Origin of the sequence: Pseudomonas sp. S09G 359, from assembly GCF_002843605.1 — a bacterium.
In the GTDB taxonomy this organism is placed as follows: domain Bacteria; phylum Pseudomonadota; class Gammaproteobacteria; order Pseudomonadales; family Pseudomonadaceae; genus Aquipseudomonas.
This window is the reverse complement of the sequence record NZ_CP025263.1, coordinates 3,910,060-3,967,160: the sequence shown is the minus strand read 5'-3', so window position 1 is coordinate 3,967,160 and position 57,101 is coordinate 3,910,060. Positions and strand designations below refer to the sequence as shown.

The window sequence follows — 57,101 nt, the reverse complement described above, 5'->3', positions numbered from 1 at the left end:
CACTGGCCCGAACGCAGTGCCGTCGGTATGCTGGGCCAATCCGCGCATGGCGCAGTGCTTTTTTAAGGAGACATATGGATTTTTTGGCCGAATACGCGAGCTTTCTGGCGAAGACCGTCACCCTGGTGGTCGCTATTCTGGTGGTATTGATCAGCTTCGCGGCACTGCGCAGCAAAGGCCGTCGCAAAAACGCCGGGCAGTTGCAGGTCAGCAAGCTCAATGATTTCTACAAAGGCCTGCGTGAGCGCCTGGAGTCGAGCCTGCTCGACAAGGACCAGCTCAAGGCCCTGCGCAAGTCCGAAAGCAAAACCGAAAAGAAGAAAGGCAAAACCAAGCCCGAGGCCAAGCCGCGGGTGTTCGTGCTGGATTTCGACGGCGACATCAAGGCCTCGGCCACCGAGAGCCTGCGCCATGAGATCACCGCGCTGCTGAGCCTGGCCACCGCCAAGGATGAAGTGGTGCTGCGTCTGGAGAGCGGCGGCGGCATGGTGCACAGCTATGGCCTGGCCTCGTCGCAGCTGGCGCGTATCCGCCAGGCGGGCGTGCCGTTGACCGTGTGCATCGACAAGGTGGCGGCCAGCGGCGGCTACATGATGGCGTGCATCGGCGAGAAGATCATCAGCGCCCCCTTTGCCATCCTCGGCTCCATCGGGGTGGTGGCGCAGTTGCCCAACGTCAACCGCCTGCTGAAAAAACACGACATCGACTTTGAAGTGCTGACTGCCGGTGAGTACAAACGCACCCTCACGGTATTTGGCGAAAACACCGAGAAGGGTCGCGAAAAATTCCAGGAAGACCTGGACATCACCCATCAGCTGTTCAAGAACTTCGTCTCGCGCTATCGCCCACAACTGGCGATCGATGATGTAGCGACCGGAGAAGTGTGGCTGGGCGTTGCTGCGCTGGATAAGCAACTGGTCGACGAGCTGCAAACCAGTGACGAATACCTGGCCACCAAGGCCAAGACCGCTGACGTCTTCCACCTGCACTACGCCGAGCGTAAGAGCTTGCAGGAGCGCGTGGGCCTGGCAGCCAGTGGTTCGGTGGACCGGGTGTTGCTGACCTGGTGGAATCGGTTGACCCAACAGCGGTTCTGGTAATTCCAGAATGTAGCTAATCCCCTTGTGGGAGGGGCACCGCCCCTCCCACAGTGTTGATCAGGCTTTGGTCGTTCAGCGATACAGATCTTGTAATAGTTTTGCGTTGTAGGAAATTTATGTTTCGCCTGTAGGATTCAAGTCCTTTTGTTATTTCAGGACTTGCATGAACACCCTCTCGGAGCCTCCCAGTCGTCTTCCCCCAAGACATCCGCTGTTGCCGTTCCCCCTGAAGCACCCCGTATTCCGACTGCTAACCTTGTCCCGGTCCACTGACCGCGCATTGCCGTGTCCGGCATTCTGAAATCTATACAGAGACTCTATAAATGGAATGGTTAGCGGATCCAACGGCCTGGCTCGGCTTGTTGACCTTGATTGTGCTGGAACTGGTGCTGGGCATCGACAACCTGGTGTTTATTGCGATCCTGGCGGACAAGCTGCCGCCGGAGCAGCGCGACCGTGCGCGGTTGATCGGTTTGTCCCTGGCACTGCTGATGCGCCTGGGCTTGCTGGCGAGTATCTCCTGGTTGGTGACCCTCACCCAGCCGCTGTTCGAGGTGTTCGACAAGAGCTTCTCCGGGCGTGACCTGATCATGCTGTTTGGTGGTGTGTTCCTGTTGTTCAAGGCCACCATGGAGCTGCATGAGCGCCTGGAAGGCCATGTCGCGCAGCGTTCAGGCAATGTGGCGTATGCGATGTTCTGGCCGATCGTGGCGCAGATCGTGGTGCTCGACGCAGTGTTCTCCCTCGACGCAGTGATTACTGCGGTGGGCATGGTCGATGAGTTGGCGGTGATGATGATCGCGGTGATCGTGTCGATCGGCCTGATGATCGTTGCGAGCAAGCCCTTGACCCGCTTCGTCAATGCCCACCCCACGGTGATCATGCTGTGCCTGGGCTTCCTGATGATGATTGGTTTTGCCCTGACCGCCGAAGGCCTGGGCTTCCATATTCCCAAGGGCTACCTGTATGCGGCGATTGGTTTCTCGATTCTGATCGAAGTGTTCAACCAGATTGCCCGGGCCCGTCGCAAGAAGTCTGCCCAGGGTGTGCTGCCGGTGCGTGAGCGTACGGCCCATGCGGTGATGCGTTTGCTCGGCGGTCGCAGCCTGGCGGTAGAGGAAGTGGGTGAAGAGGTGGCCGACCTGCTGGGTGAGCCGGATGCCACGCAGGGCCCGCTGTTCGACCGGCGCGAGCGCGTGATGATCAGTGGTGTGCTGCAACTGGCCGAACGACCGATTCGCACCTTGATGACGCCGCGTGCCAAGGTTGACTGTATCGATCTGGCGGACGACCCCGACAGTATCCGCCTGAAGCTGATGCATTCGTCTTACTCGCGCCTGCCGCTGATCCGCAACGGTGCTGTTGATGAGCCATTGGGCTTTGTGCACAAAAAGGAACTGCTCAAGGAATACCTGGCCGGTAACGAGCCGAACCTGGAGCACCTGGCGCGCCGGGCGATCAACCTGCTGGAGAGTTTTTCGATCCTCAATGCCTTGGAGCAGATGCGCCAGGAGTCCACGCATATCGCCTTCGTGATCAATGAATTCGGGGATTTCATGGGGGTATTGAGCATGACCGACATTCTCGAGTCCATCGCCGGTGAGTTGCCGGACGCCAGCGAAATAGAGGGGCCGGATATCGTTGAAGAGGGCGATGGCTACCGCGCCAATGGTGCCTTGAACCTCAACCTGGTGCGCCAGCGCACCGGCTTCAAGGCTGCCGCGACCGAGGATTATCAAACCCTGGCGGGCTTGGTCATGAGCCTGCTTGACCGTCTGCCGGTGGTGGGTGATAGCCTCGAACATGAGGGCTGGCGCCTGACGGTGGCGGCGGTGGAGGAGCGGCGGGTGACGCAGGTGCACCTGGTGCCCATGCACTCCGTGTAATCATTGCTGGGTGTACTGCTCGAAGGCTTTCTCGAGCGCCTGTTCGGCGAGCCCCGGGAGGATTTCGAGCAGCACCTGATTGCTGTAGATCAACAGCGTCGGAATGCGTTCGACGCTGGGGTGGCCCGGCGTGCGCTCACAGTCGAGGATCAGGATTTTGGCCCGGTCCTTATAGCGGTCGCTGATACGGATAAAGCGCGGCATGGCGTCACTGCAGGCGGCGCATCCGGTTGATATGAACACCACAAACACCGGCAGCGGGGTGTCCAGTTCGCGTTCAAATTCAGCCTTGTCGTTAACCACGGCGTTGACATATTGCATGGGCGGCTCCTCCCTGTTGCTCATTCGCTTACGCTAGGTCGTTGGGCCGCCCCCGTCTACTGTCAAACTTCACAGTTGCGCCTCGCGCTCCACGCGTTCGCGCGCCTTGCGCGCCTGGCTCGCACACTTCTTGTATTCCTCATTGTCCCTGGAGGCCTTGGCCCGACGATAGCCGTGGTGATTCTGGCTGGTGTAGTCGGTGCTGAAGGCCTCCTTGAGCTTGCGCAATTCTTCTTTGCATTCACGGCGGTCGTTGCTGGCCGAGGCGTTGCTTGCTGCCAGCAGGCCCAGTAAAACCAGGGTGAGGCGATATTTCATAGGACTGTCCTTGTCGACAGGAATGTGCCAAGGCTAGCCCACACTCAACCTCCTGCCAAACCTTCCCCACGCTTTTGTGGCGAACGGGCTTGCCCGCGTTGGACTGCGCAGGAGCCGATGTTTGGGGCCGCTACGCGACCCAACGCGGGCAAGCCCGCTCGCCACAGGAGGCTGGGTGTGTGTGCGCACTGGCGTGGTGCGGGGTAACGCCGGGGTGGTGCGTGCAAACCGGCCTGTCACCCCAGCGTGGGGCCTTGGGTAGCAACGTGATTGTAGGTGCTGGCGCAACGCCTTATTGCCTCAAGATATTTATCCATCTGATTTAAAACGAATTTATCTCCGGCATATGTTTCTGTTAGCGCGTGTGGCACACTTTCTGCTGTCTATTCCGTTGTTACATACTAAGTTCCGGTATAGCGGAATACACAACTCCTGGAGTGCTTGTCATGCATCACCGACCTTCCGTGTTCAAAGCGTGTGTTTTTCTCTTCGCCGCATCGGCTTCCCTCGCCAGCCTCGTGCAGGCGGCGGACAGCAAGCTCGATGATGTGCTCAAGCGTGGGCACCTGATCGTGGGTACAGGCAGTACCAATGCGCCGTGGCACTTCCAGGGAGCGGATGGCAAGTTGCAGGGGTTTGATATCGACATCGGCCGCATCGTGGCCAAGGGTCTGTTCAACGACCCGAGCAAGGTCGAGTTTGTGGTGCAGTCGTCCGACGCACGGATTCCCAACCTGCTGACCGACAAGGTCGACATGAGTTGCCAGTTCATCACCGTCACCGCCAGCCGTGCGCAGCAGGTTGCCTTCACCCTGCCGTACTACCGCGAAGGCGTGGGCCTGCTGCTGCCGAACAACAGCAAGTACAAAGAGATCGAAGACCTGCAAGCCGCCGGCGATGGCGTGACCGTGGCCGTGCTGCAAAACGTGTATGCCGAAGAGCTGGTGCACCAGGCCCTGCCCAAGGCCAAGGTCGACCAGTACGACAGCGTCGACCTGATGTATCAGGCCGTGAACTCTGGCCGCGCCGATGCCGCCGCCACCGACCAGTCCTCGGTCAAATACCTGATGGTGCAGAACCCAGGCCGCTACCGCAGCCCGAGCTACGCCTGGAGCCCGCAAACCTACGCGTGCGCCGTCAAGCGTGGCGACCAGGACTGGCTGAACTTCGTCAACACCGCGCTGCATGAAGCCATGACCGGTGTGGAGTTCCCGACCTACAAGGCCTCGTTCAAGCAATGGTTCGGCGTGGATCTGCCGGAACCTGCGATCGGCTTTCCTGTTGAGTTCAAGTAATTCGTAAAAGCCGGGGCGCCGCTGACGGCGCCCGTTTTAGGTACTGTTGACCATGAACTATCAGTTGAACTTTGCCGCCGTGTGGCGCGATTTCGACACCTTGCTGGCGGGGCTCGGTCTGGGCCTTACGCTGGCGTTGATTTCGATCGCCATCGGTTGCGTCATCGGCATGTTGATGGCATTTGCCATGCTGTCCAAACACCGTGCACTGCGCATCTTCGCCTCGGTGTACGTGACGGTGGTACGCAATACGCCGATCCTCGTATTGATCCTGTTGATCTACTTCGCCTTGCCGAGCCTGGGCATCCGCCTGGACAAGATCCCCTCGTTCATCATCACCCTGTCGTTGTATGCCGGTGCCTACCTGACTGAAGTGTTCCGTGCAGGGCTGTTGAATATTCCCAAGGGGCTGCGCGAAGCCGGGTTGGCCATCGGTTTGGGTGAGTGGCGCATCCGCGCGTACATCACCGTGCCGGTGATGCTGCGCAACGTGCTGCCCGCGCTGTCGAACAACTTTATCTCGCTGTTCAAGGACACCTCGCTGGCCGCTGCGATTGCGGTGCCGGAGCTGACCTATTACGCCCGCAAGATCAACGTCGAAAGCTACCGGGTGATTGAAACCTGGCTGGTCACGACCGCGCTCTACGTGGCTGCCTGTTACCTCATTGCCATGCTGCTCCGTTACCTGGAACAGCGTCTGGCGATCCGTCGTTAAGGAAGGTTTCCATGTACGAATCCCCCAGCTGGTTGCATGAGTTGTGGATCGCCCGGGACACCCTCTGGGCGGGCTTTCAGGCCAGTGTGTATGTGTCGGCGCTGGCGATTATCTTTGGCACCCTGATCGGTATTGTCGCCGGGTTGATCCTGACCTACGGCAAATTCTGGATGCGTGCACCGTTTCGCCTGTATGTCGACCTGATCCGTGGCACACCGGTGTTTGTGCTGGTGCTGGCGTGTTTCTACATGCTGCCGGCGCTCGGTTGGCAGATCACCGCGTTCCAGGCCGGTGCGGTAGGGCTCACGCTGTTCTGTGGCTCCCACGTTTCGGAAATCGTACGCGGCGCGCTGCAAGCCATTCCCCGTGGGCAACTGGAAGCGGGCAAGGCGATTGGCCTGACGTTCTACCAATCCCTGGGCTACGTGCTGTTGCCTCAGGCGCTGCGCCAGATCCTGCCGACCTGGGTCAACTCTTCCACGGAAATCGTCAAGGCCTCGACCTTGCTCTCGGTGATCGGTGTGGCCGAGCTGCTGCTGAGTACCCAGCAAGTCATTGCACGAACCTTCATGACCCTGGAGTTCTATCTGTTCGCCGGGTTTCTGTTCTTTGTCATCAACTACGCCATTGAATTATTCGGGCGCTACATTGAAAAGCGGGTGGCCTTGCCATGAACCAACCTCAAACAACCCAACCGCTGCTGAACATTCGTGGCTTGCGCAAACAGTACGGCCAGGTCGAAGTGCTGAAGGGCGTCGACCTGTCCATGCAGCGCGGCAACGTGGTCACGTTGATCGGCTCCAGCGGCTCGGGCAAGACCACGCTGCTGCGCTGCGTGAACCTGCTGGAAGAATTCCAGGGTGGGCAGATCACCCTGGATGGCGAGTCCATCGGCTACAGCGAAATCGCCGGCAAGCGTGTGCGTCACCCCGAGCGCGTGATTGCCCAGCACCGCGCTATGACTGGCATGGCGTTCCAGCAGTTCAACTTGTTCCCGCATTTGACCGCCTTGCAAAACGTCACCCTCGGCCTGCTCAAGGTCAAGAAGATGGGCAAGGACGAAGCCGTGGCCCTGGCCGAAAAATGGCTGGACCGCGTTGGCTTGCTCGAGCGCCGTAATCACTTCCCCGGCCAGTTGTCCGGCGGCCAGCAGCAGCGTGTGGCGATTGCCCGTGCAATTGCGATGAACCCCAGCCTGATGCTGTTCGACGAAGTGACCTCGGCCCTCGACCCAGAGTTGGTGGGCGAGGTGCTCAGCGTGATCAAGGGCCTGGCGGAAGAGGGCATGACCATGTTGCTGGTCACCCACGAAATGCGTTTTGCCTATGAAGTGTCGGACAAGATCGTCTTCATGAACCAGGGGCGTATCGAAGAGCAGGGCACCTCGAAGGACATCTTCGAACGCCCGCAATCGCCGCGCCTGGCGGAATTTCTCAAGAACATTCGTTTTTAATCAGGAGCACATTTTATGAGCATTACTCGTTACGGTGCCGGCAGCACAGCCGGCGGTGGTCAGCCGCGTCCTTTCGCCCGCGCGGTGGAAGCGGACGGCTGGCTCTACGTCTCGGGCCAGGTGCCGGCGGTGGACGGTGAAATCATCACCGGCGGCATCATCGAGCAAACACGCCAGACCATGCGCAACGTGGTAGCGATCCTCGAAGAAGCCGGCTACGAGCTCAAAGACGTGGTGCGCGTTGGCGTGTGGCTGGAAGACCCGCGCGACTTTTGGAGTTTCAACAAAGTCTTCGGCGAATACTTCACCCCCGAACACGCCCCGGCGCGGGCCTGTGTGCAGGCCAACATGATGGTGGACTGCAAGGTGGAGATTGATTGCGTGGCTTACAAGAAAAAGGGCTAAATGCAGCGATCTATTGATCGCTACATACCCAATGTGGGAGCGGGCTTGCTCGCGAATGCAGTAGATCAGTTGCAGATGCATTCACTGACACACCGCATTCGCGAGCAAGCCCGCTCCCACAGGGGATCTGTGTTGATAGCAACACCTTTTAACCGGACCGAACTGCCATGACCGAAGACACCATCAAACGCCGCGCCAAAGGCCTCGACCGTGCGTTCGATATCCTCGATTTTCTCAAGGAAATCGGCCAGCCCCTGCGCCCGAATGATATCGCCAGCGGCATCGGCAGCCCCAAATCCACGGTCTACGAATTGGTCGCGTCGCTGCTTGAACGACGCATCCTGGAAACGGTGGGCAAGGACGGTCACGTCTATCTGGGCCGCCAGCTGTACTTTCTCGGCCAGGCGCACTTGCGTCATTTCGACCTGACCCGCGAGGCCGACCACGCCCTGCAGGAGATCGTCAGCCAGACCCACGAAACCGCGCAGATGTGCTTGCTCAACGGGCGCAAATACACGGTGGCGCTGATGCGCGAAGGCGAGCGGCATTTTCGTATTTCCTCGGATATCGGTGAAAACGCACCGATCCCTTGGACGGCCTCCGGGCGCCTGCTGCTGGGGCACTTGAGCGACCAGCAGATCATCGATCTGATCGACCACGACGACTTTATCCTGCCGGACGGCCAGCGCCTGCCATTGGACACCTTCCTGGCTCAGATCCGTCAGGCCACCCTCGATGGGTTCTTTTCCTTCGACAGTGTGGCCGACACCTTTACCCATTGCTTTGCCGCCCCGGTGCGGGACGCGCAGGGCATCAGCATTGCGACTTTGTGCATCGTCGCCCCACGGGCCGACGCGATCAAAAATTACAACGACTATCGCCGGGTGTTGATCGACAGCGCCAACAACCTGGCCCGTCGCATCAACGAATAGGAGTTTTTATGTCTGCCCTCAATGCCGTTGAAAAGGGCGCCGCCGCCGTCGGTGCCCATCTGGTCCGCGACGTCAGCCTGCCGGCCCTGGTGCTGCACCGCGACGCCCTGGAACACAATATTCGCTGGATGCAGGACTTTGTCAGCCAGAGCGGCGCCGAACTCGCGCCCCATGGCAAAACCAGCATGATGCCGGCGCTGTTCCAGCGCCAGATCGCCCACGGCGCCTGGGGCATCACCCTGGCCAATGCCGTGCAGACCCGCGCGGCCTACGCCGGTGGTGTGCGCCGTGTGTTGATGGCCAACCAATTGGTGGGCGCGCCGAATATGGCGTTGATCGCCGACCTGTTGGCCGACCAGGCTTTCGACTTTCACTGCATGGTCGACCACCCGGACAACGTCGCCGACCTGGGCCTGTTTTTCGCCGCCCGTGGCCTGCGCCTGAACGTGATGATCGAATATGGCGTGGTCGGCGGCCGTTGCGGTTGCCGCAGCGAGCAGGAAGTGCGCGACCTGGCCAAGGCGATCAAGGCCCAGCCGGCGTTGGCCCTGACCGGTATCGAAGGTTATGAAGGTGTGATCCATGGCGAGCACGCCATCAGCGGTATTCGCGCGTTCGCTGCGAGCCTGGTGCGCCTGGCCGTCGACCTGCAGAACAATGGCTCGTTCGACCTGCCCAAGCCTATCGTCACCGCCTCGGGCTCGGCCTGGTATGACCTGATCGCCGAGTCGTTTGAAGAGCAGAACGCCGCCGGACGTTTCCTCAGCGTATTGCGCCCGGGCAGCTATGTGGCCCACGACCACGGTATCTACAAAGAGGCGCAATGCTGCGTACTCGACCGCCGCAGCGACCTCAACGAAGGCCTGCGTCCGGCCCTGGAAGTCTGGGCCCATGTGCAATCGTTGCCCGAGCCAGGCTTTGCGGTGATCGCCCTGGGCAAACGTGACGTGGCCTACGACGCCGGCTTGCCGGTGCCGCTCAAGCGCTACCGTGCCGGGATTTTGCCGGCCGAAGGCGATGATGTGACCGCGTGCAAGGTCACGGCAGTGATGGACCAGCATGCGTTCATGACGGTGGCCCCAGGCGTCGAGCTGCGTATTGGCGACATCATTTCGTTCGGCACCTCCCACCCTTGCCTGACCTTTGACAAGTGGCAGGTCGGTTGCCTGGTGGATGAGCAGTTGCAGGTGATTGAGTCCCTGCACACCTGCTTCTAGACCGCGTCGCTCCTATCGGGGGCAAGCCCCCTCCCACACTTTGATTTGTGAACACATTTCAAATGTGGGAGGGGGCTTGCCCCCGATGAGGCCATCAGCCCCACCAGAGATCACAAGGCATGAGCACACCCCCCCGCATCGCCCTGATCGGCGAATGCATGATCGAACTGCAACACCGCGCCGACGGCAGCCTGCAACAGAGCTTCGGCGGCGACACCTTGAACGCGGCGGTGTACCTGCGCCGCGAGTTGGGCGCGATTGGCACGGTGGACTACGTGACCGCCCTGGGCGATGACAGCTTCAGCGATGCCATGTGCCAACAATGGGCTGACGAAGGCCTGGGGCTGGGCAGGGTGCAGCGCTTGCCCGGGCGGCTGCCGGGGTTGTACTGCATCCAGACCGACGCCCACGGCGAGCGCAAATTCCTCTACTGGCGCAACGAAGCGGCGGTGCGCGACTGCTTCACCACGCCGGCTGCCGAGCCGATTCTGGCGGCATTGCCGGGGTATGACGTGGTGTATTTCAGCGGCATTACCCTGGCGGTGCTGGGTGAGATCGGACGTGAGCGCTTGTTGCAAGCCCTGGTGGAAACCCGCAGGCGTGGCGGCAAGGTGGTGTTCGATAACAACTACCGGCCGCGCCTGTGGGCCAGCGTCGAAGCGGCGCGCACGGCGTATCTGAAGGTGTTGGCCGAGGTGGATATCGCGTTGCTTACCGAGGATGACGAGCAGGCGTTGTTTGGTTATACCGACAGCGAGCAGGTGTTGGCGGCGTACCCGGCGATTACCGAAGTGGTGCTCAAGCGTGGCGCGGATGCGTGCCTGATCCGCTGCGACGGCGCGCGCTTTGCCGTGCCAGCATTGAAGGTGCAGAAGGTGGTAGACACCACGGCGGCGGGGGACTCGTTCAGTGCGGCGTATCTGGCCAGTCGGCTCAAGGGAGGCTCGCCTGAGCAGGCGGCGTTGGTCGGGCATCGGCTGGCCAGTCGGGTGATTCAGGTGCCGGGGGCTTTGATTCCGAGGTGAGTGGCCGCCTGCGGCGGATCGGGGGCAAGCCCCCTCCCACAGTTGACAGCATTCCTCCAGTTGAAATGCGGTCGAATGTGGGAGCGGGCTTGCTCGCGAAAGCGGTCGTCTGGCAACCACTCAATCCCGGTAAAACACCTGCACCAGGTGATACCCGAACTTGCTCTTGATCGGCCCATGCACCACCTTCACCGGCTTCTTGAAGATCACCGCATCAATCACCCCAACCATCTGCCCCGGCCTTACTTCGCCCAAGTCCCCGCCACGCTTGCCGGACGGGCAGGTGGAGTACTTCTTGGCCAGCACATCAAAGGCTTCACCCTTGGCGATGCGTTGCTTGAGTTGTTCGGCTTCTTCGCTGGTTTTCACCAGGATATGACGGGCTTGGGCTTTCATAGATCTCTACCAGGTGTGCGTGCGACGGCGCGCGATTATGCCTGAACTCATTCGACGTCGCTGATCATGCTGCGGATTTTTGTGGCCAGCAGGTCGATGGAAAACGGCTTGGCCACCATGTCCATGCCGTCCTCGAGAAAGCCCTGGCGCTCGGCGGCTTTTTCCGCGTAACCGGTCATGAACAGCACGCGCAGGCCGGGGCGATGCTGGCGGGCGATCTCCGCCAGTTGCCGGCCATTCATGCCGGGTAGGCCAACGTCGGTCACCAGCAGGTCCACGCGCAGATCCGACTCCAGCAGCGGCAGCGCCGTGCGCGAATCCGCGGCCTGGTGCGCGGTGTAGCCCAACTCATCGAGCACATTGACCACCAGCATGCGCACCGCCGGGTCGTCCTCGACCACCACCACGGCCTCACCGGCCAACGCCACCGGCGCTTCACCGAGGCTGGCGGGCAGGCTGCTTTCCAGCGCGGTGCCATGCAGGCGCGGCAGGTACAGGCGCACGCAGGTGCCCTGGCCCGGTTCACTTTGGATGGTCACGTGGCCGCCGGACTGCTGGGCAAACCCGTAGATCATCGACAGCCCCAGGCCCGTGCCCTGGCCGATGGGCTTGGTGGTGAAGAACGGGTCGAACGCCTTGGCGAGGATTTTTGGCGCCATGCCAGTGCCGTTGTCGCAGACGCCGAGCATGACGTAGTCGCCAGCGCGCACCGGTTCGAGGGTGGTGATGTCGGTGCCGTCCAGGTAGCTGTTGGCGGTTTCTATCCGCAGTTCGCCGCCGTCGGGCATGGCGTCACGCGCGTTGATCACCAGGTTGAGCAGGGCGTTTTCGAGTTGGCTGGCGTCGGTGTTCACCGGCCAGATATCCTGGCCCAGTTGTACCTTGAGCGCGATGTGCGCGCCCTTGGTGCGACGAAACAGGTCCTCGAGGGAGGCCACCAGTTGGTTGGGGTCCAGTGGGCGCCGGTCCAGCGACTGGCGCCGCGAGAACGCCAGCAAGCGGTGGGTGAGGGCGGCCGCGCGATGGGCCGATGACACGGCGGCTTCGGTAAAACGGCCGATCTCTTCGCTGCGCCCGGCGGCGATATAGCGCTGCATCAGGTCCAGGCTGCCGATGATGCCGGTGAGCATATTGTTGAAGTCATGGGCGATGCCACCGGTGAGTTGGCCCACGGCTTCCATCTTCTGCGCATGGCGCAGGGCATCTTCGGCGCGTTCGCGCTCGAACATTTCGTTTTGCAGGCGCTGGTTGGCCTCGGCCAGCGCCTGGGTGCGCTGGGCCACGCGCTCTTCGAGGTTCTCGTTGAGGTGGCGCAGGGCTTCTTCGGTGAGCTTGCGTTCGGTCTCATCGATGACAAAGATATAGAAACCGTTCACCGAACCATCATTGCTGAAGCGCGGCAGGTACTTCATCAGCGCGTGGCGCGGGCGGCCGTCGCGGTGCGGCGTGATGGTCATGAAGCTGCAGGCCTTGCCCTTGAGCGCGGCGGCGATCTTGTCTGCGCGCCCGGCGTAGACCTCATCGCCGAGCACGTCGCGGATGGTCTTGCCGTACAGTTCCTGGGGCGTCATGCCGTACCACTCCAGGTACGCGCTGTTGTTCAGGCGAAAGCGTTGCTCGTGGTCGACATAGCCGATCAGCACCGGCATGGCGTTGATGATCAATTGCAACTCGGTCTGGCTTTGGCGCAGGGCCTGCTCGGTGTGCTTGCGTTCGGTCAGGTCCAGCGCTGCGCCAAGGAAGCGGGCCGGGCGGCCTTGATGGTCCTTGTAGCAGCGGCCACGGGCGAACACCCAGCGCACTTGGCCGTCGGCCTGCAGCAGGCGGTACTCCTCGGCGTATTCGGTGCCGAAGGTAATGCAGTGCTTGATGCTGCGCGCCACCGTGCCGCGGTCTTCGGGGTGCACGCCTTGCAGGTAGTCGCTGATCGGCAGCAACCCGGCGTCACTGGGGTCCACGCCATGCAGGTAGGCGAAATGCGAGTCGGCGATAAAGCGGTCTTCGCCGATATCCCAGTCCCAGGTGCCCACTGCGTCGGTCGCCGCCAGGGCCAGTTGCAGGCGTTGTTCGGTGTTGTGCTGGGCCTTGAGGCTGTCTTCGGAGCGCTGTTGCAGTTCAAGGGCTTTGCTGCGCCGTTCGTTGGTTTCGATGGCGGTGACCAGGATGCCGGCCACGGCGCCGCTTTCATCACGGACGGGGCTGTAGGTGAGGTCCAGCCAGATTTCGGTGTCGCGGTGGTTGCGTTGCAGTACGAAGCGCTGCTCACTGAAGGTGCGCACCTGGCCGCTGAGCACGGCGTCATACACGGGCACGGTGAAACTCTGCAGTTCCGGCCAGGTTGCATGCGCCGGCTGGCCGAGTGCTTCGGGGTGTTTGTTGCCCGCCAGGCGTGCGAAACCGTCGTTGTACAGTTGGGTGAGTTGGTGGCCCCACAACAGGAGCATCGGCATTGGCGAATGAATGACGATATCCACGGCCGTGCGCAGGCTTTGCGGCCAGTCATTGGCATCACCGAGGGGGCTTTGCGCCCAGTCCAGCTGTGCAATCAATGCAGCAGCTTCGCTACCGGTGGATGTTCCATTCATGAAAAAGCCCTGAGCATGACGCTTTTAAGATGACAAAAGCCGATTATCCCGTGTTGCGGGAGCGGCTGACTACCCCTCGAAAAATAGCATGCATTGGGGCATTGTCTTCAAATGAGTGCCTCAGGGCTGAAACCTTTCATCTTTACGCCAGTTCAGGGCGGTCGCGAAACTGCTCCAGGGCCTGCGGGTTTGCCAGTGCGTCAGTGTTCTTGACCGGTTCGCCATGCACCACATTGCGCACCGCCAGTTCGACGATCTTGCCGCTGATGGTGCGGGGGATATCCGTGACAGCGAGGATCTTTGCCGGCACATGGCGGGGCGTGGTGTTGGCGCGGATCACCTGGCGGATCTGTTGCTCCAGGGCGTCATCCAGCGCGATACCGTCGGTGAGGCGCACAAACAGCACCACGCGCACATCGTCCTGCCAGCGTTGGCCGATGGCCAGGCTTTCCACCACCTGCGGCACTTTTTCTACCTGGCGATAGATCTCGGCCGTGCCGATGCGCACGCCGCCGGGGTTGAGTACCGCGTCGGAACGCCCGTGGATCAGCAGGCTGCCATTCGGGCGCTGTTCGGCGTAGTCGCCCTGGGCCCACACGCCCGGGAACTGGCTGAAATACGAGGCGCGCAGTTTCTTCCCGTCCCGGTCGTTCCACAAACCAATCGGCATGGCCGGGAAGTGTCGAGTGCACACCAGCTCGCCTTTTTCGCCGATCAACGGCTGGCCCTGGTCGTCCCATACCTCGATGGCCATCGCCAGGCTCTTGCACTGCATTTCGCCACGGCGCACCGGCAACACCGGGTTGCCGATCACAAAGCAGGAAACAATATCGGTGCCGCCGGACATTGACGATAGGCACAGCTCGCCCTTGATCTCGCGGTACACGTAGTCGTAGCTCTGGGGCGACAGTGGCGAACCGGTGGAAATCAGCCCCTTGAGGCTGCCCAGGTCGTGGCTCAGGCGCGGTTGCAGCCCGGCTTTTTCCAGGGTGGCGAGGAACTTGGGGCTGGTGCCGAACACGCTGATCTTTTCCGCATCGATCAGGTCGATCAAGCGCTCCGGCCCCGGGTGAAACGGCGAACCTTCATACAGCACGGCGGTTGCTCCAAGCGCGAGTACCGACACCAGCCAGTTCCACATCATCCAGCCGCAGGTGGTGTAGTAGAACAGGCAATCCTCGCGGGACAGGTCGGCATGCAGGCCGTGCTCCTTGAGATGGGTGAGCAGCACGCCGCCGGTGCCGTGGATGATGCACTTGGGCACGCCGGTAGTGCCGCTGGAGTAGAGGATATACAGCGGATGGTCGAACGGCACCGCGACGAATTCAGGCTCGCCACCGGGGGCGTAGAAATCGTTCCACAAGCAGACATTGGCCGGGGTCCGATAGTCCTCGATCCGCGCCTGGGGCCGTGCGTAAGGCACGATGATCAATTGCTCGAGGGAAGGCAGGCGTTCGAGGATTTCATTGAGCTTGGCGCTCTGGTCGAGGGTCTTGCCGGCGTAGCGGTAACCCGCGCAGGTGATCAGCACCTTGGGTTCGATCTGGCCGAACCGGTCGATCACGCCTTGGGTGCCGAAATCCGGCGAGGAGCACGACCAGATCGCGCCCAGGCTGGTGGTGGCGAGCATGCCCACCAGGGTTTGCCAGGTGTTGGGCATGCAGGCCGCGACGCGGTCACCCTGGGTGACGCCGGCCGCTCGCAGGCTTTTTTGCAGGCCGGCGACATGGGCGGCCAGTTCGGCGTAGGTCAGCTGCTCGCGCTGGCCGTCTTCGCCAATGGCGACCACGGCCGGGTGATCATCGCGACGGCGCAGCAGGTGTTCGGCAAAATTCAAGGTGGCGTCGGGAAACCATTGCGCGCTGGGCATCTCGCGGTCTTCGATCAGCACCGCGGTGGGCGCGCGGCGAAATTGCACGTCGAAGAACGCCACGATGGCCTGCCAGAAAGCGGGGCGCTGGTCGATGCTCCATTGGTGCAGGGCGGGGTAGTCGGCCAAGTCCACGCCGTGATGTTTATTGATATAGCGCCGGAAGTGCTCCATGCGCGTGTTGGCGATGCGTTCGGGCGAGGGCTGCCAGAGAATGTCGGACATCAGCAAGGTCTCTTGTTCTTGTATGAGGTCTGCCAGACAACACAGGGCAAATGTAGGCGCGGGCTTGCTCGCGAATGCGGTGGGTCAGTACCCAATGTGCTAGCTGATATAGCGCATTCGCGAGCAAGCCCGCTCCCACATTTAGATCTCCTATGTTTGGGCGGTCAGGGTATTACTGGGCCAGCCAGCCGCCGTCGATATTCCATGCTGCGCCACGTACCTGGGCACCGGCCTCGCTGCACAAGAACAGCACCAGTTCACCCAGTTGCGGCGGTGTCACAAACTCCAGCGACGGCTGCTTTTCGGCAAGTAAATCATGCTGCGCCTGCTGTGGGTCCACCCCGGTGGCGATGCGATCATCTATCTGCTTTTGCACCAGCGGCGTCAGCACCCAACCCGGGCAAATCGCGTTGCAGGTTACATTGCTGGTGGCCGTTTCCAGGCCCACCACTTTGGTCAAGCCGATCACCCCGTGCTTGGCCGCCACATACGCGGCCTTGCCCACCGAACCGACCTGGCCGTGCACCGAGGCGATATTGACGATACGCCCCCAGCCCTTGGCCTTCATCCCCGGCAGGCCCAGGCGCGTGCTGTGGAACACCGAGGACAGGTTGATCGCGATGATCGAGTCCCAGCGCTCCACTGGAAAGTCTTCTACCGCCGCCACATGCTGGATACCGGCATTGTTCACCAGAATATCCACGCCGCCGAATTCACGCTCGGCGTAGGCGAACATGTCGGCGATCTGCGCCGGGTCGCTGACGTCTGCCGGGTGATGCCCGACCTTGCCGCCGAACGCCTGCACCTGGGCGATCACCGCACTGGCGTCGCCGAAGCCGTTGAGGATCAGGTTGGCACCGGCCTCTGCCAGGCTCAGGGCTATGCCCAAGCCGATGCCGCTGGTGGAACCGGTAACCAGGGCGGTCTTGCCGTTCAATGTCGTCATGAAAACCTCACACAATGCCGGTGGCGTAGAAAGTACCGATCACCACGAACACCGCGAGGGTCTTGATAATCGTGATGCCGAAAATGTCCTTGTAGGCTTCGCGGTGGGTCAGGCCGGTCACCGCCAGCAGCGTGATCACCGCGCCGTTGTGCGGCAGGGTGTCCATGCCGCCGCTGGCCATGGCCGCGACCCGGTGCAGCACTTCAAGGGGGATATTGGCCGCATGGGCCGCCGAAATAAAGCTTTCGGACATGGCCGCCAGGGCGATGCTCATGCCGCCGGACGCCGAACCGGTGATACCGGCCAGCAGGGTCACAGTGATCGCTTCGTTGACCAGCGGGTTGGGAATGCCCTTGAGCCAGTCCGCCAGCACCAGAAAGCCCGGCAACGAGGCGATCACCGCACCAAAGCCGTATTCCGACGCGGTGTTCATCGCCGCCAACAGGGCACCGCTGACCGCACTTTTACTGCCTTCGGCCAGCTTGCTTTTGATCGCCGACCAACCGAATGCCAGCACCATGAGAATGCCCACCAGCAACGCGGCCTGCACCGCCCAGATTGCCGTGAGCTTGGCGATTTCGGTGGTCACTGGTGCACTCATGCCCGGCAGGCTGAGGCTGTGGGTCTTGCCATACCACTGCGGGATCCAGTGGGTGAACAACAGGTTCATCACGCCCACCAGGATCAATGGCGAGAGGGCGATCCACGGGTTGGGCAGCGTCAGGTTTTCAGCGGTTTCCGGTTCGTTGCGCAGCTCGGTGCCATACCCTTCACCGGCGCGCTGGGCCTTGTTGCGCTGGCGCGCCAGGTAGAGCATGCCGGTGCAGAACACGAAAATTGTGCCGATCAGCCCCAGCCATGGCGCGGCCCAGGCGGTGGTGTTGAAAAACGTGCTGGGGATGATGTTCTGGATCTGCGGCGTGCCGGGCAGGGCGTCCATGGTGAACGAAAAGGCGCCGAGGGCGATGGTCGCCGGGATCAGGCGCTTGGGGATATTGCTCTGGCGGAACATCTCGGCGGCGAACGGGTACACCGCAAACACCACCACAAACAGCGACACGCCGCCGTAGGTGAGCAGGGCGCACACCAGCACAATCACCAGCATCGCCTGGCGCGTGCCGAGCAGGCGGATGGCAGCGGCGACAATCGACCGCGAAAAGCCCGACAGCTCGATCAGCTTGCCGAACACCGCACCGAGCAGGAATACCGGGAAATACAGTTTGATAAAGCCGACCATTTTCTCCATGAACACCCCGGTAAACGCAGGGGCGACGGCGGACGGGTCGGTGAGCAGCACGGCGCCGAGGGCGGCGATGGGGGCAAACAGGATAACGCTATAGCCACGGTAAGCAGCCAGCATCAGCAGCGCCAGGGCTGCCAGGGCAATGATCACACTCATGGTGTGTCTCCATCGGATTGTTATTTTTGTGGGGTGTTGCTGTAGGAAGGGGCTATAGCGAGATGTGTGCCATGTTTGTAAGTCGTTGAAATATATAAATATTTATAGATTACGATGTTAAAACATCAAATCGTGTCTCGTTCTAGAGACAAACACATAACAAATGTGGGAGGGGGCTTGCCCCCGATAGCGGTGTATCAGCCGACACTTAGAGTGACTGACCCACTGCTATCGGGGGCAAGCCCCCTCCCACATTGAATATCTCTGTTATGAGATTTATATCTCTAAAATGAGATCAGGCAATGCCAAGGGCAACCATCTTCTTGTACAAGGTCGATCTACCCAACCCCAAGCGCTGCGCGGCCTCCACCACATTGCCCCCACAACCCTTGAGCGCCGCCGCAATCACCTGTCGATCAAAGCGCTCCCTCGCCGCCGCGAACGTTTCACCCTCGATCGCCTCCACCGGGCCCCGCGCCACCGGCCTGAAGGTGCCGATCGCCGCGCGAATCTGTGTGTCATTCAGCACCAGGTCATCACTCAGCAGTGCCGCGCGCTCCAACACATTGCGCAGCTCACGGATATTCCCCGGCCACGCGTGCTGTGCCAATAGGCTCAGGGCGTCGTGGTCGAGTTCGTGCTGGCTGTGCAGCTCTTCCAGGATCGCCTCGCTCAGTGCAGGGATATCCTCCAGTCGTTCACGCAGCGGCGGCACCTGGATCGGCAGCACATTCAGCCGGTAATACAGGTCTGCACGAAACTCACCGCGCTTGATTGCCGCCTCCAGGTCCATGGAGGTGGCGGCGATCACCCGCACATCGCTGTGCAGCATCTCGTTGGAGCCTACCGGTTCGAATTCCTTTTCCTGCAACACCCGCAGCAATTTGCTTTGTAGCGGCAGGGGCATGTCGCCGATTTCATCCAGGAACAGTGTGCCGCCCTGGGCAATCTGGAACTTGCCGGGGCGGCCCTTGCGGTCGGCGCCGGTGAACGCACCCGGCGCGGTGCCGAAAAACTCGGCTTCCAGCAAGTCATGGGGGATCGCGGCGCTGTTGATGCTGACAAAGGCCTTGTGCGCACGTGCCGAAGCACCGTGGATGGCCTGGGCCAGCAGCTCCTTGCCGGTGCCGGTTTCGCCCAGCAACAACACCGGCGATTCGGCACTCGCACTGCGCCGTGCACGGCGTTTGACTTCGAGGCTGGCGGCACTGGTGCCGATAAAGTGCGCGAAGTTGTACTTGCTCTGGCGTTTACGCAGCAGTGAACGGGTGGAGGCCAACTCCTGCTGCATGCTCAAGTAACGCTCGATCAGCGGCGACAGGTTGCGCAGCTCGTCGAACAGCGCAAAACCAATGGCGCCGATCACCGCGCCGGCGTCGTTGTGGATCGGCAGGCGCATCACCACCAACGGGCCTTTAGGGGTGTCCTGGATATCCAGCAGAATTGGCTGGTCGGTGCGTACGACCTGGCGCAACAGGCTGTTGGAAATCACCTGCTCACAGGGTTGGCCGATGGCTTCATCGGCGCTGTTGAGGCCGAAGCGCTTGGCGTAGCGCTCGTTCATCCAGACGATATTGGCATCGCGGTCGACGATCACCGTGCCTTCGCTGGACTGCTCGATAATCTCGAACAGCGACTGAATCGCCAGGCCGCGAACCTGCTGGTAATCCTTGAGGTTATTGGTGATGTTCATAGTTATGTCGTCAACATACATTGGGGGTGGGGGCGCGATCCTGTGGGAGCGGGCTTGCTCGCGAAAGCTGTGTATCAGTGCCGGATACACAGGCTGACACGCCGCCTTCGCGAGCAAGCCCGCTCCCACAGGGGGCTGGGTTTACAAGGGGATGTGTGCCGCCGCCAGCAGCTCTTTGGTGTACGGATGTTGCGGCGACTCGAATACATCATGGCTCGCCCCGCGCTCCACCACCTTGCCGTCCTTGACCACGATCATGTCGTGGGCCATGGCGCGTACCACCGCCAGGTCGTGGCTGATAAACAGGTAGGTCAGACCATATTTTTCCTGCAGCTCGCGCAGCAGCGCCACCACCTGCTTTTGCACGGTGCGGTCGAGGGCGGAGGTGGGCTCATCGAGCAGCATCAACGCCGGCTTGAGCACCAGCGCGCGGGCGATGGCGATGCGCTGGCGCTGGCCGCCGGAAAATTCGTGGGGGTAGCGATGCCGGCTGGCGGGGTCGAGGCCCACATCCTTGAGCACCTGGATCACTTGCGCGTCGCGGTCGGCCAGGCTACACGGCGCGTGCACCTCGAGGCCTTCGCTGATGATCTGTTGCACCGACATGCGCGGGCTGAGGCTGCCGTAAGGGTCTTGGAACACCACCTGCATCTGCTTGCGCCACGGGCGCATTTGCTGGTTGTTCAAGGGGTCGAGGGCTTCGCCCTGAAAACGGATGCTGCCAGTGGAGTCGAGCAGGCGCAGGATCGCCTGGCCGAGGGTGGACTTGCCCGAGCCAGACTCGCCGACGATCCCCAGGGTCTTGCCGCGCTGCACGCTGAGGCTGATGCCGTCGACCGCGTGCAGGTAGGTCTTGCGGCGAAACAGCCCGCCGCCGAGGGGGAATTGCACGCTCAGGTCGGTGACGTCCAATACCGTCTCGCGTGGGTCACTGCACAGCACATCGCCGGAAGGTTCGGCGTCGAGCAACAGGCGGCTGTACGGGTGCTGCGGGGCCGTGAACAGGGTCTGGCAGTCGGCCTGCTCGACGATCTCCCCGGCGCGCATCACACACACGCGCTGGGCAATGCTGCGCACCAGGTTGAGGTCGTGGCTGATCAGCAGCAGCGACATACCCAGGCGTTGTTGCAGGGATTTGAGCAGCAGCAGGATCTTGCGCTGCACGGTCACGTCCAGCGCCGTGGTTGGCTCGTCGGCGATCAGCAGCTCTGGCTCACAGGCCAGGGCCATGGCGATCATCACCCGTTGGCGCTGGCCGCCGGACAGCTGGTGGGGGTAAGCCTTGAGCCGTTCCTGGGGTTTCTGGATGCCCACCAGGTCGAGCAGTTCGAGGATGCGCGCCTGCGCCGCCTTGCCGCCCAAGCCCTTGTGCAGCAGCAGGGTTTCGCCGATCTGTTTTTCGATGCTGTGCAGCGGGTTCAGGGAGGTCATCGGCTCCTGGAAGATCATCGCAATGCGGTTGCCGCGCAGCTTTTGCAGGGTGGCCGCCGAAGCGCTAATCAGTTCCTGGCCGCGATACCGGATGGAGCCGGTGGTGACAGTGCCGGCCTCCGGCAGCAGTTGCAGAATCGAATGGGCCGTCACCGACTTGCCCGAGCCCGATTCGCCAACCAGCGCCAGGCACTCGCCGGGGCGCACGTCCAGGCACAGTTTGCTGACGACGGTCTGGCCGCTGAAGGCGACGCTGAGGTCGCGGATCTCGATCAGGTTCATACGCAATTACTCATGAGCGTGGGTCGAAGGCGTCACGCAACGCCTCGCCGATAAAGACCAGCAGCGACAGGATCAGCGCCAAGGTGAAAAACGCCGTCAGGCCCAGCCACGGCGCTTGCAGGTTCTGCTTGCCTTGGGCGATCAACTCACCCAGCGATGCACTGCCCGCCGGCATGCCGAAGCCGAGAAAATCCAGGGCGCTCAAGGTGGAAATCGCCCCGGTCAGAATGAACGGCAGGTAACTCAACGTGGCGGTCATGGCATTGGGCAGGATATGCCGGCGAATGATCTTGGCATCGCCCAAACCCAGGGCCCGCGCGGCCTTCACATATTCCAGGTTGCGCCCTCGCAGGAACTCGGCGCGCACCACGTCCACCAGGGCCAGCCAGGAAAACAGCGCCATGATCCCCAGCAGCCACCAGAAATTCGGCTCGACAAAACCCGACAGGATAATCAGCAGGTACAGCACGGGCAGCCCCGACCACACTTCCAGCACGCGCTGGCCGATCAGGTCGACCCAGCCGCCGTAATAGCCCTGCAAGGCGCCGGCGGCAATACCGATGGCGGCGCTGATGGCGGTCAGCGCCAAGGCAAACAATATCGATACCCGCGCGCCAAAGATCACCCGCGCCAACACATCCCGCGACTGATCGTCGGTGCCCAGCCAGTTCACCGTCGAGGGCGGGCTGGGGGCCGGGCGGGTCAGTTCGTAGTTGGGGGTGTCATCGCTGAACGGGATCGGTGGGAACAGCATCCAGCCGCCGTCCTGCTCTATCAGCTTTTGCACGTAGTCGCTGCGGTAGTCGGCCTGGAATGGCAACTGCCCGCCAAACTGCTGCTCGGTGTAGCGCTTGAACACCGGGAAATACAGCTCGTTTTTGTAGCTGAGCACCAGCGGTTTATCGTTGGCGATCAACTCACCGCCGAGGGTCAGGATAAACAGGCCGATAAACAGCCACAGCGACCACCAGCCGCGACGGTTTTTCTTGAAACGCTCGAAGCGTCGGCGGGCCACGGGAGACAGATTAAGCATCAGGCGTTCCTCGCGGCGAAGTCGATACGCGGGTCCACCAGGGTGTAGCAAAGGTCGCCGATGAGTTTTATCAGCAGGCCAAACAAGGTGAAGATAAACAGCGAGCCGAACACCACCGGATAGTCGCGGGACACGGCGGCTTCGTAGCTCATGCGGCCCAGGCCATCGAGGGAGAAGATCACCTCGATCAGCAGCGAGCCGGCAAAAAATACGCTGATAAACGCCTGGGGAATCCCCGAGATCACCAGCAGCATGGCGTTGCGGAACACATGGCCGTACAGCACGCGCCGTTCGCTCAAGCCCTTGGCGCGCGCGGTGACGACGTACTGGCGCGTTATTTCATTGAGGAACGAGTTCTTGGTGAGGATGGTCAGCGTGGCGAACCCGCCGATCACCAGCGAGGTCACCGGCAGCACCAGGTGCCAGAAATAGTCGGCAATCTTGCCCACCGTGCTGAGTTCCTCGAAGTTCTCCGAGACCAGCCCACGTACCGGGAACCAGTTCAGCGACGTGCCACCGGCAAACACCACGATCAGGAACATCGCAAACAGGAATGCCGGCATGGCGTAGCCGATCACGATGGCGGTGCTGCTCCACACGTCAAAGCTGCTGCCATGGCGCACCGCTTTGCGAATCCCCAGGGGGATCGAGACCAGGTAGGTGATCAGCGTCGCCCACAGACCGAGGGAAATGGTCACCGGCATTTTTTCCAGGATCAGGTCGATCACCGTTTTACCGCGAAAGAAGCTGTTACCGAAATCCAGTTGGGCGTAGCTCTTGAGCATCAACCACAGGCGCTCAGGGGCGGGCTTGTCGAAGCCGTATTGTTTCTCGATGTCCTTGATCAGTTTCGGGTCCAGGCCACGGCTGGCCCGCGAGCCGCTGCTGAGCCCTTCGCCGGAGCCGCCACCGACGCCACCACCACCGATGCCTTGCAGGTGGGCGATGGCCTGTTCCACAGGCCCGCCGGGCGCAGCTTGGACGATGACGAAATTCACCAACAGAATGATCACCAGCGTCGGAATGATCAGCAGCAGGCGCCGCACGATGTAGGCAAACATCAGCGGGCCCCCGCGCGTTTTTTCAGTTCTGCAGTCATTTGCTCATTCGTCAGCGGCGTGGAGCTGATTTCCCACCAGGTTTCCAGGGCTTCGTCGTTCTTGGCCTCGATGGCCGGGCGACCGAAGCGGTTCCACCATGCAGCGGAGGTGCCGGGCGGGTAGTAATTGGGAATCCACAGGTAATTCCATTGCAGCACCCGATCCAGGGCGTGGGCGTAGGTGAGCATCTGTGCCTGGGTGTCGGCCTTGACCAGGCCCTTGATCAGGCTGTCGACGGCGGGGTCCTTGAGCACCATGTAGTTATTCGCGCCTGAATCAAACGCCGCGGCGGAGCCGAAGTAGTTGTAGAGCTCCATGCCCGGCGACGTGGTGACCGGGAAGCCGGTGACGATCATGTCGTAGTCACGTGCCATCAGCCGGTTCACGTACTGGGAGGAGTCAATGCGGCGGATATTCAGGGTAATGCCGATCTGCGCCAGGTTGCGCTTGTACGGCAACAACAGGCGTTCCAGGCCGCTCTGGGCATTCAGGAAGGTGAACTCCAGCGGCTCACCCTCGGCATTCACCAACTTGTCACCGTCCGGCTTCCAACCCGCGGCTTCCAGCAGGGCCAGGGCTTGCAGTTGCTTGTCGCGGATCATGCCGCTGCCATCGGTGACCGGCGCCTTGAACACCTGGGTGAACACCTCATCGGGTACCTGGCCGCGCAAGGGTTCCAGAATGGCCAGCTCTTCCTTGCTCGGTAACTGGGTGGCGGCCAGCGGGCTATTGGAGAAGAAGCTCTGCTGGCGGATGTACATATTGCGCATCATCTGCCGGTTGGCCCATTCAAAATCCCACAGCATCGCCAGGGCCTGGCGCACGCGGCGGTCCTTGAACATCGGCTTTTGCACGTTGAACACATAACCCTGGGCGGGCTGGGGCATTTCCTTGGCCAAGTGCGCGCGTTGCAGGCGGCCATCATCCAGGGCCGGCCCGTTGTAGCCGATGGAATAACCGGTGGCGGAAAACTCACGGTTGAAGTCGTACGCGCCGCCACGCAACACCTGGCGGGCCACTTCGGTGTCGCCGAAGTATTCCAGGCTCAGGTGATCAAAGTTGTACAGGCCACGGCTGACGGGCAGGTCCTTGCCCCACCAGTCCGGGTCGCGGGTAAAGGTGATAGTGCTGCCGGAGTCGATCTTGCTGACCTTGTACGGGCCGCTGCCCAATGGCGCTTCGTAGCCGCCGCCATTGGCGAAGTCGCGGGTTTTCCACCAATGCTCGGGAAACACCGGCAGGGTGGCGATATCCAGGGGCAGGGTGCGGTTTTCATTGCTGGAGAAATCGAAGCGTACTTGGCGCTCGCCTTCGACTTCGACGTGTTTTACGTCAGCGAACAGGGTGCGAAAACGCAGGCTGCCCTGGGTCATCAGCAGGTCGAAACTGTAGCGTACGTCCTCGGCGGTGATCGGCTTGCCATCGGCGAAACGTGCCTTGGGGTTGAGAAAGAAGCGCAAGGACAGGCCGTCGTCAGCGCGTTCCATCTTCTCGGCGACCAGGCCGTAGACCGTGTAGGGCTCGTCCAGGGAGCGCTGGGCCAGCGGCGCGTACAGCCAGCCGTCAACCTGGGATACGCCGATGCCTTTATCGATATACGGCAACACATGGTCGAAACGCCCGATCTCCAGCGCCGAGCGCCGCAGGCTGCCGCCCTTGGGGGCGTTGGGGTTGGCGTAGTCGAAATGGCTGAAGCCGGCGGGGTACTTGGCCGGTTCGCCGTATACCGTGAGGGCAGGTTGGGGCGCCGCGATCACGGCAGTGCTGGCGAGCAGCAGGGCCAGGGCAGAGCCGAACAGTGTGGTGGAAAAAGCCAATCGCATTCTCAGCCTTGCATGCCGGGTAAAGAAGATTAGGGATTTGTACGCTAACGGCATCCGCGTCGCCAGTCATCAGATGCACAACGGCCCACCAAAAGGCGGGCCGTTGTTTATTGCATCAGCACAGGCTTGATCAGTCCTGGCGGCTGGTCACTTCCAGCAGGTGATAACCGAACTGGGTTTTCACCGGGCCTTGCACGGTATTGACCGGGGCGCTGAACACGACGGTGTCGAATTCCTTGACCATCTGGCCTGGACCGAACGAACCCAGGTTGCCGCCGTCGCGGCTGGATGGGCAGCTGGAGTTGGCTTTGGCGATTTCTGCGAAATCAGCGCCGCCTTCGATTTGGGCCTTGAGTTCGTTGCACTTGTCTTCAGTGGAAACGAGGATGTGACGGGCGGTGGCTTTGGCCATGGTGAGTAACTCCTTGAGTAAAAAGGGTGAGCCTACCGGATTCAGGCGTTTATTTCCTGGCAAAGTTCCGTTGGGATTCATTTTTTGGGACTGCTCTGAAGCTTGTGACAAGCGAGCTTGCTCCCGTGGCTTTCTTCCTGCTGGACGGCGTGTTTGGTATGGCCTTCGTGTCGTGTTCGGTCAGAAATGTGGGGGGGGGGCTTGCCCCCGATGCCGGTGTGTCAGTTACCCCATATGCTGACTGACACTCTGCTATCGGGGGCAAGCCCCCTCCCACATTGGAATTGCCGTCAACCAGGAACACCTCAGACGTCAAGTCAGCACGATATAGTCGTTCTGCTGAATGATCGGCCGGTGCGCGCCTTGCACCAGGTGCAGGTAGCGGCCATCCACCAGGTCGATAGGCAGGCAGTCGTCGATATCCAACACGCCATCGGTGTGCGCCTGCGACCAATGGCGCAGCATCTGTTGCTTGCCCTTGGCGGTCGCCTCGCGTTTGTCGCGCGCGACCACCAGCAGGTAACGGTGCGCCTCACCAAAGCTGTTGGCTTCGTAGCCGCCCAGGTTGATGAAATACAGATGATGCGCGCCAGCCTGGGGCGCCAGGTGGCTGAGTTCGACTTTCCAGCCGTCCACACCGTCTACCGCCATCCACGAATCGATATGCACGCCCTTGGGGCTGCCAAACCAAGCCTCGCGCAATTGCGCGTAAGTGGCTTCCAGCGTATCCGCCGCAGCGAACACCACATCGTGAACTTCAATTTTAGCCCTGGGGTGCTTGCCCCCGAGCATCACCACAAACAGCATTGCAGGTCCTTCCTGGCGACTTGGCAGAGGGCAACCATACTTCGATTGAACCCTTTTGTCCGGTCAATGCCACACTGTTAATCCGCGAACTCACCAGGAGGTTGTCATGCGTACTATTGATCTGGCCGGCGTGCCCGTCCCAGTTATCGGCCAGGGAACCTGGCGCATGGGCGAAAACCCGGACCAGCAACGCGCTGAAGTCGCAGCATTGCAACTGGGCATCGACGAGGGCATGACCCTGATCGATACCGCCGAAATGTACGGCGAGGGCGGCGCCGAGACGGTCGTCGGCGAAGCCATTCGCGGCCGGCGCGACCAGGTGTTCCTGGTGAGCAAGGTCTACCCGCACAACGCCAGCCACAAAGGCGTGCCGCGTGCCTGCGAAGCCAGCCTGCAACGGCTGGGCACGGAGTACATCGACCTATACCTGCTGCACTGGCGCGGCCAGTACCCCCTTGACGAAACGGTCGAGGCCTTCGAGCGCCTGCGCGAGGCCGGCAAGATCGGCCGCTGGGGCGTCTCCAATTTTGACGTAGCCGACCTGCAGGAACTGGCATCCCCGGCCTGTGCGACCAACCAAGTGCTCTACAACATCGAAGAGCGCGGTATCGAATTCGACCTGCTGCCCTGGTGGCAACAGCATCACCTGCCGTTGATGGCGTACTGCCCAATCGCCCAAGGCGGGGCATTGCTGTCCAGCCCCACGCTCAAGCAGATCGCCCGCCGCCACGACGTCACGCCCGCCCAGGTTTCCCTGGCCTGGGTGTTGCGCCAGGACGGTGTGATCGCCATCCCCAAGGCGGTCAACCCCGAGCATGTGCGGCTCAACGCGGCCGCTGCCAGGTTGGTGTTGGATGAACATGACCTGGACGCCATTGACCGTGTGTTCGGTGCGCCCAAGCGTAAGCATCCGCTGGCAATGGTGTAGCTCGCGCGCAGGAAGGGCGGCCGTCCATGGCCGCCGTTTGCGCATGGCGCCGACTTAGCCCGCTACTGGGCTGCGCCAGTCATCCGACCCGGAAGTGCCAGAGACTTCGTGGGTCCATACGATCTTGCGATAGGTGAAGTGCACATCCTCCAAGTGAGTGAAGTGGGCATTCTCCGGGTCCTGGCAGTTGGGCATGCGTGACTGGATATCGACGATGGTCGCGCCCTCCAGTTCAATGGTGAAGTAGTGCTCCTGGGTCCCGGCCGAGGAGGTTCGAAACCATTCCAGCCGGCACTTGACCTCTTCGCCGCTGGTCAGCGCGCTGAACAGCAGCGGCGAGGACTTATCGAAGACCTTACTGATCATCAAGGGCTTGTGCACCCTCTGGCCTGTCGGCTGCCCGGACTGCGGGTCACGCGGAATGATCACTTGATGGGAAAAGGCCTGGACCAGAATCTGGTCCTCATGACCCTCCTGGTAAATATTACCTACCGAGTCCTGGGTAAATGTGCCTGCCGTAATCAAACCCTGTTTGACGCCGGTAATGGAAAGATAGGCGGGTGTTGGCATGACGGTTTCCTTGTCTGAATAGATGGGGTAGTTCCCACCGGCCCATGTGCCGGCTGGGCAAATGCCTATAACAAGAAACGTGCCTGAAAGTGCAAGGCCCAATAAAAGCGGTGGGTGCGGCACATTGGATTTTACTTTCAAGCGTAGGGCGAGATGGGTTGATCTAAAATAAGTGAAACTCGTTGCGCATAAGTGTGAAATTAGTTGCGCATTGAGATTTTCCTGGCTGCATTGGGTGTGTGAGGTTATTTGTTTGGTTATAGGGTTTTGGTTGCGCAATATTCTGCGCAGGTCACGTATTGTGTGGTTTGTAGGATATTTCTTAAGTGTGGTTGCGGTGCTTGTCGAATGTTTTAAGCGTGGCTAAGGTTTGCGAACTTCGTGGTGATTCGAGCGAGGGTTAGATGGCAATCTGATGCACGACTCCAATGTGCTTAGTTTGTTTTTGTTGCCTTGGGTAGTTGTGCGTGGTGCCAAATGGCTTATTCGAACAAGCTTTATGAAGATTACCTGGAACTTGCACGGACGCCTTGTTCGCACGCCTGTTTCGCCGGCAGCGATATACGCTTTTCGAGTGAGTATGAAGCCCTGGAAGCGGAGCTCGGCAAGGCGCAATCGATGCACGGCACCGGCCAGCCCGACTGGCATAAAGTGTTGGAGGCCAGCGAGTACCTGTTGCGCCAGCAGTCCAAGGATCTGCGGGTGGCCGTCTGGTTAACCTGGGCGCTGCACCAGTGTGAATCCTTCCCGGGACTGCTGGCCGGCCTTGGCGTGTTGCGCTGTCTTTGCGAGCAGCACTGGCTTGCGGTCTACCCTGAAAAGCCACGCACCCGTGGTGCCGCATTCAGCTGGTTGGTATTGCGCCTTGAGCCGCTGTTCACACAGAGCCTGTCGCTGCAGGGCCAGCAGCCCCTGTTCCACGCCGTGCTTGAGCACCTGACGCGCCTTGACGAACTGTGGGCCGAGCACCTGGTGGATGATGCGCCGCTGTTGTTGCCGACCCGCAGGCAGTTGGCCCAGTGCTTGGAGCGTGCGGCGCAAGGTGACGTTGCTGCTTCGGGGGCGTGCGGTGTGATTGCCCAGGTCAAGCAGGCGCCCACCCAAATGGTGAAGCCTGGGGCGGTGGTCGATAACGAAAAAGACGCCCACAAATTGTTACGTGCCCTGCAGGAGCAGGCCCGGCCGTTGTGCGCCTGGTGGCTGCGCCAGAACGCCACCGATCTGCGCGCTTTGCGCCTGAATCGAACGCTGGCTTGGCTGGCCCTCGTCAGCTATCCAGAGGCTGACAGCGAGCGGGTCACCACGTTGCGAGGGCCTGCGCCCGACAAGCTCAAGCGTTACCAGGAACGCTTCGCCCAAGGCCATTACGCTGATTTGTTACTTGAGCTCGAAGCCAGTCTCGCCGGTGCGATGTTCTGGTTCGACGGGCTGCACAGGGTCTGGCAATGCCTGGAGGCCCTGCAGGCTGAGCTGGCCATGGTCGAGTTGGAAGTCAGCTTCGCGTTGTTGCTGCAACGCTTGCCAAACCTGCCGGAGTTTCGCTTCCACGACGGTACTGCGTTTGCCGACGCAAACACTCGCAATTGGATTGCTCTACAGGTTTCTCGGCACCTGCAGAGGCCCGAATCAGTTGCGTTGCCGGTAGCAGTTGATGCCGATGCCGAACCTTGGGAAACGGCCTTGCGGGCGGCGGCGGCCCGGCTGCGAAAGGACGGGCTCAAGGCGGTCGTGCATGAACTCACGCAGGGCAGGTACACGGCACGCAGTGATCGGGCCCGTTTTCATTGGTGTCTCGCACTGGCGCGCTTGTGTGTGCAGGCAGGCAAGCATGAGTTGGCCAAGATCCAGCTCGAAGACCTCGACCACCAGCTGCAACGCTCGGGCCTGGAGCGTTGGGAGCCGGGGCTCGCCCTTCAAGTCACGCAATTGCTGCACCGCTGCTGTGACCTGTTGCCACAAAACCACGCCGTGCGAGAGCGCAAGGACGAGACCCATCGCAGGTTATGCCTCTTCGATCTTGACGCGGTACTTGAATAGGCTTTCGAGCCACTTGAAAAAGGAGAAATACCATGGCCAAAGACGGTTCGGTGGCACCCAAAGAGCGCATCAATATCACCTTCAAACCCGCTATTGGTGGAGCACAAGAAGAAGTCGAGCTGCCGTTGAAACTATTGGTGCTGGGAGATTTCACCCTGCGTGAGGATGTGCGCAAGCTTGAGGATCGCAAGCCCATCGCACTCGACAAGAACACCCTCGATGACGTGCTGGCCAAACAGGCGCTAAGCCTGACCCTGAACGTACCCAATCGCCTCCAGGAGGACGCCGGCGTTGAAGAGCTGGCCATTCAGGTGCGTATCACCGCTATGAAGGATTTCAACCCGGCGAACCTGGTGGAGCAGATTCCTGAATTGCACAAGCTGATGGCGCTGCGCGAGGCGCTCATGGCGCTCAAAGGGCCATTGGGCAATACGCCAAGTTTTCGCAAGGCCATTGAGCAGGCCCTGGCCGACGATGAATCCCGCGCCCGGGTATTGGCGGAACTGGGGCTGAGCAGCCACACCGCCTGACATTTCAGTAAAAGGACACTGACACCATGACCACCCAGCAGAACCCGGTACCCGCCCAAGCTGTGGGCGAATACAGCATTCTCGACAATATCATTGCCCAGACCTTGCTCAGTGCAGATGACGAGGCTTATGGCATTGCCAAGCGTGGCGTCTCGGCGTTTATCGAAGAGCTGATGAAGCCGCAGAACAGCGGGGAACCGGTCAAGAAGCGCTTGGTCGACCGGATGATTGCCGAGATCGATACCAAGCTCAGCCGGCAAATGGATGAGATTTTGCACCATCCGGACTTCCAGGCCCTGGAAGCCTCCTGGAAGGGCTTGCAGTTACTGGTCGACCGCACCAACTTTCGTGAAAACATCAAGATCGAGCTGCTGAACGTTTCTCGGCAAGACCTGCTGGATGACTTCGAAGACTCACCGGAAGTGACCCAGTCCGGGTTGTACAAACATATCTACAGTGCAGAGTACGGTCAGTTTGGTGGCCAGCCAGTGGGCGCAATCATTGCGAACTACTTTCTTTCCCCAAGCGCGCCCGATGTGAAGCTGATGCAATATGCATCGAGTGTCGCCTGCATGGCACATGCGCCTTTTATTGCCGCTGCCGGGCCGGGCTTTTTCGGCTTGGAAAGCTTCACCGGCCTGCCTGACCTCAAGGACCTCAAGGACCATTTCGAAGGCCCGCAGTTTGCCAAATGGCAAAGCTTTCGCCAGAGCGAGGACGCTCGTTATATCGGGTTGACCGTGCCGCGTTTCCTGCTGCGTACGCCCTATGACCCCCTTGAGTGCCCGGTCAAGACCTTTGCCTATCAGGAAAACGTGGTGAACAGCCACGAACACTACCTGTGGGGCAATACCGCCTACGCCTTTGCCACGCGCTTGACCGACAGCTTCGCGAGGTTTCGCTGGTGCCCGAATATTATCGGGCCCCAAAGCGGAGGGGCCGTAGAAGATCTGCCGTTGCATCACTTTCACAGCATGGGCGAAATCGAAACCAAGATCCCCACCGAAGTTCTGGTTTCCGACCGCCGTGAATATGAACTGGCACAGGAAGGTTTCATTGCCTTGACGATGCGCAAGGGCAGTGACAATGCCGCGTTCTTTTCCGCCAGTTCGGTGCAGAAGCCCAAACACTTCGGCATCAGCGCCGAAGGCAAGGAAGCCGAGCTGAATTATCGCCTGGGTACCCAGCTGCCCTACATGATGGTGGTCAACCGGCTGGCCCATTACCTCAAGGTGTTGCAGCGCGAGCAACTGGGGTCGTGGAAGGAGCGTACCGACCTGGAGCTGGAACTCAATAAGTGGATTCGCCAGTACGTTGCCGACCAGGAAAACCCCAGTGCCGAAGTGCGTGGGCGGCGGCCACTGCGTGCCGCGCGCATTGTTGTCAGTGACGTCGAGGGCGAGCCTGGCTGGTACCGCGTCAACCTGAGCGTGCGACCACACTTCAAGTACATGGGGGCGGATTTCACACTGTCCCTCGTTGGCAAGCTTGATAAAGAATGAGCAGAGGCCAGCGGGTGACCCACAACCAACGCCTTTTCGAGCGCCTCGAACGGCCGGCGACTGCCCCTGCGTGCGCCGTGAAGTCGGTTGCCGCCCACTTGGGGAAGATGCTCAGTATTCGTGCGGGCAGCGTTCAAACGTTGCCGGACTATGGCTTGCCCGACCTCAATGATATGAACCGCAGCCTGCATGAGTCACTGAGCCAATCGCGGCTGTTGATCGAGCGCTTTATCCGCGCCTACGAGCCGCGCTTGAAGGCTGTACAGGTCACGGCGTTGCCTCGGGATCATGACCCATTGGCCCTGGCATTCATCATCGAGGCGACGCTGATGGTGGAGGGTGCCAGGCAGCCGGTGGTGTTCACCGCGCGATTGTGTGGCGCCGGGCAGGTCGAGGTCTCGCCGGATGTCCTTTAATCGCTATTACCAAAGCGAGCTCAGTGCGCTACGCCAGCTTGGGCGGCGTTTCTCCGAGCGCAACCCTGCGCTCGCACCTTTTCTTGCGGAACCCGGTCAGGACCCGGATGTGGAGAGATTGCTCGAGGGCTTTGCCTTTCTTACCGGCCGTTTGCGCCAGAAACTGGATGACGAGCTGCCGGAGCTGACCCATTCCTTGATGCATTTGCTGTGGCCCAACTACATGCGGCCAATGCCAGCGTTGAGCATCCTGCAATTTGATCCGTTGAGACAGGCCGGCCCTGGAGTTCTGGTCGCGCGGGATACGCCGGTCGAAAGTGCTGCCGTGAATGGCGAGCGCTGCCGCTTTCGCACCTGTTACGCCACGCAGGTCCTGCCACTGCAACTGAGCGCCCTGGAATACAGCGTGCAGGGGGAGCGGGGCATGTTGAGCCTGCGCCTGGACATGAGCGTCGAGGGCAATTTCAGTGAGTGCGCGTTCGACCAGTTGCGCCTGCATCTGGCAGGTGATCACTACATTGGGCAGGGCTTGTACCTGAGTTTGTTGCGCCATCTTGAGGGCATCGAGTTGCTGCCCTTCGATCACGCGGGCCTGCCGGTCAGCGGTGCTGATGGGCAGGCTCTGTCGCTGCGACTGGGCGCCGACCAGGTACGCCCGGTGGGGTTCAGCGAAGATCAGGCGTTGATTCCCTATCCGCTGAACACGTTTCGCGGCTATCGGCATCTGCAGGAGTACTTTGTGTTTCCTGAGAAATACCTGTTTGTCGATGTGGAGGGGCTGGATGTGCTGCGCAGTTTGCCCCCTGAAACGCTCAAGCAAACACGCGGGGTGGTACTGCGTTTCGAACTCAATACCCCATGGCGTGAGACCCAGCACCCCACTCTGGATAACGTGAAGCTCTACTGCACGCCGATCGTCAACCTGTTCAAGCACGACGCGGTGCCGATTCGCCTGGACGGCAAGCAGGATGAATACCTGCTGGTACCTGGGGAGTATTCGCGGGAAAACGCCTGTGTATTTTCCGTGGACAGCGTCGTCGGTTGGCGCCCCGCAGGGTTGGGGTATCAGGCCTATGTACCGTTCGAATCCTTCGAACATGACGGTGACACTGACGTATCCACGGGACCTGCGAGCTACAGCGTCCGCCAGCGTTCGTCGACGCAGCACGCCGGGCTCGATACCTGGCTGGGGTTGAACAACGGGTTGGAGCATGGTCAGGAAACACTGTCGATCGAGCTGACGTGCACCAATCAAAATTTGCCTCGGCTGCTGCCGATAGGTGCCATCAACCAGCCGTGCGAGCAGACACCGGAAGGGGTGTCGTTTCGTAATATTTGCGCGGCGACCGCGAGTTTTTCGCCGCCCCTTGACCATGACTTTCTCTGGCGCCTCATCAGCAATATGTCGCTCAACTACCTGTCATTGAGTGACATCAAAGCCCTGAAGATGATCCTCGAAACCTACGACCTGCCGCGCTACCACGATCGCCAGGCGCAAAAAATCAGCGAGAAACGCTTGGGGGCGCTGAGGTCCGTCAGCCATACGGCCGTCGACCGTTTGCATCGCGGCCTGCCATTTCGCGGCTTACGAATCGATCTGACGATTGATCCCCAAGGCTTTTCAGGTCAGGGCGAAGTGTTTGTGTTCGCGTCGGTACTCAACGAATTTTTTGCGCTCTACGCCAGCCTCAATGCCTACCACGAACTACGAGTCATCAGCACACAAGGAGACGTGTACCTATGGCCATCCCGGATGGGCCAGCAACCCCTGCTTTGACCCAACTGTCCTGCGTAATCCGCGAATACTCGCTGTTCCAGGCCGTTTCGCAGGTGCTCAAGCGTCTGCGCGATGCCCACCCAATGCTGGATGACGACGCGCTGTATGACCGGTTGGAGTTTCAGGCCAACCCAGGCCTTGGTTTCCCTGGTCACGATATTGACCGGGTGGAGTTTTTCGTTGAGCACGACCAACTGCGCGCGCGTCTTCGCCTGAATGTGTTGGGCCTGTGTGGCGCGGGATCGCCATTGCCCGCGTTTTATGGCGAGCAGGCGTTAGTGGACGGGGTGGGTGGCAATACCACCCGAGACTTCCTGGACCTGTTTCACCATCGACTGCATCGGCTGATGCTGCCGATCTGGCGCAAGTACCGCTATCGGCAGTGTTTCCAGGCCGGCGCCGGTGATGGTTTTTCCGAGCAGATGTTTGCCTTGATCGGGTTGCGGGGGCAGCAGATTCGCACCGCTGCGCAATTGAACTGCAAGCGGCTGTTGCCCTATCTGGGGTTGCTTGGCCTGCGTGCGCATTCGGCGGCGCTGATCGAGACCGTGTTGCGTTATTACTTCAAACATCAGCGCCTGTTTATCGAACAGTGGGTTGAACGCTCGGTGGTGATTACCGAGCCACAGCGAAATCGGCTCGGTGTTGCAAATAGTGTGCTTGGCCAGGACCAGGTGCTGGGGCGGCGAGTAGCCGACCGCAGCGGCAAGTTCAGGGTGCATGTGCAGGGGCTGGACTGGCAGCGATTTCACGGGTTTCTACCGACCGGCACCGACTACCCGCTGTTGTGTTCATTGGTGCGGCTGGCGGCACGGGATCCTTTGGAATACGACCTGCGCCTGGTACTGGCCAAGGACGAGATCAGGCCATTGCACATCGGCGAGCACAACGTCTGCCGGCTCGGCTGGACCAGTTGGCTGGCGCACGAGTGTGCCGACGGTGTGGTCATTGTGGCGAGCGACGCTCATGAGAGATGAACGATTATGATGAATGTGGACCTGCAACAACTGATCCAGACCTTGACCCTCCAGGCCCGTCTAGACCTTGAGCGTTCGGCCGAGCGTTGTGTGACGCGGGGGGGCAGGGAAGTCTTGGTGGAAGACCTGCTGCTGGCCCTGCTGGAGCGTCAAGACAGTCTTCTGGTGCTGGCCTTGGCGGATGCAGGCGTCGAGGCTGGCGAACTGCGAGCACTGTTGCAACCCAAGGGGGAGGCAAGCGCGTCGCGTAACCCAGTGTTTTCCCAGGCACTCGTGCAATGGCTGCAACAGGCCTTGATGATTGCCCACCTGGAGCTGCGACAAGCTGAAGTGGATGACGGTGCCTTGCTGCTGGCACTGTTGCGCCATCCGTTACACCACGCCGGCAGTCGCTACCAGCGGTTGTTGAGCCGATTGAACCCACAACGCGTGCAGGACTTTCTGTTGCGCCACGCGCCTGGAACCACTCCGGCGCCACTTGGTGAGTCATTGCTGGAGCGGTTTACCCATGACCTGACCCGCCAGGCCCAGGAAGGGCGTATCGACCCGGTGCTATGTCGCGATGGGGAGATTCGCCAGTTGATCGACATACTCGTTCGCCGCCGTAAGAACAATCCGATTCTTGTCGGCGAAGCCGGAGTGGGTAAGACCGCGGTCGTCGAGGGCCTTGCCCTGCGTGTCGCCAGCTCACAGGTGCCGGAACCGCTCAAGAATGTGCGGGTGCTGACCTTGGATATGGGCCTGCTTCAGGCGGGCGCGAGCATCAAGGGCGAGTTCGAGCGACGCCTTAAAGGCGTGATCGATGAGGTCAAGCTGTCAGCCAAACCGGTGATCCTGTTTATCGACGAAGCGCATACGCTGGTAGGGGCGGGAGCTCAGGCGGGCACATCCGATGCTGCCAACCTGCTCAAGCCGGCCCTGGCACGCGGCGAACTGCGTACCGTCGCCGCCACCACCTGGTCGGAATACAAGCAATATTTCGAGAAAGACCCAGCATTGGCGCGGCGTTTCCAGCCCGTGCGGGTCGCCGAACCCAGCGTTGAACAGGCGGTCTCGATCCTGCGCGGGCTGGTCCCGGTGTATGAGCGCAGCCACGGTGTGTATGTGCGTGACGATGCTGTCGTCGCGGCGGCGCAGATGAGCGCGCGCTACCTGGCAGGGCGCCAGTTGCCTGACAAGGCGGTGGATGTGCTGGATACCGCCTGCGCCCGCGTGCGAACCAGTCGGGATACGCCACCCGAGGCGTTGCAACAGCTATATGCCGAGCAGGCTGAGGGCGCGCGTCAACGCCAGGCATTGAACCGCGACATGCACGCAGGGCTACCGGTAGATGAGCAGGCCCTGCACGCGCTGGGCCGGCGAATGGGCGCGGCGGAGTGTGAGCGCCAGGATCTGGAACGGCACTGGCTTGAACAGCAGGCAGGAGTGCAGCAGGTATGCCCACGCCGGGTGGCCGAGGTCATCAGCGCCTGGACAGGTATCCCTGTTGAACAACTGGCCCTTGAGAGCAATGAACGGGTCCTGGGTTTTGCCGATGCGCTGCGTTCGCGCATCCTCGGTCAGGAGCAGGCAGTACAGGCGCTTGATCGCAACCTGCGCGCCGTGGCTGCGGGGCTCAACAAGGCTGACGCTCCGGTGGGCGTATTCCTGCTGGTGGGCCCAAGTGGTGTGGGCAAGACGGAGACGGCCCTGGCCCTGGGCGACTTGCTGTACGGCGGCGAACGTTTTGTGACCACCCTCAACATGTCGGAATTCCAGGAGAAACACGCGTTGTCGCGGCTGATCGGGGCGCCGCCCGGTTACGTCGGTTATGGCCAGGGCGGGGTGTTGACGGAGGCCGTGCGCCAGCGTCCGTATTCGGTATTGCTGCTCGATGAAGTCGAGAAGGCCGACCCGGAAGTGTTGAACCTGTTCTATCAGATTTTCGACAAGGGGCTGGCCAACGATGGCGAAGGCCGCGAAATCGATTTTCGCAACACGTTGATACTGATGACCTCAAACCTGGGCAGTGAGTGCATCGGTCAATTGTGTGCAGGTGGCCGGCGCCCGCAGGTGCAGGTGCTGCAGGAGGCGATCCGCCCGTTGTTGCGTGATCACTTCAAGCCTGCACTGCTGGCCCGGATGCGGGTGGTGCCGTATTACCCGATCACGGGTGAGCTACTGCAGCACATGGCCAGGCTCAAGCTCGAACGTCTCGGGCAGCGGTTGCAACTGCGCGGGCTTGCCTTCAGCTATTCCTGCCAACTGGTCGCGCACATGGCCGAGCGTTGCGCCCACAGTGACAGCGGCGCTCGGTACTTCGACCAATGGATCGAACTTCACGTGCTACCGCAGGTGGTGGACCGATTGCTGGATGCCATGGCCAAGGGCGAATCGCTGTCGCAGGTCCACGCCGGCCTTGATGGCAACGGTGACCCAGCCTGCGAGTTCAGCCAATGATCGATAACCTGTTTACCCAGTTGCCCCATCCACTGGCTTACGCTGATGCGTTACTGGCCTGGTTCATCCGTCTGGGCATCGACGAGGATGAAACCACGCTGCCTGACCAGTGTGTCGCGGCGGCGGCCCAACTGAGCCAGTGCGAACTCAGCCAACTGTATTGGTTCGACGAAGCCACGGGTCGACTTGACTTGATTGCCCAGCATTTGCCCGGGACGTTGCGCTCCGACGCCCGACTGTGCGGTACGGACTATCAGCACGAGCAGGTGTTGCAGTATGTCCTCGGTCATCGCAGTGCCCTTAGCCTGGATGATCTGGCAAACAGCCTTTACGAAAGCGATTTTTTACCCGTGACAGCTACGCCTTGGCGCTCGTTATCCTGCGTGCCGTTGTTCTCTCGGCACAAGACCCTCGCGGGAGTGCTGCTGTATGCCAGCCAGCGTCCCAAACCCTTGCAGGGTTACGCCGCGTCGTTGGCACCGCTGGGCAGCTTTGCCTTGATGCAGCTGGCGTTGCTGCGTCGTATGCGCCCTGTGCAACGTGCGGCCTTGCCCGAGTGCGATGTGCAGGCCAACCGTGCGGCGTTCGGGTTGATCGGCAACAGTACGGCAATGGATGAAACCTACCGGCTGATCGGCAAAATCCTGAGAACCCCTTACACCGTGCTGCTGCGTGGCGAGACAGGGACCGGCAAGGAAGTGGTCGCGCGCGCTATCCACTCTGCCGGACCGCGCAGTGGCAAGGCGTTCGTGGTGCAAAACTGTGCGGCCTTTCCCGAAGGGCTGCTGGAAAGTGAGCTGTTCGGTTATCGCAAAGGGGCGTTCACGGGGGCCGAACGCAACCACACGGGGCTGTTCGACGCCGCCCATGGCGGCACCTTGCTGCTGGACGAAATCGGCGATATGCCGCTGTCGCTGCAGGCCAAGTTGCTGCGGGTTTTGCAGGAGGGTGAAATTCGTCCGTTGGGTGCCAGTACGGCGCACAAGGTCGATGTACGCATTATCGCCGCGACCCACCGCGACCTCGCCGCCATGGTGGCCCAAGGCAGCTTTCGCGAAGACCTGTATTACCGGCTGGCGCAATTCCCGATTGAACTCCCGGCCTTGCGTGAGCGTGACGGCGATGTGTTGTTGCTGGCGCGGCACTTTGCGCACAAGGCCCGTGCTGCTCTGGGCGGACCCCCAGTGGAGTGGTCAAGCGCAGCATTGGATCAACTGTCGAGCCATGGTTTCCCCGGCAACGTGCGCGAGCTCAAGTGCCTGGTGGAGCGCGCGGTGCTGCTTTGTGACGACGGTGTGATCCTGCCGGCGCACCTGTCTTTGTTGCCGTCACCGCTCAGTGGGACGGCGGATGCGACCTTGCGTCAACGCCTGGAGCGGGTGGAGCGGGTATTCCTGATCGACTGCCTGCACAAAAACCGTGGCAATCGAACCCGTACCGCACGTGAGTTGGGGGTCGCACGTCGCACGCTGCTCTATCGCCTGTCGCACTTGAAGATTGCTGTTGGCGATGTTCGTGAGGGGGGCTGAATGGCCTGCGTGTGCACACCTTATTTTCCTGGGAGGTACCTGATGCTTTTTCGTCCGTGGCAAGCCGTGGTGCTTGTGTTGTGTTTGCTGGCTGGCTGTAACGCCAATTATGTCTTTGATGATGCTGACTACCGACCATTGGGTGACCCGGAAGCGGCACGTCGCGGCCATTGAACAGGGGAGCCCTGCCATGCAATTAGTGTTTGAAGTGTGTGACCCTGCGAGCGGTGAACTGCCAGCCCGCAAAGTCTTTGATAGCGTCGGCGGTGTGATCGGCCGTGGGATGGGGTGTGACTGGGTCATCCCTGACGCCACGCGTTTGATTTCCAGCCACCACGGTTTGATCAGTTACCGGGACGACCGCTACTTTCTGACCGATATCAGCAGCAACGGCATTGGCGTGTCGGGCAGCGGGGAGCGCCTGCGCAAAGGGCAGGCGCGGTTGATCAGCGAGGGTGACGTGTACCAACTGGGTTCACTGAATATTCGTGCCCGCCTGCTGGGGCACGACCCGCGTCCATTTACCCTGAATGAGAGGATCCCCGAGGATGCCTTCCTGGGGCTTGACCCTGTTCAGGCGCTGGACTGCGAACAACGGCGCAGAGAGTCATCTCACACGTTGGAGGCGTTGGATCCGTCGGCGGAATCCGCGGCCCCGTCGATGGGACACGGAGCCGTGGACCGGGATCATCTGGTTGTACCGGAGTGGGCCGTGCCGCTCGCGGATGTGGTGCCTCCTCCCGTACCTGTCACAGCCGCCCCCGAAACCTTCTGGTCGCAGTTTGGCGAAGCCTTGGGTATGGGCGTTGATACTCTTGATACACCGGGTCGCGAGGCCCTGGCGATCAAGGTGGCGGGCTTGCTCAGGCAAACCGTCGATGGCTTGCAGCACAGCCTTCGCACCCGCGACGAACTGAACAGCGAGGTGAACCCGCGCTGGAACACTTCTGCGCTCAAGCACCCAAACCCCCTGAAGGATTGCGCTGATACCCAGGCGGCCCTGGTCTCGCTGTTGGGGCGCGGAGAATTGGGCCGGCTTTCCGCCGAGCTGACCATTGCCCAGGCTTACCGCGACTTGCAGGTTCATCAACTGGCCTTGGTGGTGGCCTGTCGTGCCGCACTGCGCAGCGCACGGGCGGCCTTCGCGCCAGCTCACCTGTTGCTGTGCTTCGAGCGCGAGCGCAAGCCGCGCCGGTTCTTCACCGACGGCGCCCATTGGCGGGCCTATCAGCGTCACTACCAACGGCTGAATGACGAGGCGTGCGAGGGCGAGCAGTTATTGCGCGATGACTTTACCAACGCCTATGAGGAGCAGGTGCGCCTGGTCTCCACCTTGCACGCCGCTTACCCGGGATGATGTTCATGTATCGAACCACCGTTGCATCAATGCTGGTAGCACTGGTCGTGTTGGCCGGTTGCAGCAGCGTTTCACCTTTTTCGACCTTGACCAAACTGGACCTCACATTGACGACCAGCGACGCGGTCAACCCGGATCTGCATGGGCGCCCGTCTCCCGTGGTCGTTCACTTGCTCGAACTGCGGCACCCCGTGGCGTTTGAGAATGCCGACTTCTTCAGCCTCTATGCCCGGGCCGAGCAAACACTGCCCAAGGATTGGGTCAGCAGCGAAGAGCTGGAGATGCGCCCCGGCGAGCAGCGGGTGCTCAAGCTCAGCGTCGACTCGCACAGCCGCTATGTCGGCGTGCTGGCAGCCTATCGCGATCTACCTCAAGTGCAATGGCGGCTGGTGCTGCCGGTAGCCCCAGCGCGGCTGACGCGTGCCGACCTGGTGCTGGACGGCACGGGTATCCGCATGGCTGTTCCTGACACCCGTAAGACGGAGGATTGAGATGCCGGTCCATAACGTTATCTGGCAGGAAGGCATGCTGCTGCGGCCCCAGCATTTGCAGCACAACGATCGCTACTACCATCAACAGCTTAACCGTACGCGGCTGATGGGCAGTGACGCCTGGGGATTTCTGGCCCTGGAGGTCGACGTGCAGTACCTCAACCTGGGCAAGGTGGTGGTTAACCAGGCCAGCGGCATATTGCCGGACGGTAGCCTGTTCGAGCTCAGCGGTACGATGGAACCCTTGGTACTGCAGGTGCCTGCCAACGCCGGCCGGCAGGCGGTGTACCTGGCCTTGCCGCTGGCGACTGACAATCAGGTTGAAGCGCGCAGGCCCGAACAAACCGATGTCCTGGCGCGCTACGTGGCGTATGGAACCGAGATCGGCGATTCCAACGCAGGTGTCGATTCCTGTTGCCAGATCAGCTGTGCGCGCCCGGACCTGCGCTTGATAGTCGGGGAGCCCCCCAGTGATCCGTTCTACGTGAAACTCCAGGTCGCCCAGGTACTGGACTCGACCCGTGAAGGGGGGGTGAAGCTGGATACGGATTTCGTGCCGACGTTTATCTATCTCCAAGGGGCAGGGTACGTATCGTCGTGCATCAAGGAAGTGATCAGCCTGCTGGCAACGCGTGGTGATGCGATTGCGGCGCGAATCCAGGGCAGCGGCACATCGGCGGCGGCGCAGGTTGGCGACCTGCTGATGCTGCAACTGATCAACCGTGTCGAATCGAGGTTGCGCCACTATTTGAGCCAGGCGCAGGTACGGCCGCAGACGTTGTTTTTGGAGTTGCTGTCGGTGCTCGGCGAGTTGTCTACGTTCGCGACCGACAGCAGGCGAGCGCAATTGCAGGTGCATTACCAGCACGGCGATCAAGGCGCCAGTTTCCGCGGATTGATGGGTGGCATTCGCACGGTGCTGTCGTTGGTGCTTGAGCAGCATGCCATCGAGCTGACGCTGCAGCAGCGCCAGTATGGGGTGCTGGTGTGCCCGGTGAGTGATCTCAAATTGCTGGGGACGGCGACGTTCATTCTCGCAGCGACTGCCCAATGCGATTCGGAAGAGCTGCGCCATCGACTGCCCGCGCATCTCAAGATCGGCACCGTGGAGCGCATCCGCGAGTTGGTCAACCTGCATCTCGCCGGCATCAGGGTCAAGCCGATGCCGGTGGCGCCGCGACAGATTCCGTTCCACGCCGGCAAGACCTATTTCATGCTCGAACTCAATGCCCGGGACATCGCGCAGTTGGAGCAGTCGGGTGGTTTTGCCTTTCACGCCAGCGGCGAGTTTGCAGAGCTGGAACTCAACTTCTGGGCTATCAGGAACTGAACACCATGACGCTGGACAGTGAATACGCGCAGGACGAGAAAACCGTGCTGCTTGACCGTGAAGGCTTCGCTCCGGCGCAGGGGCCGGTGACCGACTTTCCGTCGCCGCCGCGCTTTGAACAACTGGAAGACCGCATGATTTACACCGCCCGACTGCAGGGCGAACACAGCTTCAAAACAGGCCCCAATAGCCTGGTGGCTGCGGGTTGGGAGCTGTTGTCGCAGGTTGCCCAACTCAAGGTCAGTGCTGGCCGCGAAAACCTGCAGGCGCTCAACGAGCGCTTGTCCTCCGGTATTACCACGTTTGAAGCCCAGGCTTTGCACCAGGGGGCTGAGGCGGGGCAGGTAATGTCTGCGCGCTATGTGTTGTGCAGCGTTGTTGACGAGGCCGTGGTGACCACGGCGTGGGGCAGCCGCAGTGACTGGTCCAGGAGCAGTCTGCTGAGTCGCTTTCACAACGAAACCTTTGGCGGTGAGAAGTTTTTCCAGTTGCTTGAGCGGCTGTCCCGCGACCCGGTCAAGCACGTCGACATGCTGGAGCTGATGTACCTGAGCCTGTCGATGGGTTTTGAAGGCAAGTACCGCGTCATCGAGCGCGGTGAGGTACAGCTGGAGGTGATACGCGATGCCTTGTACCGACAGATCCAACATGTACGCGGGGCTCGGCCCTCTCTGACTGCGCCGGCAGGCCCACGCATGGTTCGGCATACCCGGGTACGCAGTCTTTCCGCCCCGTGGGTGGTGATGGTCGGGCTGGCCTGTGTGCTGGTGATGTACTCAGGTTTTGCGTGGGTGTTGGGCAACGAGCGCGCGACGGTACTGCAACCTTTTCAACCGTTGGCGTCGGGCCAGGCTCAGACGCCCTTGTAACGCTGGGAGCAATGAATGAACGCATTCTTCAAGGGCGCGGGCACGATGCTGCGCAAAAGTTGGGTCTGGAGCCTGTTGCTGGTGCTGTCCAGCGCGCTGCTGGTATGGTTTTTCGGGCCATTGCTGGCGGTGGACAATCATCGGTTCTGGCAAGGCGCGGCGGCCCGCTTGCTGAGCATCAGTGGCTTGTTCCTGCTATGGGGGTTGGCGATGGTTGTGGTCGGCTCGCGATCAATCGCTCGCCATGACCAGCGGGCACACGAGGCGCGTGATCAGGGGCATGGCCTGGTCAACGCTGAACAACGGCAGGTACGCGGGCGGTTCAAGGAGGCTCTGCACACGCTGAGAACTTCGCGCCGCTACGGCGAGCGCAGCGAACGTTGGCGTAGCGAGTTGCCCTGGTACCTGTTGATCGGGCAACAAGGCAGTGGCAAGACCCAACTGGTGGCGGCCAGTGGCCTGCCATTTCCGCTTGATCGGGCCGAGGCGTCAATGCCCGGCGCAACGGCTTACTGTGACTGGTATTTCGCCGACGAAGCGGTACTGGTAGACACTGCGGGGCGTTACCTGGCCCAGCCTGACCGTGCGGTAGACGCGGCGGGGTGGTCGATGTTGCTTCGCCTGCTCCGGTCGCGGCGCAGGACGCGCCCGCTTAATGGCGTGGTGGTGACCTTGTCGGTGGATACGCTGTTGGGCGGCAGCGAACACGACCTGGCGTTGCACGCGCGGCATGTGCATGCCCGCTTGCAGGACATTCAGCAGAAGCTGCATGTGGATGTGCCGGTCTACCTGGTGCTGACCCAGGCTGACTGGCTTGAAGGGTTTGCGGAGTTCTTTGATACGCAGCAAGGGGAGGGCACTGAAGCGCTACTGGGTGAGCGCCTGGCCGCCAGCGCGGCGCAAACCGATATTGTCCAGGTGCGCGAAGCATTCGAGACGTTGCTGCAACGCTTGGGGGCAGAGCTGATCCCGCGCCTGCACCAGGAGCGAAATGTCGAGCGCCGTGGCCGGATACTCGATTTTCCACGGCAGGCCGCACGCCTCGGCGAGCGCCTGTGCCTGTTTGTCGAGGCTGCGTTTTCCGCTCATCGCCATCAGCGTATCAATGGTTTGCGCGGGTTCTACCTGACCTGTGCAAAGTCGGGGGATAGACGTTCCCAGTTTGTCCGGGGCCTGTTCAACCGGGTGATTTTCGCCGAGGCCGATCTTGCCGGGTTGCATACCCCTGAGCGACAGCGCCTGCGTCGGCGCCAGGGGCTGCTCGCACTCGTCACCTCGCTGCTCATCGGTACCGCGGGCGTGTTGTGGGCACACAGTTATGCTTTCAATCATCAGCGGCTGGTACAACTGCAGGAACTGATCAAACCCCAGCCGCCCGCCCAAGCCGGTTCGGACGAAATGCTGGCGTTGTTGCCGCTGCTGGACAATCACCTGGCCGCCACTCGGCTATTTCCACCGGCGGCCGAGGCCCGCTGGGTGGATCGAGCCGGCTTGTATCAGGGGGAGGCAAGTCGCCCGCTGTTGGCCAATGCGTATGCAGAAACCCTGCGCCAGCGCCTGCTGCCACAGGTGGTAGCCCTGCTGGAGGAGCAGGTTCAGGCCAGCATTGGCGAGCGTGAGCGGCTGTTGGATACCTTGCGTGCGTACCTGATGCTCAACCTTCGCGAGCGTCGCGATACCACCTGGCTGGCGGAGCACGTGGCCGGCCTTTGGTCCGTGCGCTTTGCCGGGGACACGTCGGCGCAAAAGCGCTTGCACAACCACCTTGCGCAGCTGCTTGAACAGCCGTTTGTAGCGGTGTTGGATACTGCGCTGGTGGCCCAGGCCCGCCAGGTATTACGCGGAGAGTCGCTGGCTGAAGTGGTCTACCGCACGCTGCGCGAACAAGCCCGCAGCCTGGAACCCTACCGCCTGGCCGACGGCCAGGTGTTTGCCAGGCTTGAGCCGCCGATACCCGGTTTCTACACCAAGCGGTATTGGCAGTATTTTGAAAAACAAGGCCCTCGACTGGTCAATGCCATTGCCCAGGATAACTGGGTGCTTGGGGAGGGCACTGACCTCAGCGCCACGGATTTGCGCCAGCTCATGCTGGAACTGGAGCAGCGCTATTTCAGTGAGTACGCCGAGGCTTGGAGCCACGCCCTGGGCCGCATCCGGTTGCAGCAAAGTGACAGCCTGAGGCAAGGCATCGACCAGCTCGCGGGCCTGACGTCAGCCCAGTCGGCGTTGGTGCAGCTGTTGCAGCAGGTCAGTGAAAATACCCGGCTGCTCCCGACCCATGATCGGCTTGAGGCGGCGGGCCAGCAGGCCAGCGGGTTGGGTTTGGTGGCTGCCGGCATGCTGGTCAGTCAGCTGCCGGGCCAATCAGGGCCTGATACTGCCCGGCGTGCGCTACAGCGTCGCTTCGAACCGTTGCATCAACTCCTCGATGAGGAGCAGAACCCCGGCGCCGGGTTGATGCAGGTATTGCGCCTGCTTGATGAGTTACACCTGCAATTGCTGGCGCTGAACCGCGAGAGCCCACCTGAGCAGGCGGCATTCAGGATGGTCAAGCAGCGAATGGAAGGGCAGCAGCCCCTATTGAGCAACCTGCGTAACGCCGCTGCACGCTTGCCGGTGCCGCTCAAGGACTGGTTTGAAGGGGTTGCCGACGACGCCTGGCGCCACCTGCTGGATGACGCCTATGCACATGTAAACCAGCGCTACCAAAGCGAGGTGTATGGTTTTTACGCGAAGGCGATCCAGCGGCGCTATCCGTTCAACGCCCATGCCGCCAGCGACGTCTCCCTGGGGGATTTCCAGGCGTTTTTCAAACCCCGCGGCGCTCTTGCGCGTTTTTATGAAGGTTACCTACGGCCGTTTGTCAGCCTGGAAGGCAACCGTTATCGGCTGCGCGGCCTGGATGGGCGCAGCTTGCCGGTGTCACGTTCGTTGCTGGAGCAAATGACCAAAGCCCAGATGATTCGCCAAGGTTTTTTTACTGAGGATCTCGGCGAGTGGGCCGTGCAATTCACCTTGGCACCCTACAGCTTGGATCAGGCAGTCAGCCGGGCGATCCTGCACGTGGGCGATCAGCAGTTGGAGTACCGCCATGGTCCGATCGTGCCCATGGCGTTTCATTGGCCCAGCGCGTCAGGCAATGGGCGCAGCAGCCTGGTGCTGGAGCGCGGTGCGAAACAGCGGCCGTTGGGGATTGAAAAGAACAGCGGTGACTGGTCGCTATTTCGCTTTTTTGACCTGATGCAGAGCGAGGCGGCAAGTGGTCGGGATGTGCACATACTCAAGGCTGACCTGGGCGGTCTGCGCGCCAATTACCTGCTCACCAGCCAACGTAACCCCAGCCCGTTCCAGATGGCGGCCTGGCGTAGCTTCCGCTTGCCGGAGCAACTGTGAGCCAGGTGTACGCGTGGCGCAGTGCCGGGCGAACGGTGCAAGGCAAGCGGCGCTCGCGTAATGAGGACGCGTTTCTCGATTGCCCGCAGCGCGGTTGCTGGGCGGTTGCCGATGGGATGGGCGGCCACCGGGCCGGGGATGTCGCCAGCCAGTGGGTGGTCAGCAGCCTTGCTGCACTGCCGGCTATTGGCAATTTCGATCAACGCATCGAGGCCGTTCGCCGCTGCCTGCGAGGGCTGGACAGCCGACTGGGGCTTGGCGTGCCGCACCCCGCCGAGGGGGTGGCGGGCATCATGGGCAGTACCGTGGTTGCGCTGCTGCTTGAAGACCGCCGCGCAGCCTGCATTTGGGCGGGGGACAGCCGATGCTACCTGTGGCGCCGGCAGCGCCTGTACCAACTGTCGCGTGACCATTGCCTGCAGCAGCAACTGATGGACCAGCAGCAGTTGAGCCTGGAGCAGGCGCAAGCCCATCCAGGCGCCCGCGCGTTGACGCGTGCGATCGGTGCGCCACAGCCATTGAGCCTTGAGGTGTTGGAACTGGGTACCCAGCCCGGGGATGTATTTTTGTTATGCAGCGACGGCCTTTACCAAGGGCTCAGCCATGGCGAACTGGGCAGCGCCATGAACGTGGGTACGCCACGACAGGTGGTGGATAGGCTGTTCAACAGCGCGCTGCAAGGGCCGGCGCGGGACGACCTGACTGCCGTGGTGGTACAGAAATGAGCGCACCACCATGAGCACGCCCCCCAGCCCACCGAACCTGCTTGCGGGGCGCTATCAACTCGAACGTGTATTGGGTACGGGTGGAATGGGCGTGGTCTATCGCGCCCGTGACCTGTTGCATGAAGCGTTTGGCGAACCCAACGCCAGTGTGGCGCTCAAGCTGCTCGGTGAAACGTTTTGTGCGTGCCCCGACGCCCATGTGTTGCTGTACAGCGAGTTCGCCGTGACCCGTAGCGTGCAGCACCCGCAGGTGGTACGGGCGTTTTCCTTTGAGGTCGACATCGACCAGCAACTAGCGTTTTTCACCATGGAATTGATGCATGGCATGACCCTGGATCGCCTCCTGGTGGAGTGCCCGGAGGGCTTGCCTTGGCAGGAACTGCAGCCCCTGGCGCTGCAACTGTTGGATGCACTGGCATACACCCATTGGCAAGGCGTGCTGCATGGCGATGTTAAACCCGCCAATATCATGCTCGGCGAGCAGGGTCTGCGTGTGTTCGATTTTGGCCTGGGCCAGGGCGCAGCGCAGATGGCCGCCGGCCTGCCTGGCTTGAGCCGCAGCCGCTTGAACGCTTGGACACCCGCGTATGCGGCGCCGGAGCTGATGGCCGGTGGTGCGCTGTCGGCCAGCGCTGACCTGTATGGCGCAGCGTGTGTGATCTACGAATTGGCCCAGGGGCAGCGCCCCGGCACACGTCAGCCTGATCAGCCACTGCCACGGCCGCGTCGACTGCCTACGCAGTGTTGGCCGGCGTTACGTACGGCGTTGGCGGTGGACCCGGCGTGTCGAAGTATTACCGTCGCCCAATTGCGCGAAGCGCTGGGCACCCGGCGGCGGCCCTGGTTCTTGTAGCCCAACCCTCAACCAGGCAAATCATGCAACTGGCAATACTCAACCCAACTCAGCCCCGCCATCTGCGCCACTTCCTTGTGCACTTCAAGGCGCTGGGCCTCGAACGCTGCGGGGGATTCGGCGGTTAGCTTGAGGGTCAGCTCCCAGGCAAACAGGCCCTGGCGTTCGGCTTCGGCTTCGAAGGCTTCGTGCAGCCGTTCGGCGCGGTACTGCGCCGGGGTTTCGCCCTTGGCCTGGGCGGCCAGCGGGTTCAGGGTGTCGAGTTCGGCGGCGACATCGGGGTGTTCGTTGAGGAATCGGTCCAGCGCGAGCTGGTGGTTATCGCCAGGTGGTGACAAAAGTCTGCTCCAGGTTCAGTGAGGGCCTGCGCCGAGCCTGTGGCGCGCGGCGCGGCGGGCGCGTTTGCGTAAGCGGCGGTCGATCCCGGCGCGTATCGGGTTGAGCAAAAATAACAGCAGATAGGCCGCCAGCACCATGGCCAGTTCCAGCCCGCCATCACTGGTCGACCCGGTTACCCATTCAATCATACTTTTGCTCAGCAGCAGCAGCGCGACCCCACCCATCCATAGCAGCAGGTTGAACAGTAACGGCCGTACGTTGATTGACAGCTTGTATTGCATGTCGGGTTTATCTCCTTGGTGGCTGCTTCCTTCGCAGACCACCTTCCTTGACGGGGTGAAGTCCTGGCCGGTCGAACCCGTGTGCGTCCTAACAGATACATAGAGTACTTATTGAAGCAGATTCAAGCAGTGCGCCAGGTCAGAACATCCAATTATTTGGAAAAAAGCGGGTGTTTGCTGTCAGACGTTGCCGAAAATTCAACAGCACGTAAGGCAAAAGGCTTTCGCTTCCGGTGCCAGGGCGTGTAGCGTTAGCCCCGGTGTTTCCGGCCCTGCCTACCAGGGGCAGAGGGCGATGGGCTGAGGGACGGTCATGGCGCAAACGCTGTTCAAGCTTTTCTTTACCCAACGCCTGGCTGCCTTGGCCAGCACCGAGTCGCTGCGCGCGATCCGCGAGGGGTTGCTGTGGATCCTGCCGTGCCTGTTGGTGTCGGCAGGGTTTCTGATCCTGTCTGAATCCGCCCGCGTGCTGGGTTTCGCCCCCGAGGTGGTTACGTTTCTGGCCGGGCTGCACAACCAGATCAGCTCGGTGATCCCGCTGCTGGTGGCCGCCTCCATTGGTTATATGCTGGCGATTCAGCATCGCCTGCCTCAATTGCCGGTGGCGTTTCTGTGCCTCGCTCATGTGGTGGTGGCGACGTTTATCCTGCGTGACTACCCACGGGCTTCAGCGACATTTTTGCTGTTTATCGCCATCGCCTCACCGTTGCTGAATGTGCCGGCCATTGCCTGGCTGCACCGTTACCGTTGGACCCGGCTGGTCAACGAGGACCTGGTGGGGCACAACCTGCGTGGCACCATCAATATGGTGGTGCCCGGTGCCATCACTGCCCTGGTATTAGTCGCGGCGCTGTCGTTGCTGTTGCAGGTGCCGTATGTGGCGCAGATCCAGGGCCCGCAGGTGCTGGACACCCTGGCGTCGCCCTATGGCAGCGGTTTGTTTGTGACCCTGATGAATTCGCTGTTGTGGTTTTTCGGGATCCACGGCGTGTATGCGATGCAGCCGCTGTTCGACGTGCTGGACCAGGCGGTGGTGCTCAATGGTGCGGCCTCGGCGGCGGGCGAGCCGATCAGGTATATGTTGAACAGCGGCCTGCTGGGTAGCTTTGCGTTTATCGGCGGCTCAGGTGGCGCGTTGTGCCTGTTGCTGGCGATCCTGCTGTTTTCCCGGAGCCAGTCCATGCGGCTGGTGGCGGTGGCGAGTTTGCCGCTGTCGCTGTTCAACGTCAGCGAGGTGCTGTTGTTCGGCTTGCCGATCATCCTCAACCCGCGGCTGTTTATTCCGTTTCTGGCGGTGCCGGCCATCAATGCGATGCTGGCGTTGACGGTGGTGCAGATGGGCTGGGTGTCGCCTGCGGTCGTCAGCGTGCCGTTCACCGCACCGGTGTTGCTCAACGCCTACCTGAGTACCCACGGCGACCTGGCGGCTGTCGCGCTGCAACTGGCGTTGTTGGGCCTGGGTACCTTGGTGTACGCGCCTTACGTTCGGGCGATGCATCGCCAGCCCGCAGAAGGTGGCACGGTTTACCTCAAGTCCCTGGACATGACCTTTCGTGGCCTTGAGGAAAAAGGCCGGCTGCGTGAGTTGGACCCGGTGCTGGCGTCCCACCGGACCCTGGCACGCCAGGCCAGTGAGCTGAGCCGTATCCAGCAGATCAGCGACTATGAGTTTTACCTCGAATTCCAGCCCCAGGTCTCTACGCGTACCGGGCTGTGCACCGGGTGCGAAGCGCTGATGCGCGCCCGCGATGCCCAGGGCACGGTGCATTCGCCCTGGGAGTTCCTGCAATGGTTGGCCCAGGCGCGGTTGATGCCGGATGTGGATGTGTGGGTGGCGTCCCAGGCGATTCGGCAGTACCAGAAGTGGCAGAAGCTCGGCTTCGCCTTGCCGATGACGATCAATATTTCCAGCGCCACGCTGACCGACGCCGCCTATGGCGAGCGTCTGGTGGGAATTCTCGCGCAGGCCCATGGGCAGGTGTCGGTGGAGATCACCGAAGACGCGCTGGTGACCGATATTCAGGCCACGCGCCAGGTTATCCGCAAGCTGCAGGCCATCGGCGCCAAGGTCTATATCGATGACTTTGGCACCGGGTTTTCGGCCTTGAGTTACTTGCACCAGTTTCCGGTGGACTTTATCAAGATCGACCGCAGTTTCGTGGTGGCCCAGCACGACCCCAAAGGCGCCCAGGTGATGACCGGTATCCTGCGTTTTTGCGAGGCGCTGAGCCTGGGCGTGGTGGTGGAGGGCGTGGAGACCGCCGAGCAGTTGGCCTTCCTCAACACCGGTGCCGAGTTGATTATCCAGGGCTGGTATTTCAGCAAGGCGCTGCCGGGGGATCAGGTGGAAAGCTTTGTGCGTGAGCGTGCGGCCCTGGCGCAGGCCTAGTAGCTGCGCCGGGTCTGTTCGATGTCTTCGATCAGGCTGTCGATGCCCGCCAGACGCGCGCGGTTGTCGTGGTCCCAGGGGTGGAAGCTTGGTTTGAAGTAGTGCAACCAAGGACGCAGCATCCGTGGGAAAACGCCCTTAGGCCCATACAGAAATTTCAGCATGCGCCAGAAGCCCTTCAGGTGCCCACCCGACTTGCGGTCGGCAATCAGCAGGCGCAGGTGGAAGTCCAGCACCACCAGCCAGAAGAACACCGTGGTGGTCAACATGCTGCCGGTGCGCAGCAGGTAGCGCTTGGGCCCGGGCTTGATCACCGTGTTCCACACATCGAAGGCCACGGCCTTGTGTTCGGTTTCTTCGAGGGCGTGCCAGTACCACATCTGCTGGTAACCCTTGAGCGAATCGCCGAAGCGCGACGGATCGCTCAGCAGGATTTCCGCGAGCATCGCCGTGTAGTGTTCAAGGGCAATGGTGATCGCCAGGTTGAACGACGGTGCGAAGTGTTTTTTCTGCAGGTCGAGGATGAATTTCAGCCGGCGATCCAGGGTATGCGCCGGCAACCCGGCGGCTTGCAGCAGGTCGTTGTAGGCCACATGTTCACGGCTGTGCATGGCTTCCTGGCCGATGAAACCCTGGATCTGCTTTTTCAGCGCGGGGTCGTCGATGCGCTGGCGGTAGTGACGCACGCTGTCCATGAAAAACAGCTCGCCCTGCGGGAACAGCAGCGATAGCGCATTGAAAAAATGCGTGATGAATGGACCCTGTTCGTGCCAGTTGGTGATGCGCTCGGCGGGCAGGTCGAAATGAATGTCGCGGCGAATCGGCAACATAGTGCGTGCTCCTGGTCAGAGGCGAGGCTCGTCGTTGGTTTCAAACACCGGCGTGCGCGGCTTGGGCGCCATGCGCTTGCTGGCGAACACCACCAAGGCCTGGTAGGCCGCCGGCAGGCAACGGGCGAGCAGGTCGAGAAAATACGCGTCGCGGCCGATCAGTACGCGGCGTTTGTTTTTGCGTACGCCGTGCAGGATCACCTTGGCGGCTTGGTCGGCGTCGGTGATAAAGAGCTTTTCGAAGTCGGCGCGGGCTTGTTGCTCGCTGTGGATCAGAAAGCCGGTCATGTTCGCGTCGATCCGGCTGCTGCGGCAGATATCCGTGCGGATGCCGCCCGGGTGCACGCACGTGGCTGATACGCCGCAGCGTTGCATGTCGAGTTCCTGGCGCAGGGATTCGGTAAAGCCGCGCACCGCAAACTTGGTGGCGTTGTAGCCGCTCATGCCGGGTTGGGCAAACAAGCCGAACACGCTGGAAGTGTTGACCACGTGGCCGTCGCCACTGGCCTTGAGGTGCGGCAGGAATGCCTTGGTGCCGTGGACCACCCCCCAGAAATTGATGCCGACGATCCACTCCAGGTCGGCGTAGTCCACACCTTCGACGGTACTCGACAGGGCCACGCCGGCATTGTTGAACACCAGGTTGACCTCGCCATGCTCGGCAACACAGCGCGTGGCCCAATCCTCCATGGCCTGGCGGTCGGATACGTCCAATACCTGCGTGGTGACCAGTACGGGCGACAAGGTTGAAGACTTGACCAGCGCCTGGGTCTGTTCCAGCCCCTGGCGGTTTTTGTCCGCCAGCGCCAGGTGGCAACCTTCGCGCGCCAAGGCCAGGGCCAATGCGCGACCCATGCCGGAGGCTGCGCCGGTAATGGCCGCCACGCGGCCGTTGAATGACTTCATGACAGGCTTCCTTCAGCAGTGGCGTGGGACGGCGGGCAGGCACGGGCGGGTGCGTCGATCGGCAGCAGGTTGGCCACGTAATCCTTGAGCGCAAACTGGCGCGTCACCTGCTTGAAGCGCCAGGTCGAACCGGGCCAGAGGGTGGTGTTCTTGCCGGTGCGTGGGTCCAGGTACCAGCTCTGGCAGCCGCCGGTGTTCCAGATGGTGCGTTTGAGTTGATCTTGCAGGCGCTGGTTGTAGGCGCTTTCCACGTCAGGCTTGACGTCCACGCTGGCAATGCGATGCCGCTGCATCTGCCGGAGCGCATCGAGGATGTAGGTCACTTGCGCCTCGATCATCAGGATCATCGAGTTGTGCCCCAGGCCGGTGTTGGGCCCCACGATCAAAAACAGGTTGGGGTAACCCGGCACCGTGGTGCCCTTGTAGGCATGCGCGCCGTCGTGCCAGGTGTCGATCAGGTCCACACCGTTGCGCCCGATGATGCAGTCGCGGGGCAGGGGATCGGTGGCCTGGAAGCCAGTGCCGAAGATCAGGCAGTCGGCGGGGTGCTTGATGCCGTCGGTGGTGATCACGCCATCCGCTTCGATGCGCGCCACGGCGTCGGTCACCACGGCGACATTGCTGCGCGTCAGCGCCGGGTAGTAGTCATTGGAAATCAGCACGCGCTTGCAGCCGATGGTGTAGTCCGGGGTCAGGGTCTTGCGCAGGGAAGGGCGGGCCACCTGTTTGCGCAGGTGACGCTGGGCGATTTTCTGCACCATTGTCATCAGCCGCGGGTGCAGTGCAAAACCCACCACGCGGCCTTCGAGCGCCCAGTAGAACGCGCTGCGTACCAGGCGCTGGGTGAACGGCAGGTGTTTGAACAACAGGCGTTCGAACGGCGAAATTGCGCGGTCGGGCTTGGGCATGATCCATGGAGGGGTGCGCTGAAACAGATCCAGGTGGGCCACCTGCGGCGCAATCTGCGGCACGAACTGAATGGCACTGGCGCCGGTGCCGATCACCGCCACGCGTTTGCCCTTCAGCGAATACTCATGGTCCCACTGCTGGGAGTGAAAGCGCTTGCCCTTGAAACTGTCCAGCCCGGGAATGTCCGGCAACGCCGGGCGTGACAGGCCGCCCATGCCCGACACCAGCACCCGCGCGCTCACTTCGCGGCCGTCGCTGAAGCTCAATTGCCAACGTTGCTGCGGCTCATCAAATACCGCGCGTTGCAGGCCCATGCCAAAACGCAGGTAGGGCGCCAGCTCGAAGCGCGTGGCGCATTGCTCCAGGTAGGCACGGATTTCCGCCTGCGGCGCGAACTGCCGCGTCCAGTCCGGGTTCGGCGCAAAGGAAAACGAATACACATGCGACTGCACATCACAGGCGCAGCCAGGGTAGTGGTTGTCGCGCCAGGTACCGCCGAGGGTCTGCGCCTGTTCGGCGATAAAGAAGTCGGTGAACCCGGCTTCCTTGAGCTTGATGGCCATGCACAGGCCGGCAAAGCCTGAGCCAATGATGGCGATGTCGATTGAATCGGGCATCGGACGTGCTCCTTTTTTGTTTTGTCTTTTAGATAGAACACCATTGCAAAGGAAAATTTAATTAATTATTTTAAAAAAGATTTTAAATAATCTACCTGAAAATATCGCCTACGCTAGTCCCGGGTTTCTCACGTGCGATTTGTCCGACGGATAACAGGGCATGCACAACGTTTAGGTCCAGGGGCGGGCGGTGTGCTGAGGCCTTGATCAATTCCGGTCAGGCCGCCAGCGGCAGGGAAGCAGAGGACCGAGCTATGGCTGTTGAGTGGGTTATTGCTGCGGCTGCGTTTATCGGCATCAGTGCCGCACTGTGGGGGTTCAGTCGCCGGATGACACGGCGTATTGAAGCCGCTGTGCCGATCAACGGGCGTTTCATCGAGGTCAATGGTGAACGCTTTCATTATGTAGAAGAGGGCAAGGGGCCCCCGCTGGTGATGATCCACGGGCTGATGGGCAGCAGTCGCAACCTGACCTATGCCTTGTCCGGCCAGTTACGCGAGCAGTTCCGGGTGATCACCCTTGACCGCCCGGGGTCGGGTTATTCCACCCGCAGTAAAGGCACCGCTGCGGACCTGCCGGCGCAGGCAAGCCAAGTGGCGGCGTTTATCGACGCGCTGGGCCTGGATAAACCGCTGGTGCTGGGCCATTCCCTTGGCGGCGCGCTTGCCCTGGCGCTGGCCCTCGACCATCCCGACGCGGTATCGGGCCTGGTACTGGTGGCGCCGCTGACCCATCCCCAACCCACCTTGCCCGTGGTGTTCTGGTCGCTGGCGGTGCGACCGGCCTGGCTGCGGCGTTGGGTGGCACACACACTGACGGTGCCCATCGGCCTGCTGACGCGTCATGCGGTGGTCAAGGGCGTGTTCGCGCCGGACCCGGCCCCCGAGGATTTCGCCACCCGTGGCGGTGGGCTGCTGGGCATGCGCCCGGACAACTTCTACGCCGCCTCCAGCGAGATTGCGCTGGTCAACGATTACCTGCCGGGCATGGTCAAGCGCTACCCGCAACTGACCCTGCCCATCAGCCTGATCTATGGCGCGCAGGACCGGGTGCTGGACTTTCGCCGGCACGGCCAGGCCCTGGCCGACCGGGTGCCAGGCCTCAAGCTGCAGGTGGTGGAGGGGCGTGGCCATATGCTGCCGATCACCGCCACGGCGCGGGTGGTCGAGGCGGTGGAGCATCTGGCCAAACGCGTTCGGCCTGCGCAAACCGCCACGTTGTTGCACCCGCCCTTTGCGCTGGCGAACAAATAATCGTGGACCTCGTTGCCGGTTCTTACGTCCGAAATGCTTGGCCTAGAGACCTGACCAAACGGCTGAAAATGAGACTGCTCAGTCACGTAAAAAAGGCCTCGAAAAAGTAGTTGACGACCTAACGATTCCGCGCTATTTATTTAAAAAAATATTTCAATATTTATTTTGAAATGATTTTTGAAATGCCTAAGAGCGAATAAAAATGAAAACAACGCCTTTTATCGCATGGTTGAATTCCCGGAGCATCCAGCGCTCCCTGAACCTGTTTTCTGTGTCCCTGCCAACCTGCCTCATCCGGAGGCTGCCATGAATCAGACATTGGCAGCTCCAAGCGCATGGACTGACGGCAAGCGCCACTTGTGGTGGCTGGGCATCATGCCCCTGGCCACTCCGCTGCTGTCCGGCGCCCTGGCCATCGCCACCGGTATCCAGCAACTGTGGTGGGTCGGCGTGCTGGTGATTTTCGGCCTGATCCCACTGATCGACGGCCTGCTCGGTGAAGACGTGAGCAACCCGCCTGAATCCGCCGTCAGCCAGCTGGAATCCCAGAGCTACTACCGCTGGATCGTCTACACCGGCGTGGTGTTGGTGATCTCGTCGGTGGTGATCACCGGCTGGCTGGCGGCAGGCGGTATCGAGTGGATCATCCAGGGTGGCCTGTTGCAGGCGGCCGCTAACCTTGAGCCCTCCAGCTGGCTGTCCCACGCGGCCGGCTACATCACCGCGCGCACCCAATTGCATGGCGACCCGAGCTGGTTCACCTACCTGGGCATGGCCATGTCGACGGGTGCCGCCACCGGCATTGCGATCAACACCGCCCATGAGTTGGGCCACAAGCCCAATGCATTCGAAGTGTTCCTGGCCAAGGTGACCCTGGCGCCGACCTTCTACGGGCACTTCTACACCGAACACAACCGTGGCCATCACGTGCGCGTCGCCACCCCGGAAGACCCGGCCAGCTCGCGCCTGGGGGAGAGCTTCTGGGCCTTCCTGCCGCGCTCGGTGTGGTTCAGCGCGCGCTCGGCCTGGAACCTGGAGCGCGAACGCCTGCGCAAACTCGGCCTGCCGGCCTGGCACTGGCAGAACGGCGTGCTCAGTGCCTGGATGTACAGCCTGGTGTTGTGGGGCGCGATGATTGCCTGGCTGGGGGCGGCGGTGATTCCGTTCCTGATCATTCAGGGCATC

50 protein-coding genes (1 of these 50 running past the window's edge) are annotated in these 57,101 nt (G+C 61.3%); 30 read left to right on the top strand and 20 right to left on the bottom strand.

Annotated features, from left to right (window positions below; genetic code table 11):
- Positions 1 to 74: 74 nt before the first annotated feature.
- A complete protein-coding gene (gene sohB / locus CXQ82_RS17890) occupies positions 75 to 1,100 on the top strand; it encodes a protease SohB (protein WP_101271342.1) in 1,026 nt (341 codons plus the stop codon).
- Positions 1,101 to 1,423: 323 nt separating this feature from the next.
- Positions 1,424 to 2,986, top strand: coding sequence for a TerC family protein (locus tag CXQ82_RS17885; RefSeq protein ID WP_101271340.1), 1,563 nt, complete (start codon positions 1,424 to 1,426; stop codon positions 2,984 to 2,986).
- Here the strand turns inward: CXQ82_RS17885 and CXQ82_RS17880 are convergent, their stop codons facing one another.
- Positions 2,987 to 3,307, bottom strand: a complete 321-nt coding sequence (locus CXQ82_RS17880; protein ID WP_101271338.1) for a co-chaperone YbbN — start codon at positions 3,305 to 3,307, stop codon at positions 2,987 to 2,989. It lies immediately after the preceding gene.
- Positions 3,308 to 3,376: 69 nt separating this feature from the next.
- Positions 3,377 to 3,625: a hypothetical protein gene (locus CXQ82_RS17875; RefSeq protein WP_101271336.1), complete on the bottom strand. Its 249-nt coding sequence runs from the start codon at positions 3,623 to 3,625 to the stop codon at positions 3,377 to 3,379.
- 446 nt (positions 3,626 to 4,071) lie between these two features.
- On the opposite strand from CXQ82_RS17875, the gene CXQ82_RS17870 reads away from it, so the two are divergent.
- From CXQ82_RS17870 to CXQ82_RS17835, 8 genes are all read left to right on the top strand, one after another.
- A complete protein-coding gene (locus tag CXQ82_RS17870; protein ID WP_101271334.1) occupies positions 4,072 to 4,920 on the top strand; it encodes a transporter substrate-binding domain-containing protein in 849 nt (282 codons plus the stop codon).
- 52 nt (positions 4,921 to 4,972) lie between these two features.
- The gene (locus tag CXQ82_RS17865) at positions 4,973 to 5,635 is read left to right on the top strand and encodes an amino acid ABC transporter permease (RefSeq protein ID WP_101271332.1); all 663 of its coding nucleotides are present in this window, start codon (positions 4,973 to 4,975) and stop codon (positions 5,633 to 5,635) included.
- Between the two features lie 11 nt (positions 5,636 to 5,646).
- Positions 5,647 to 6,309 (top strand): amino acid ABC transporter permease, encoded by a 663-nt coding sequence (locus tag CXQ82_RS17860; protein ID WP_025857548.1) that lies wholly within the window; start codon positions 5,647 to 5,649, stop codon positions 6,307 to 6,309.
- Positions 6,306 to 7,088, top strand: coding sequence for an amino acid ABC transporter ATP-binding protein (locus tag CXQ82_RS17855; protein WP_101271330.1), 783 nt, complete (start codon positions 6,306 to 6,308; stop codon positions 7,086 to 7,088). The genes CXQ82_RS17860 and CXQ82_RS17855 overlap by 4 nt, the downstream gene beginning before the upstream one ends.
- 15 nt (positions 7,089 to 7,103) lie before the next feature.
- A complete protein-coding gene (locus CXQ82_RS17850) occupies positions 7,104 to 7,493 on the top strand; it encodes a RidA family protein (RefSeq protein ID WP_010210958.1) in 390 nt (129 codons plus the stop codon).
- Between the two features lie 167 nt (positions 7,494 to 7,660).
- Complete coding sequence (locus tag CXQ82_RS17845; RefSeq protein WP_101271328.1) at positions 7,661 to 8,425, top strand: IclR family transcriptional regulator; 765 nt, start codon at positions 7,661 to 7,663, stop codon at positions 8,423 to 8,425.
- An 8-nt stretch (positions 8,426 to 8,433) separates the two neighbouring features.
- Positions 8,434 to 9,642, top strand: coding sequence for an amino acid deaminase (locus CXQ82_RS17840; RefSeq protein ID WP_101271326.1), 1,209 nt, complete (start codon positions 8,434 to 8,436; stop codon positions 9,640 to 9,642).
- Between the two features lie 119 nt (positions 9,643 to 9,761).
- Positions 9,762 to 10,667 carry a sugar kinase gene (locus CXQ82_RS17835; protein WP_101271324.1) on the top strand — a complete coding sequence of 302 codons (906 nt, stop codon included), beginning with the start codon at positions 9,762 to 9,764 and terminating at the stop codon, positions 10,665 to 10,667.
- A 120-nt stretch (positions 10,668 to 10,787) separates the two neighbouring features.
- Here the strand turns inward: CXQ82_RS17835 and CXQ82_RS17830 are convergent, their stop codons facing one another.
- From CXQ82_RS17830 to CXQ82_RS17770, 12 genes are all read right to left on the bottom strand, one after another.
- Positions 10,788 to 11,063 carry a peptidylprolyl isomerase gene (locus CXQ82_RS17830; RefSeq protein ID WP_010564624.1) on the bottom strand — a complete coding sequence of 92 codons (276 nt, stop codon included), beginning with the start codon at positions 11,061 to 11,063 and terminating at the stop codon, positions 10,788 to 10,790.
- 47 nt (positions 11,064 to 11,110) lie between these two features.
- Positions 11,111 to 13,648 carry a PAS domain-containing protein gene (locus tag CXQ82_RS17825; RefSeq protein ID WP_101271322.1) on the bottom strand — a complete coding sequence of 846 codons (2,538 nt, stop codon included), beginning with the start codon at positions 13,646 to 13,648 and terminating at the stop codon, positions 11,111 to 11,113.
- 142 nt (positions 13,649 to 13,790) lie between these two features.
- Positions 13,791 to 15,743, bottom strand: coding sequence for an acetoacetate--CoA ligase (locus CXQ82_RS17820; protein WP_101271319.1), 1,953 nt, complete (start codon positions 15,741 to 15,743; stop codon positions 13,791 to 13,793).
- 172 nt (positions 15,744 to 15,915) lie between these two features.
- Positions 15,916 to 16,689 (bottom strand): 3-hydroxybutyrate dehydrogenase, encoded by a 774-nt coding sequence (locus CXQ82_RS17815; protein WP_101271317.1) that lies wholly within the window; start codon positions 16,687 to 16,689, stop codon positions 15,916 to 15,918.
- A 7-nt stretch (positions 16,690 to 16,696) separates the two neighbouring features.
- Positions 16,697 to 18,088 carry a GntP family permease gene (locus tag CXQ82_RS17810; protein WP_032886537.1) on the bottom strand — a complete coding sequence of 464 codons (1,392 nt, stop codon included), beginning with the start codon at positions 18,086 to 18,088 and terminating at the stop codon, positions 16,697 to 16,699.
- 295 nt (positions 18,089 to 18,383) lie between these two features.
- Entirely contained in the window at positions 18,384 to 19,781 is a 1,398-nt protein-coding gene (locus CXQ82_RS17805; RefSeq protein WP_101273816.1) for a sigma-54-dependent Fis family transcriptional regulator, read from the bottom strand.
- A gap of 141 nt (positions 19,782 to 19,922) precedes the next feature.
- A complete protein-coding gene (locus CXQ82_RS17795) occupies positions 19,923 to 21,494 on the bottom strand; it encodes an ABC transporter ATP-binding protein (RefSeq protein WP_101271311.1) in 1,572 nt (523 codons plus the stop codon).
- A 10-nt stretch (positions 21,495 to 21,504) separates the two neighbouring features.
- Positions 21,505 to 22,527 carry an ABC transporter permease gene (locus CXQ82_RS17790; RefSeq protein ID WP_101271309.1) on the bottom strand — a complete coding sequence of 341 codons (1,023 nt, stop codon included), beginning with the start codon at positions 22,525 to 22,527 and terminating at the stop codon, positions 21,505 to 21,507.
- Positions 22,527 to 23,588 carry a microcin C ABC transporter permease YejB gene (locus tag CXQ82_RS17785; protein WP_101271307.1) on the bottom strand — a complete coding sequence of 354 codons (1,062 nt, stop codon included), beginning with the start codon at positions 23,586 to 23,588 and terminating at the stop codon, positions 22,527 to 22,529. The genes CXQ82_RS17790 and CXQ82_RS17785 overlap by 1 nt, the downstream gene beginning before the upstream one ends.
- Positions 23,588 to 25,450 (bottom strand): extracellular solute-binding protein, encoded by a 1,863-nt coding sequence (locus CXQ82_RS17780; protein WP_101271305.1) that lies wholly within the window; start codon positions 25,448 to 25,450, stop codon positions 23,588 to 23,590. The genes CXQ82_RS17785 and CXQ82_RS17780 overlap by 1 nt, the downstream gene beginning before the upstream one ends.
- Positions 25,451 to 25,580: 130 nt before the next feature.
- A complete protein-coding gene (locus CXQ82_RS17775; protein ID WP_010210937.1) occupies positions 25,581 to 25,862 on the bottom strand; it encodes a peptidylprolyl isomerase in 282 nt (93 codons plus the stop codon).
- A 312-nt stretch (positions 25,863 to 26,174) separates the two neighbouring features.
- Complete coding sequence (locus CXQ82_RS17770; protein WP_101271303.1) at positions 26,175 to 26,669, bottom strand: DUF1543 domain-containing protein; 495 nt, start codon at positions 26,667 to 26,669, stop codon at positions 26,175 to 26,177.
- Between the two features lie 106 nt (positions 26,670 to 26,775).
- On the opposite strand from CXQ82_RS17770, the gene CXQ82_RS17765 reads away from it, so the two are divergent.
- Positions 26,776 to 27,597, top strand: coding sequence for an aldo/keto reductase (locus CXQ82_RS17765; protein WP_101271301.1), 822 nt, complete (start codon positions 26,776 to 26,778; stop codon positions 27,595 to 27,597).
- Between the two features lie 54 nt (positions 27,598 to 27,651).
- Here CXQ82_RS17765 and CXQ82_RS17760 read toward each other — a convergent pair whose 3' ends face one another.
- Positions 27,652 to 28,167 carry an Hcp family type VI secretion system effector gene (locus tag CXQ82_RS17760; RefSeq protein WP_101271299.1) on the bottom strand — a complete coding sequence of 172 codons (516 nt, stop codon included), beginning with the start codon at positions 28,165 to 28,167 and terminating at the stop codon, positions 27,652 to 27,654.
- A 477-nt stretch (positions 28,168 to 28,644) separates the two neighbouring features.
- Between CXQ82_RS17760 and tssA the strand changes: the two genes are divergently transcribed.
- The 16 genes from tssA to CXQ82_RS17680 are packed head-to-tail and all read left to right on the top strand — an operon-like array spanning position 28,645 to position 48,392.
- The gene (tssA, locus tag CXQ82_RS17755; protein ID WP_101271297.1) at positions 28,645 to 30,204 is read left to right on the top strand and encodes a type VI secretion system protein TssA; all 1,560 of its coding nucleotides are present in this window, start codon (positions 28,645 to 28,647) and stop codon (positions 30,202 to 30,204) included.
- Between the two features lie 32 nt (positions 30,205 to 30,236).
- A complete protein-coding gene (tssB, locus tag CXQ82_RS17750; protein ID WP_101271295.1) occupies positions 30,237 to 30,734 on the top strand; it encodes a type VI secretion system contractile sheath small subunit in 498 nt (165 codons plus the stop codon).
- 26 nt (positions 30,735 to 30,760) lie between these two features.
- Positions 30,761 to 32,236, top strand: a complete 1,476-nt coding sequence (tssC, locus tag CXQ82_RS17745; protein ID WP_101271293.1) for a type VI secretion system contractile sheath large subunit — start codon at positions 30,761 to 30,763, stop codon at positions 32,234 to 32,236.
- Positions 32,233 to 32,652, top strand: coding sequence for a type VI secretion system baseplate subunit TssE (tssE, locus tag CXQ82_RS17740; protein WP_177409915.1), 420 nt, complete (start codon positions 32,233 to 32,235; stop codon positions 32,650 to 32,652). The genes tssC and tssE overlap by 4 nt, the downstream gene beginning before the upstream one ends.
- Positions 32,642 to 34,429, top strand: coding sequence for a type VI secretion system baseplate subunit TssF (tssF, locus tag CXQ82_RS17735; RefSeq protein WP_101271291.1), 1,788 nt, complete (start codon positions 32,642 to 32,644; stop codon positions 34,427 to 34,429). Before tssE ends, tssF begins: the two co-directional genes overlap by 11 nt.
- On the top strand, positions 34,393 to 35,406 hold the full coding sequence (gene tssG / locus CXQ82_RS17730; protein ID WP_101271289.1) for a type VI secretion system baseplate subunit TssG: 1,014 nt from the start codon (positions 34,393 to 34,395) through the stop codon (positions 35,404 to 35,406). Before tssF ends, tssG begins: the two co-directional genes overlap by 37 nt.
- Before the next feature lie 6 nt (positions 35,407 to 35,412).
- On the top strand, positions 35,413 to 37,845 hold the full coding sequence (locus CXQ82_RS17725; RefSeq protein WP_101271287.1) for an AAA family ATPase: 2,433 nt from the start codon (positions 35,413 to 35,415) through the stop codon (positions 37,843 to 37,845).
- A complete protein-coding gene (locus CXQ82_RS17720; protein WP_101271285.1) occupies positions 37,842 to 39,374 on the top strand; it encodes a sigma-54-dependent Fis family transcriptional regulator in 1,533 nt (510 codons plus the stop codon). The genes CXQ82_RS17725 and CXQ82_RS17720 overlap by 4 nt, the downstream gene beginning before the upstream one ends.
- Before the next feature lie 42 nt (positions 39,375 to 39,416).
- A complete protein-coding gene (locus tag CXQ82_RS31645; RefSeq protein WP_101271283.1) occupies positions 39,417 to 39,548 on the top strand; it encodes a type VI secretion protein in 132 nt (43 codons plus the stop codon).
- Between the two features lie 16 nt (positions 39,549 to 39,564).
- A complete protein-coding gene (tagH, locus tag CXQ82_RS17710) occupies positions 39,565 to 40,731 on the top strand; it encodes a type VI secretion system-associated FHA domain protein TagH (protein ID WP_101271281.1) in 1,167 nt (388 codons plus the stop codon).
- Positions 40,732 to 40,736: 5 nt separating this feature from the next.
- Entirely contained in the window at positions 40,737 to 41,222 is a 486-nt protein-coding gene (tssJ, locus tag CXQ82_RS17705; protein ID WP_101273814.1) for a type VI secretion system lipoprotein TssJ, read from the top strand.
- A 1-nt stretch (position 41,223) separates the two neighbouring features.
- The gene (gene tssK, locus CXQ82_RS17700) at positions 41,224 to 42,552 is read left to right on the top strand and encodes a type VI secretion system baseplate subunit TssK (protein ID WP_101271279.1); all 1,329 of its coding nucleotides are present in this window, start codon (positions 41,224 to 41,226) and stop codon (positions 42,550 to 42,552) included.
- A 5-nt stretch (positions 42,553 to 42,557) separates the two neighbouring features.
- On the top strand, positions 42,558 to 43,421 hold the full coding sequence (gene icmH / locus CXQ82_RS17695) for a type IVB secretion system protein IcmH/DotU (protein WP_101271277.1): 864 nt from the start codon (positions 42,558 to 42,560) through the stop codon (positions 43,419 to 43,421).
- A 15-nt stretch (positions 43,422 to 43,436) separates the two neighbouring features.
- Positions 43,437 to 46,814 (top strand): type VI secretion system membrane subunit TssM, encoded by a 3,378-nt coding sequence (gene tssM, locus CXQ82_RS17690; RefSeq protein ID WP_101271275.1) that lies wholly within the window; start codon positions 43,437 to 43,439, stop codon positions 46,812 to 46,814.
- The gene (locus tag CXQ82_RS17685; RefSeq protein WP_101271273.1) at positions 46,811 to 47,539 is read left to right on the top strand and encodes a PP2C family serine/threonine-protein phosphatase; all 729 of its coding nucleotides are present in this window, start codon (positions 46,811 to 46,813) and stop codon (positions 47,537 to 47,539) included. The genes tssM and CXQ82_RS17685 overlap by 4 nt, the downstream gene beginning before the upstream one ends.
- A 10-nt stretch (positions 47,540 to 47,549) precedes the next feature.
- Complete coding sequence (locus CXQ82_RS17680) at positions 47,550 to 48,392, top strand: serine/threonine-protein kinase (protein ID WP_101271270.1); 843 nt, start codon at positions 47,550 to 47,552, stop codon at positions 48,390 to 48,392.
- 8 nt (positions 48,393 to 48,400) lie between these two features.
- On the opposite strand, the gene CXQ82_RS17675 is transcribed toward CXQ82_RS17680, so the two are convergent.
- Positions 48,401 to 48,730, bottom strand: coding sequence for a DUF6388 family protein (locus CXQ82_RS17675; protein ID WP_101271268.1), 330 nt, complete (start codon positions 48,728 to 48,730; stop codon positions 48,401 to 48,403).
- A gap of 15 nt (positions 48,731 to 48,745) precedes the next feature.
- On the bottom strand, positions 48,746 to 49,012 hold the full coding sequence (locus CXQ82_RS17670; protein WP_101271266.1) for a hypothetical protein: 267 nt from the start codon (positions 49,010 to 49,012) through the stop codon (positions 48,746 to 48,748).
- 313 nt (positions 49,013 to 49,325) lie between these two features.
- Here CXQ82_RS17670 and CXQ82_RS17665 point away from each other — a divergent pair, with 313 nt between their 5' ends.
- Positions 49,326 to 51,401 (top strand): EAL domain-containing protein, encoded by a 2,076-nt coding sequence (locus CXQ82_RS17665; protein WP_101271264.1) that lies wholly within the window; start codon positions 49,326 to 49,328, stop codon positions 51,399 to 51,401.
- On the opposite strand, the gene CXQ82_RS17660 is transcribed toward CXQ82_RS17665, so the two are convergent.
- Genes CXQ82_RS17660 through CXQ82_RS17650 form a run of 3 tightly spaced genes read right to left on the bottom strand, consistent with a single transcriptional unit; the run spans position 51,398 to position 54,663 of the window.
- Positions 51,398 to 52,231 carry a metal-dependent hydrolase gene (locus tag CXQ82_RS17660; RefSeq protein WP_101271262.1) on the bottom strand — a complete coding sequence of 278 codons (834 nt, stop codon included), beginning with the start codon at positions 52,229 to 52,231 and terminating at the stop codon, positions 51,398 to 51,400. The genes CXQ82_RS17665 and CXQ82_RS17660 overlap by 4 nt on opposite strands.
- A gap of 15 nt (positions 52,232 to 52,246) precedes the next feature.
- Complete coding sequence (locus CXQ82_RS17655) at positions 52,247 to 53,137, bottom strand: SDR family oxidoreductase (protein WP_101271260.1); 891 nt, start codon at positions 53,135 to 53,137, stop codon at positions 52,247 to 52,249.
- Complete coding sequence (locus tag CXQ82_RS17650; RefSeq protein ID WP_101271258.1) at positions 53,134 to 54,663, bottom strand: NAD(P)/FAD-dependent oxidoreductase; 1,530 nt, start codon at positions 54,661 to 54,663, stop codon at positions 53,134 to 53,136. Before CXQ82_RS17650 ends, CXQ82_RS17655 begins: the two co-directional genes overlap by 4 nt.
- Before the next feature lie 254 nt (positions 54,664 to 54,917).
- Between CXQ82_RS17650 and CXQ82_RS17645 the strand changes: the two genes are divergently transcribed.
- The gene (locus CXQ82_RS17645) at positions 54,918 to 55,916 is read left to right on the top strand and encodes an alpha/beta fold hydrolase (protein ID WP_101271256.1); all 999 of its coding nucleotides are present in this window, start codon (positions 54,918 to 54,920) and stop codon (positions 55,914 to 55,916) included.
- Between the two features lie 306 nt (positions 55,917 to 56,222).
- Positions 56,223 to 57,101, top strand: partial view of an alkane 1-monooxygenase gene (locus CXQ82_RS17640; RefSeq protein ID WP_101271254.1) — the 5' portion only. It continues 402 nt past the right edge of the window; the window shows 879 of its 1,281 coding nt (coding positions 1–879); its start codon is at positions 56,223 to 56,225; its stop codon lies beyond the right edge, outside the window.

Excerpts from the sequence above, each read along its gene's own strand:
- sohB (WP_101271342.1), top strand. The coding sequence starts at position 75 with ATGGATTTTTTGGCCGAATACGCGAGCTTTCTGGCGAAGACCGTCACC.
- CXQ82_RS17885 (WP_101271340.1), top strand. The coding sequence starts at position 1,424 with ATGGAATGGTTAGCGGATCCAACGGCCTGGCTCGGCTTGTTGACCTTG.
- CXQ82_RS17880 (WP_101271338.1), bottom strand. The coding sequence starts at position 3,307 with ATGCAATATGTCAACGCCGTGGTTAACGACAAGGCTGAATTTGAACGC.
- CXQ82_RS17875 (WP_101271336.1), bottom strand. The coding sequence starts at position 3,625 with ATGAAATATCGCCTCACCCTGGTTTTACTGGGCCTGCTGGCAGCAAGC.
- CXQ82_RS17870 (WP_101271334.1), top strand. The coding sequence starts at position 4,072 with ATGCATCACCGACCTTCCGTGTTCAAAGCGTGTGTTTTTCTCTTCGCC.
- CXQ82_RS17865 (WP_101271332.1), top strand. The coding sequence starts at position 4,973 with ATGAACTATCAGTTGAACTTTGCCGCCGTGTGGCGCGATTTCGACACC.
- CXQ82_RS17860 (WP_025857548.1), top strand. The coding sequence starts at position 5,647 with ATGTACGAATCCCCCAGCTGGTTGCATGAGTTGTGGATCGCCCGGGAC.
- CXQ82_RS17855 (WP_101271330.1), top strand. The coding sequence starts at position 6,306 with ATGAACCAACCTCAAACAACCCAACCGCTGCTGAACATTCGTGGCTTG.
- CXQ82_RS17850 (WP_010210958.1), top strand. The coding sequence starts at position 7,104 with ATGAGCATTACTCGTTACGGTGCCGGCAGCACAGCCGGCGGTGGTCAG.
- CXQ82_RS17845 (WP_101271328.1), top strand. The coding sequence starts at position 7,661 with ATGACCGAAGACACCATCAAACGCCGCGCCAAAGGCCTCGACCGTGCG.
- CXQ82_RS17840 (WP_101271326.1), top strand. The coding sequence starts at position 8,434 with ATGTCTGCCCTCAATGCCGTTGAAAAGGGCGCCGCCGCCGTCGGTGCC.
- CXQ82_RS17835 (WP_101271324.1), top strand. The coding sequence starts at position 9,762 with ATGAGCACACCCCCCCGCATCGCCCTGATCGGCGAATGCATGATCGAA.
- CXQ82_RS17830 (WP_010564624.1), bottom strand. The coding sequence starts at position 11,063 with ATGAAAGCCCAAGCCCGTCATATCCTGGTGAAAACCAGCGAAGAAGCC.
- CXQ82_RS17825 (WP_101271322.1), bottom strand. The coding sequence starts at position 13,648 with ATGAATGGAACATCCACCGGTAGCGAAGCTGCTGCATTGATTGCACAG.
- CXQ82_RS17820 (WP_101271319.1), bottom strand. The coding sequence starts at position 15,743 with ATGTCCGACATTCTCTGGCAGCCCTCGCCCGAACGCATCGCCAACACG.
- CXQ82_RS17815 (WP_101271317.1), bottom strand. The coding sequence starts at position 16,689 with ATGACGACATTGAACGGCAAGACCGCCCTGGTTACCGGTTCCACCAGC.
- CXQ82_RS17810 (WP_032886537.1), bottom strand. The coding sequence starts at position 18,088 with ATGAGTGTGATCATTGCCCTGGCAGCCCTGGCGCTGCTGATGCTGGCT.
- CXQ82_RS17805 (WP_101273816.1), bottom strand. The coding sequence starts at position 19,781 with ATGAACATCACCAATAACCTCAAGGATTACCAGCAGGTTCGCGGCCTG.
- CXQ82_RS17795 (WP_101271311.1), bottom strand. The coding sequence starts at position 21,494 with ATGAACCTGATCGAGATCCGCGACCTCAGCGTCGCCTTCAGCGGCCAG.
- CXQ82_RS17790 (WP_101271309.1), bottom strand. The coding sequence starts at position 22,527 with ATGCTTAATCTGTCTCCCGTGGCCCGCCGACGCTTCGAGCGTTTCAAG.
- CXQ82_RS17785 (WP_101271307.1), bottom strand. The coding sequence starts at position 23,588 with ATGTTTGCCTACATCGTGCGGCGCCTGCTGCTGATCATTCCGACGCTG.
- CXQ82_RS17780 (WP_101271305.1), bottom strand. The coding sequence starts at position 25,450 with ATGCGATTGGCTTTTTCCACCACACTGTTCGGCTCTGCCCTGGCCCTG.
- CXQ82_RS17775 (WP_010210937.1), bottom strand. The coding sequence starts at position 25,862 with ATGGCCAAAGCCACCGCCCGTCACATCCTCGTTTCCACTGAAGACAAG.
- CXQ82_RS17770 (WP_101271303.1), bottom strand. The coding sequence starts at position 26,669 with ATGCTGTTTGTGGTGATGCTCGGGGGCAAGCACCCCAGGGCTAAAATT.
- CXQ82_RS17765 (WP_101271301.1), top strand. The coding sequence starts at position 26,776 with ATGCGTACTATTGATCTGGCCGGCGTGCCCGTCCCAGTTATCGGCCAG.
- CXQ82_RS17760 (WP_101271299.1), bottom strand. The coding sequence starts at position 28,167 with ATGCCAACACCCGCCTATCTTTCCATTACCGGCGTCAAACAGGGTTTG.
- tssA (WP_101271297.1), top strand. The coding sequence starts at position 28,645 with ATGGCTTATTCGAACAAGCTTTATGAAGATTACCTGGAACTTGCACGG.
- tssB (WP_101271295.1), top strand. The coding sequence starts at position 30,237 with ATGGCCAAAGACGGTTCGGTGGCACCCAAAGAGCGCATCAATATCACC.
- tssC (WP_101271293.1), top strand. The coding sequence starts at position 30,761 with ATGACCACCCAGCAGAACCCGGTACCCGCCCAAGCTGTGGGCGAATAC.
- tssE (WP_177409915.1), top strand. The coding sequence starts at position 32,233 with ATGAGCAGAGGCCAGCGGGTGACCCACAACCAACGCCTTTTCGAGCGC.
- tssF (WP_101271291.1), top strand. The coding sequence starts at position 32,642 with ATGTCCTTTAATCGCTATTACCAAAGCGAGCTCAGTGCGCTACGCCAG.
- tssG (WP_101271289.1), top strand. The coding sequence starts at position 34,393 with ATGGCCATCCCGGATGGGCCAGCAACCCCTGCTTTGACCCAACTGTCC.
- CXQ82_RS17725 (WP_101271287.1), top strand. The coding sequence starts at position 35,413 with ATGATGAATGTGGACCTGCAACAACTGATCCAGACCTTGACCCTCCAG.
- CXQ82_RS17720 (WP_101271285.1), top strand. The coding sequence starts at position 37,842 with ATGATCGATAACCTGTTTACCCAGTTGCCCCATCCACTGGCTTACGCT.
- CXQ82_RS31645 (WP_101271283.1), top strand. The coding sequence starts at position 39,417 with ATGCTTTTTCGTCCGTGGCAAGCCGTGGTGCTTGTGTTGTGTTTGCTG.
- tagH (WP_101271281.1), top strand. The coding sequence starts at position 39,565 with ATGCAATTAGTGTTTGAAGTGTGTGACCCTGCGAGCGGTGAACTGCCA.
- tssJ (WP_101273814.1), top strand. The coding sequence starts at position 40,737 with ATGTATCGAACCACCGTTGCATCAATGCTGGTAGCACTGGTCGTGTTG.
- tssK (WP_101271279.1), top strand. The coding sequence starts at position 41,224 with ATGCCGGTCCATAACGTTATCTGGCAGGAAGGCATGCTGCTGCGGCCC.
- icmH (WP_101271277.1), top strand. The coding sequence starts at position 42,558 with ATGACGCTGGACAGTGAATACGCGCAGGACGAGAAAACCGTGCTGCTT.
- tssM (WP_101271275.1), top strand. The coding sequence starts at position 43,437 with ATGAACGCATTCTTCAAGGGCGCGGGCACGATGCTGCGCAAAAGTTGG.
- CXQ82_RS17680 (WP_101271270.1), top strand. The coding sequence starts at position 47,550 with ATGAGCACGCCCCCCAGCCCACCGAACCTGCTTGCGGGGCGCTATCAA.
- CXQ82_RS17670 (WP_101271266.1), bottom strand. The coding sequence starts at position 49,012 with ATGCAATACAAGCTGTCAATCAACGTACGGCCGTTACTGTTCAACCTG.
- CXQ82_RS17665 (WP_101271264.1), top strand. The coding sequence starts at position 49,326 with ATGGCGCAAACGCTGTTCAAGCTTTTCTTTACCCAACGCCTGGCTGCC.
- CXQ82_RS17660 (WP_101271262.1), bottom strand. The coding sequence starts at position 52,231 with ATGTTGCCGATTCGCCGCGACATTCATTTCGACCTGCCCGCCGAGCGC.
- CXQ82_RS17655 (WP_101271260.1), bottom strand. The coding sequence starts at position 53,137 with ATGAAGTCATTCAACGGCCGCGTGGCGGCCATTACCGGCGCAGCCTCC.
- CXQ82_RS17650 (WP_101271258.1), bottom strand. The coding sequence starts at position 54,663 with ATGCCCGATTCAATCGACATCGCCATCATTGGCTCAGGCTTTGCCGGC.
- CXQ82_RS17645 (WP_101271256.1), top strand. The coding sequence starts at position 54,918 with ATGGCTGTTGAGTGGGTTATTGCTGCGGCTGCGTTTATCGGCATCAGT.